51 protein-coding genes and 1 pseudogene (1 of these 52 running past the window's edge) are annotated in these 57,671 nt (G+C 52.3%); 30 read left to right on the top strand and 22 right to left on the bottom strand.

The genetic code is table 11. The annotated features are described in order from the left end of the window. Positions 1-1,799 carry the 3' portion of a glycerol-3-phosphate 1-O-acyltransferase PlsB gene (gene plsB / locus OGW16_RS01115; protein WP_003826592.1) on the top strand. Its footprint begins 622 nt before the window's first position, so the window shows 1,799 of its 2,421 coding nt (coding positions 623-2,421); its start codon lies beyond the left edge, outside the window; its stop codon occupies positions 1,797-1,799. Positions 1,800-1,859: 60 nt separating this feature from the next. Here the strand turns inward: plsB and ubiA are convergent, their stop codons facing one another. The 5 genes from ubiA to malK all read right to left on the bottom strand — a co-directional run bounded on the left by ubiA (position 1,860) and on the right by malK (position 7,041). Further along, entirely contained in the window at positions 1,860-2,732 is an 873-nt protein-coding gene (gene ubiA, locus OGW16_RS01110; protein ID WP_043018076.1) for a 4-hydroxybenzoate octaprenyltransferase, read from the bottom strand. 13 nt (positions 2,733-2,745) lie between these two features. After that, complete coding sequence (ubiC, locus tag OGW16_RS01105; RefSeq protein WP_286517589.1) at positions 2,746-3,243, bottom strand: chorismate lyase; 498 nt, start codon at positions 3,241-3,243, stop codon at positions 2,746-2,748. 180 nt (positions 3,244-3,423) lie between these two features. Beyond that, on the bottom strand, positions 3,424-4,371 hold the full coding sequence (gene malM, locus OGW16_RS01100; RefSeq protein WP_286517587.1) for a maltose operon protein MalM: 948 nt from the start codon (positions 4,369-4,371) through the stop codon (positions 3,424-3,426). A 113-nt stretch (positions 4,372-4,484) separates the two neighbouring features. Then, a complete protein-coding gene (locus OGW16_RS01095; protein WP_087051799.1) occupies positions 4,485-5,840 on the bottom strand; it encodes a maltoporin in 1,356 nt (451 codons plus the stop codon). Between the two features lie 91 nt (positions 5,841-5,931). Next, on the bottom strand, positions 5,932-7,041 hold the full coding sequence (gene malK, locus OGW16_RS01090; RefSeq protein WP_048215134.1) for a maltose/maltodextrin ABC transporter ATP-binding protein MalK: 1,110 nt from the start codon (positions 7,039-7,041) through the stop codon (positions 5,932-5,934). Between the two features lie 360 nt (positions 7,042-7,401). Here malK and malE point away from each other — a divergent pair, with 360 nt between their 5' ends. Then, positions 7,402-8,592: a maltose/maltodextrin ABC transporter substrate-binding protein MalE gene (gene malE, locus OGW16_RS01085; RefSeq protein ID WP_043018071.1), complete on the top strand. Its 1,191-nt coding sequence runs from the start codon at positions 7,402-7,404 to the stop codon at positions 8,590-8,592. 15 nt (positions 8,593-8,607) lie between these two features. Here malE and OGW16_RS26430 read toward each other — a convergent pair. Continuing rightward, positions 8,608-8,682, bottom strand: a pseudogene (locus tag OGW16_RS26430) (hypothetical protein); the annotation flags it as partial. A 40-nt stretch (positions 8,683-8,722) separates the two neighbouring features. On the opposite strand from OGW16_RS26430, the gene malF reads away from it, so the two are divergent. From malF to nhaC, 4 genes are all read left to right on the top strand, one after another. Continuing rightward, entirely contained in the window at positions 8,723-10,267 is a 1,545-nt protein-coding gene (gene malF / locus OGW16_RS01080; protein WP_043018070.1) for a maltose ABC transporter permease MalF, read from the top strand. 14 nt (positions 10,268-10,281) lie between these two features. Continuing rightward, positions 10,282-11,172 (top strand): maltose ABC transporter permease MalG, encoded by an 891-nt coding sequence (gene malG, locus OGW16_RS01075; protein ID WP_043018069.1) that lies wholly within the window; start codon positions 10,282-10,284, stop codon positions 11,170-11,172. 301 nt (positions 11,173-11,473) lie between these two features. Then, entirely contained in the window at positions 11,474-12,652 is a 1,179-nt protein-coding gene (locus tag OGW16_RS01070) for a MalY/PatB family protein (RefSeq protein WP_286517584.1), read from the top strand. Then, positions 12,645-14,096, top strand: a complete 1,452-nt coding sequence (gene nhaC / locus OGW16_RS01065) for a Na+/H+ antiporter NhaC (RefSeq protein WP_043018068.1) — start codon at positions 12,645-12,647, stop codon at positions 14,094-14,096. Before OGW16_RS01070 ends, nhaC begins: the two co-directional genes overlap by 8 nt. 75 nt (positions 14,097-14,171) lie before the next feature. On the opposite strand, the gene psiE is transcribed toward nhaC, so the two are convergent. Then, the gene (psiE, locus tag OGW16_RS01060) at positions 14,172-14,582 is read right to left on the bottom strand and encodes a phosphate-starvation-inducible protein PsiE (protein WP_003031674.1); all 411 of its coding nucleotides are present in this window, start codon (positions 14,580-14,582) and stop codon (positions 14,172-14,174) included. 139 nt (positions 14,583-14,721) lie between these two features. On the opposite strand from psiE, the gene OGW16_RS01055 reads away from it, so the two are divergent. Continuing rightward, complete coding sequence (locus tag OGW16_RS01055; protein ID WP_199995171.1) at positions 14,722-15,231, top strand: GNAT family N-acetyltransferase; 510 nt, start codon at positions 14,722-14,724, stop codon at positions 15,229-15,231. Between the two features lie 13 nt (positions 15,232-15,244). Further along, the gene (locus tag OGW16_RS01050; RefSeq protein ID WP_431021307.1) at positions 15,245-15,697 is read left to right on the top strand and encodes an acyltransferase; all 453 of its coding nucleotides are present in this window, start codon (positions 15,245-15,247) and stop codon (positions 15,695-15,697) included. Positions 15,698-15,782: 85 nt separating this feature from the next. On the opposite strand, the gene OGW16_RS01045 is transcribed toward OGW16_RS01050, so the two are convergent. The 5 genes from OGW16_RS01045 to pgi form a co-directional block, all read right to left on the bottom strand. Further along, positions 15,783-17,879: a YjbH domain-containing protein gene (locus OGW16_RS01045; protein WP_100193844.1), complete on the bottom strand. Its 2,097-nt coding sequence runs from the start codon at positions 17,877-17,879 to the stop codon at positions 15,783-15,785. Next, the gene (locus tag OGW16_RS01040) at positions 17,879-18,616 is read right to left on the bottom strand and encodes a capsule biosynthesis GfcC family protein (RefSeq protein ID WP_087051796.1); all 738 of its coding nucleotides are present in this window, start codon (positions 18,614-18,616) and stop codon (positions 17,879-17,881) included. Before OGW16_RS01040 ends, OGW16_RS01045 begins: the two co-directional genes overlap by 1 nt. Then, positions 18,613-19,251, bottom strand: coding sequence for a YjbF family lipoprotein (locus OGW16_RS01035; protein ID WP_213733639.1), 639 nt, complete (start codon positions 19,249-19,251; stop codon positions 18,613-18,615). Before OGW16_RS01035 ends, OGW16_RS01040 begins: the two co-directional genes overlap by 4 nt. Positions 19,252-19,438: 187 nt before the next feature. Continuing rightward, the gene (gene yjbE / locus OGW16_RS01030; RefSeq protein WP_043018063.1) at positions 19,439-19,681 is read right to left on the bottom strand and encodes an exopolysaccharide production protein YjbE; all 243 of its coding nucleotides are present in this window, start codon (positions 19,679-19,681) and stop codon (positions 19,439-19,441) included. A gap of 471 nt (positions 19,682-20,152) precedes the next feature. Further along, positions 20,153-21,799 carry a glucose-6-phosphate isomerase gene (gene pgi / locus OGW16_RS01025; RefSeq protein ID WP_100193843.1) on the bottom strand — a complete coding sequence of 549 codons (1,647 nt, stop codon included), beginning with the start codon at positions 21,797-21,799 and terminating at the stop codon, positions 20,153-20,155. Between the two features lie 436 nt (positions 21,800-22,235). Between pgi and lysC the strand changes: the two genes are divergently transcribed. Continuing rightward, positions 22,236-23,585 (top strand): lysine-sensitive aspartokinase 3, encoded by a 1,350-nt coding sequence (gene lysC, locus OGW16_RS01020; RefSeq protein ID WP_043018060.1) that lies wholly within the window; start codon positions 22,236-22,238, stop codon positions 23,583-23,585. A gap of 42 nt (positions 23,586-23,627) precedes the next feature. Here lysC and OGW16_RS01015 read toward each other — a convergent pair whose 3' ends face one another. Beyond that, positions 23,628-24,413, bottom strand: a complete 786-nt coding sequence (locus OGW16_RS01015; protein ID WP_286517579.1) for a nucleotidyltransferase domain-containing protein — start codon at positions 24,411-24,413, stop codon at positions 23,628-23,630. A gap of 5 nt (positions 24,414-24,418) precedes the next feature. Continuing rightward, the gene (locus OGW16_RS01010; RefSeq protein ID WP_193145825.1) at positions 24,419-25,546 is read right to left on the bottom strand and encodes a slipin family protein; all 1,128 of its coding nucleotides are present in this window, start codon (positions 25,544-25,546) and stop codon (positions 24,419-24,421) included. Positions 25,547-25,997: 451 nt separating this feature from the next. Here OGW16_RS01010 and rtcR point away from each other — a divergent pair, with 451 nt between their 5' ends. From rtcR to OGW16_RS00975, 7 genes are all read left to right on the top strand, one after another. Then, positions 25,998-27,578 carry an RNA repair transcriptional activator RtcR gene (gene rtcR, locus OGW16_RS01005; protein ID WP_087052819.1) on the top strand — a complete coding sequence of 527 codons (1,581 nt, stop codon included), beginning with the start codon at positions 25,998-26,000 and terminating at the stop codon, positions 27,576-27,578. Between the two features lie 110 nt (positions 27,579-27,688). After that, a complete protein-coding gene (panS, locus tag OGW16_RS01000) occupies positions 27,689-28,627 on the top strand; it encodes a ketopantoate/pantoate/pantothenate transporter PanS (RefSeq protein ID WP_043018056.1) in 939 nt (312 codons plus the stop codon). 243 nt (positions 28,628-28,870) lie between these two features. After that, on the top strand, positions 28,871-30,457 hold the full coding sequence (locus tag OGW16_RS00995; RefSeq protein ID WP_043018055.1) for a PTS sugar transporter: 1,587 nt from the start codon (positions 28,871-28,873) through the stop codon (positions 30,455-30,457). 27 nt (positions 30,458-30,484) lie between these two features. Beyond that, on the top strand, positions 30,485-31,324 hold the full coding sequence (locus tag OGW16_RS00990) for a beta/alpha barrel domain-containing protein (protein ID WP_047407262.1): 840 nt from the start codon (positions 30,485-30,487) through the stop codon (positions 31,322-31,324). A gap of 18 nt (positions 31,325-31,342) precedes the next feature. After that, complete coding sequence (locus OGW16_RS00985) at positions 31,343-32,206, top strand: Cof-type HAD-IIB family hydrolase (protein WP_286517574.1); 864 nt, start codon at positions 31,343-31,345, stop codon at positions 32,204-32,206. Beyond that, on the top strand, positions 32,193-32,951 hold the full coding sequence (locus OGW16_RS00980) for a DeoR/GlpR family DNA-binding transcription regulator (protein ID WP_032942078.1): 759 nt from the start codon (positions 32,193-32,195) through the stop codon (positions 32,949-32,951). Before OGW16_RS00985 ends, OGW16_RS00980 begins: the two co-directional genes overlap by 14 nt. 73 nt (positions 32,952-33,024) lie before the next feature. Continuing rightward, positions 33,025-33,297 carry a YjbD family protein gene (locus tag OGW16_RS00975; RefSeq protein ID WP_003826541.1) on the top strand — a complete coding sequence of 91 codons (273 nt, stop codon included), beginning with the start codon at positions 33,025-33,027 and terminating at the stop codon, positions 33,295-33,297. Here the strand turns inward: OGW16_RS00975 and rluF are convergent. Next, positions 33,294-34,169, bottom strand: coding sequence for a 23S rRNA pseudouridine(2604) synthase RluF (rluF, locus tag OGW16_RS00970; RefSeq protein WP_008786901.1), 876 nt, complete (start codon positions 34,167-34,169; stop codon positions 33,294-33,296). The genes OGW16_RS00975 and rluF overlap by 4 nt on opposite strands. Before the next feature lie 475 nt (positions 34,170-34,644). Between rluF and OGW16_RS00965 the strand changes: the two genes are divergently transcribed. From OGW16_RS00965 to OGW16_RS00925, 9 genes are all read left to right on the top strand, one after another. After that, the gene (locus OGW16_RS00965; protein ID WP_087050431.1) at positions 34,645-35,592 is read left to right on the top strand and encodes a sugar-binding transcriptional regulator; all 948 of its coding nucleotides are present in this window, start codon (positions 34,645-34,647) and stop codon (positions 35,590-35,592) included. A gap of 70 nt (positions 35,593-35,662) precedes the next feature. Then, positions 35,663-36,469 carry an SDR family oxidoreductase gene (locus tag OGW16_RS00960; RefSeq protein ID WP_043018051.1) on the top strand — a complete coding sequence of 269 codons (807 nt, stop codon included), beginning with the start codon at positions 35,663-35,665 and terminating at the stop codon, positions 36,467-36,469. A 9-nt stretch (positions 36,470-36,478) separates the two neighbouring features. Next, positions 36,479-36,886, top strand: coding sequence for a mannose/fructose/sorbose PTS transporter subunit IIA (locus OGW16_RS00955; RefSeq protein WP_047407273.1), 408 nt, complete (start codon positions 36,479-36,481; stop codon positions 36,884-36,886). Beyond that, complete coding sequence (locus OGW16_RS00950; RefSeq protein WP_043018049.1) at positions 36,886-37,380, top strand: PTS sugar transporter subunit IIB; 495 nt, start codon at positions 36,886-36,888, stop codon at positions 37,378-37,380. The genes OGW16_RS00955 and OGW16_RS00950 overlap by 1 nt, the downstream gene beginning before the upstream one ends. 65 nt (positions 37,381-37,445) lie before the next feature. After that, complete coding sequence (locus OGW16_RS00945; RefSeq protein ID WP_043018048.1) at positions 37,446-38,243, top strand: PTS mannose/fructose/sorbose transporter subunit IIC; 798 nt, start codon at positions 37,446-37,448, stop codon at positions 38,241-38,243. Between the two features lie 11 nt (positions 38,244-38,254). After that, entirely contained in the window at positions 38,255-39,079 is an 825-nt protein-coding gene (locus tag OGW16_RS00940) for a PTS system mannose/fructose/sorbose family transporter subunit IID (RefSeq protein WP_043018047.1), read from the top strand. Positions 39,080-39,147: 68 nt separating this feature from the next. Beyond that, a complete protein-coding gene (sorE, locus tag OGW16_RS00935) occupies positions 39,148-40,371 on the top strand; it encodes an L-sorbose 1-phosphate reductase (protein WP_286517569.1) in 1,224 nt (407 codons plus the stop codon). 1 nt (position 40,372) lies between these two features. Next, positions 40,373-41,185 carry a shikimate 5-dehydrogenase gene (locus OGW16_RS00930; RefSeq protein WP_043018045.1) on the top strand — a complete coding sequence of 271 codons (813 nt, stop codon included), beginning with the start codon at positions 40,373-40,375 and terminating at the stop codon, positions 41,183-41,185. 249 nt (positions 41,186-41,434) lie between these two features. Continuing rightward, complete coding sequence (locus OGW16_RS00925) at positions 41,435-41,596, top strand: phage protein (RefSeq protein WP_003841416.1); 162 nt, start codon at positions 41,435-41,437, stop codon at positions 41,594-41,596. A gap of 150 nt (positions 41,597-41,746) precedes the next feature. Here the strand turns inward: OGW16_RS00925 and OGW16_RS00920 are convergent, their stop codons facing one another. After that, positions 41,747-42,817, bottom strand: coding sequence for a Shedu immune nuclease family protein (locus OGW16_RS00920; protein WP_153070205.1), 1,071 nt, complete (start codon positions 42,815-42,817; stop codon positions 41,747-41,749). A gap of 288 nt (positions 42,818-43,105) precedes the next feature. Between OGW16_RS00920 and OGW16_RS00915 the strand changes: the two genes are divergently transcribed. The 3 genes from OGW16_RS00915 (at position 43,106) to pepE (ending at position 44,492) form a co-directional block, all read left to right on the top strand. Beyond that, positions 43,106-43,423 (top strand): type II toxin-antitoxin system RelE/ParE family toxin, encoded by a 318-nt coding sequence (locus OGW16_RS00915; protein WP_100193831.1) that lies wholly within the window; start codon positions 43,106-43,108, stop codon positions 43,421-43,423. Continuing rightward, positions 43,416-43,694 carry an addiction module antidote protein gene (locus tag OGW16_RS00910; RefSeq protein ID WP_100193830.1) on the top strand — a complete coding sequence of 93 codons (279 nt, stop codon included), beginning with the start codon at positions 43,416-43,418 and terminating at the stop codon, positions 43,692-43,694. The genes OGW16_RS00915 and OGW16_RS00910 overlap by 8 nt, the downstream gene beginning before the upstream one ends. A 108-nt stretch (positions 43,695-43,802) precedes the next feature. Then, positions 43,803-44,492 (top strand): dipeptidase PepE, encoded by a 690-nt coding sequence (gene pepE, locus OGW16_RS00905; protein WP_087052823.1) that lies wholly within the window; start codon positions 43,803-43,805, stop codon positions 44,490-44,492. A gap of 115 nt (positions 44,493-44,607) precedes the next feature. Here pepE and OGW16_RS00900 read toward each other — a convergent pair whose 3' ends face one another. After that, positions 44,608-46,239 (bottom strand): Na/Pi cotransporter family protein, encoded by a 1,632-nt coding sequence (locus OGW16_RS00900; protein WP_047407292.1) that lies wholly within the window; start codon positions 46,237-46,239, stop codon positions 44,608-44,610. Between the two features lie 136 nt (positions 46,240-46,375). Next, positions 46,376-50,059, bottom strand: a complete 3,684-nt coding sequence (gene metH, locus OGW16_RS00895) for a methionine synthase (protein ID WP_043018040.1) — start codon at positions 50,057-50,059, stop codon at positions 46,376-46,378. 195 nt (positions 50,060-50,254) lie between these two features. Here metH and iclR point away from each other — a divergent pair, with 195 nt between their 5' ends. Beyond that, the gene (gene iclR, locus OGW16_RS00890) at positions 50,255-51,079 is read left to right on the top strand and encodes a glyoxylate bypass operon transcriptional repressor IclR (RefSeq protein ID WP_043018039.1); all 825 of its coding nucleotides are present in this window, start codon (positions 50,255-50,257) and stop codon (positions 51,077-51,079) included. Between the two features lie 21 nt (positions 51,080-51,100). Here iclR and aceK read toward each other — a convergent pair whose 3' ends face one another. The 4 genes from aceK to metA all read right to left on the bottom strand — a co-directional run bounded on the left by aceK (position 51,101) and on the right by metA (position 57,087). Beyond that, on the bottom strand, positions 51,101-52,849 hold the full coding sequence (aceK, locus tag OGW16_RS00885; RefSeq protein ID WP_087052824.1) for a bifunctional isocitrate dehydrogenase kinase/phosphatase: 1,749 nt from the start codon (positions 52,847-52,849) through the stop codon (positions 51,101-51,103). Positions 52,850-52,951: 102 nt separating this feature from the next. Next, complete coding sequence (gene aceA / locus OGW16_RS00880; protein WP_286517563.1) at positions 52,952-54,256, bottom strand: isocitrate lyase; 1,305 nt, start codon at positions 54,254-54,256, stop codon at positions 52,952-52,954. A 31-nt stretch (positions 54,257-54,287) separates the two neighbouring features. Further along, positions 54,288-55,889 (bottom strand): malate synthase A, encoded by a 1,602-nt coding sequence (aceB, locus tag OGW16_RS00875; RefSeq protein WP_181230905.1) that lies wholly within the window; start codon positions 55,887-55,889, stop codon positions 54,288-54,290. Positions 55,890-56,157: 268 nt separating this feature from the next. Next, on the bottom strand, positions 56,158-57,087 hold the full coding sequence (metA, locus tag OGW16_RS00870) for a homoserine O-acetyltransferase MetA (protein ID WP_043018036.1): 930 nt from the start codon (positions 57,085-57,087) through the stop codon (positions 56,158-56,160). A gap of 158 nt (positions 57,088-57,245) precedes the next feature. Between metA and OGW16_RS00865 the strand changes: the two genes are divergently transcribed. Continuing rightward, positions 57,246-57,671, top strand: a 426-nt coding sequence (locus OGW16_RS00865; RefSeq protein WP_286513414.1) for an acetyltransferase, incomplete at its 3' end; no start/stop codon positions are given.

Genomic DNA, 57,671 nt, shown 5'->3' with positions numbered 1-57,671 from the left:
CGCGCCTCCCTGCCCGCCAGGACCTGTTTAATAAGCTGCTGGCCTCAAAAGCTATCGCTCGCGCGGTAGAAGACGAAGCGCGCAGTAAAAAAATCTCCCACGAAAAAGCGCAGCAAAACGCCATTGCGCTGATGGAAGAGATTGCCGCCAACTTCTCCTACGAGATGATCCGTCTGACCGACCGTATTCTGGGCTTTACCTGGAACCGGCTGTATCAGGGGATTAACGTTCACAATGCGGAGCGTGTCCGTCAACTGGCGCACGATGGGCACGAAATCGTGTATGTCCCGTGCCACCGCAGCCATATGGACTATATGCTGCTGTCATACGTTCTGTACCACCAGGGTCTGGTTCCGCCGCACATCGCTGCCGGTATCAACCTGAACTTCTGGCCAGCGGGTCCGATTTTCCGCCGTCTGGGCGCATTCTTTATTCGTCGTACCTTCAAGGGTAACAAGCTCTATTCCACCGTTTTCCGCGAATACCTGGGCGAACTGTTCAGCCGCGGCTACTCGGTTGAATATTTTGTCGAAGGTGGCCGTTCACGTACCGGTCGTTTGCTCGACCCGAAAACCGGCACGCTGTCGATGACTATTCAGGCGATGCTGCGTGGCGGAACGCGTCCGATTACCCTCGTACCGATCTACATCGGCTATGAGCACGTAATGGAAGTAGGCACCTACGCCAAAGAGCTGCGTGGCGCGACGAAAGAAAAAGAGAGTCTGCCGCAAATGCTGCGTGGCTTAAGCAAGCTGCGTAATCTGGGCCAGGGCTATGTCAACTTTGGTGAACCAATGCCGTTGATGACTTACCTTAACCAGCACGTGCCGGAGTGGCGTGAATCGATTGATCCTATCGAGTCTATCCGCCCAGCCTGGCTAACGCCGACGGTGAATAACATTGCCGCCGATCTAATGGTGCGCATTAACAACGCAGGCGCGGCCAACGCCATGAACCTGTGCTGTACTGCGTTACTGGCTTCCCGCCAGCGCTCTCTGACCCGTGAACAGCTGACCGAGCAGCTTGACTGCTATCTCAGCCTGCTACGCAATGTGCCGTACGCGGCAGATGCTACAGTTCCTGCGCAGAGCGCCAGTGAATTGATCGATCACGCCTTGCAGATGAACAAGTTTGAGGTCGAGAAAGACACCATCGGCGACATCATCATTTTGCCGCGCGAGCAGGCGGTATTGATGACCTACTACCGCAACAACATTGCGCATATGCTGGTTCTGCCTTCGTTGATGGCAGCCATCGTGACTCAGCATCGTCGTATTTCACGCGCCGCGCTACAGCAGCATATTGATGCGCTGTATCCGATGCTGAAAGCGGAGCTGTTCTTACGCTGGGAGCGTGATGAACTTGCCGGAGTGATTGACGAACTGGCCAGCGAAATGCAGCGCCAGGGACTTATCACCCTGACCGATGACGAACTGCATATCAATCCGGCCCGCTCCCGTACGCTACAGCTGCTGGCGGCAGGCGCTCGCGAGACGTTGCAACGCTACGCCATTACCTTCTGGTTGCTGAGCGCCAATCCGTCGATCAACCGTGGTACGCTGGAGAAAGAGAGCCGCACCGTGGCGCAACGCCTCTCCGTGCTGCACGGCATTAACGCGCCGGAATTCTTCGATAAAGCCGTGTTCAGCTCCCTGGTGCTGACGCTGCGTGACGAGGGATTCATCAGCGACACCGGAGATGCCGAACCGGAAGAGACGATGAAGATCTATCAGATGCTGGCCGAACTGGTCACGTCAGATGTGCGTCTGACCATCGAGAGCGCTACACAAGGCGAGTAAGCATAAAAAAACCGGTCGGAATGAACTGACCGGTTTTTTATTTTGCAGACTAGACCAAACTCAAAAATGCCAGTAGCTCATCGCCAGTCCTAAGAACAACACCAGACCGACGTAATTATTGTTCATAAACGCTTTAAAACAGGCATCACGTTCGCGATTGACGATCAGTTTCTGCTGATAGACAAACAGCGCGCCCGCCACCAGCAGAGACCAGTAATAACCCAGCCCTAACCCGTTTAGCCAACCCACCAGCGCCATCAACACCAGCACGCCAACCTGCAAAACACCGATAATCAGCTTGTCGTTCTTACCAAACAGAATCGCGGTCGATTTAATGCCTATCTTCAGGTCATCATCCCGGTCAACCATGGCATATTGCGTATCATAGGCCACTGCCCAGAGGATATTGGCGAGGAACATCAGCCAGCAGCTCAGCGGTACGGATTCGCTCACGGCGGCAAACGCCATCGGGATCGACCAGCCAAACGCCGCCCCCAGCACCACCTGCGGCAGATGCGTATAGCGCTTCATAAAGGGGTAAACCCACGCCAATGCTAACGCCGCAACGGATAACAATATGGTCATCGTGTTGAGTGTTAAAACCAGCAGGAAGGCCAGCAGCACCAATACGATGAACAGCGTTCGGGCTTCTTTCTCGGTTACGGCCCCGCTCGGCAGCGGTCGATTTGCGGTGCGTTTAACGTGTCCGTCAAATTTCCTGTCGGCATAATCATTCACCACGCATCCGGCGGCGCGCATTAACCATACTCCGGCAACAAAAACCGCCAGGATCCACAGTTGCGGCATGCCCGGGGTCGCCACCCACAATGCCCACAGCGTAGGCCAGAGCAGTAGTAAGGCGCCGATTGGCTTATCCGTACGCATCAAGCGGTGAAACGCCAACAGCTTATTCTGCGTCAGACTCCACTCCATCTTTATCTTCCTCTCAGTACAACGGCGATGCAGGCAGAAAAAGCTCGGTAAGCATCAGCGGCTTACCGCTCAGCCGCAGGCGGGAACGACGCCCCCACAGCGCTGCATCGCGGCCAATCTCAATAAAATCTCGGGTCAATGTTGATGACGTAAACAGGTAGCGTCCGAGCGGGGTTTTCCCCAGGTTTTGTAAGGCCAGTTCAGGACCGCACAAGGTTGATTCAGGCACTACGGTCCGTCCGGCAAGCCAGGGTTCACCATCCGCGCATAACAGGATTTCACGTAACCAATAGCGGGGCTCTTCAGGCAGCAGCAGCAGCTCTTCAGACACCTCATTTTGCCCAACGAATTCTTCGCGAATCAACGTGACGGTGACCTGTTTTCCCTGCTGCTCAAAACGTGTAGTCATGGAATCTTCCAGTAACAACCAGTCGAGCAGTTGGGCGTCCAGCGCCGGGATCGCATCAAAATAACGCAGCGCACGCAGTTGCGTTAACGCAGGGTGTGGCATGCCTTACTCTCCGATTTATAACCTGAAGGCATTGTATCGCAGAAAAGGCATTACGGGGTGAGCAAACACAATTAAGTGATCGGTAGGGCAACATAAGTGTAACAATTAGCACCGAAGGATAAAAAAAGGTGCGCCAGGAGACGCACCAGTTGTTGCAAAATCAACAATGTGGGGAGATGTTTACCCCTTGCCTTTTACACTGCTGATAAAGGTGGATCGGGCAGATTTGGATCCCAGACGTTCCGCTTCATCAAGCAGCTTCAGCGCTTTATCAACATCGCCTTTTGCAACTGCATCCTTAATCGCCTGATTAAAATAGCTTTCCGTGTCGTTCAGCATCGGTTCACTTTTCTTCACCGGCTGCGGCGCAGGTGCGGCAACTGCTGCTGCCGGAGCTGCATAAGCCACCGCTGGTGCGGCGGTATTACCAACCGTAACAGGACCAGGGCCGGACGAGCCAAACAGCGGCCCGACCAGAACGCTGGAGGAGGAGCTGGTTTTAACTTTCAGATGCAGCAGACCGTCGGTGGTGTGGCGGGCAATCGGGTCCGGAATATCCGGAACAGCGTTACCTACCCCCTTGGCATAGGCTTTTGCCGGGTCAAGCAGGGTTGTGGTCTGCTGGAGATCTTTATCAGTAGTAAAGACCAGAACATACAGTTTTTGCTGGCCCAGCGCAGGCGTCAGGCGCATGACCCCTTCCAGACGATCGGCACTCATCACACCCGGTGCCTGGTAGGTAAAGTAACTGCTAGGGAAGAACGCAGATGGCGTCATGTTCTGATCAAGAATTAAGACGTTTGGCGCAAATACGCTGGTTTGTTTGTTGACTTCACTGCTCAGTGTCAGGGTCAGTTCACCAATGTTCGCCGGTACGCTGTAGGCGGCAACCGGGCCGCTAATACCGGCAATGTCCAGACGCTGTCCCGCTGTCGCAAGCTGTGTCGATTGGGTTTTGGATTGATCAACCGGCGTCCAGGTCAACTGTTGCAGCGCGGCAGTGGGGATTGTTGGGGCCGCGGTGGTGTTCTGCGGAACAATATTAACATCGGCCAGGCTGATGCCAGGCGCGCTGGCAAATAACCCTGCAGATAAACAAAGGGCAACGAGACTTTTCTTCATTTTCATTGTTATCACCTCAGATAGCATGGGTTCAGCGGTGGCCAGGCAATAGCGCGCTAAACCGTAATCAAGAGGGGCTTGCGCCCCTCTTTCGGTCTTTACGTCAGGTTAGTGCTGGATTACCACCAGATTTCCATCTGGGCACCGAAGGACCACTCATCGCTGTCGCCACGGCTGGTGGTGCTGATACCAGAGTTAGTTGCGGCGGCATATTTAGAAACTTTGTCGCCATTTTTCACGTAACCCCACTCTTCATCCCATTTGGCATAGGTTGCGAAGACGCGGATTGCCGGGCGAGACCAGATGCTGTCGCCAGCCTGCCATTGTTGCGCCAGGGTGATTTTGTACTGGCTGTTGCGATCGCTGGTCTGCTGTGATTTAACGTTGTCGTAACCGACTTCCAGCAAGGTGCTCATGATCGGCGTCCATTTGTACATCGGACGGATACCCACGGTGTACCATTCGGTACCCAGGTCGTTATCCAGGTCGATGTTCTGATACATACCGACGTACATCAGGTCCCACTTGTCGCCCAGAGAGATTGCACCATGGTCAAGTACGCGTACCAGGCTACCATTGTTATTGATGTTGTTGTCAACATGATGGATGACAGGTGCATCTGGAGATACCTGAGTATCGAAGGTAGAGCCGTAAGTCCCCTGCGAGCCGCCCTTACCTTGCGTTGTCATGGCGTCAGTCGCGTACTGAACAACAAATTTGTTATAGCCTTTCAGCATACTTTGGGTGTGTTCTGCGGTGAACATCCAACCATCTTTCGTTGCGTCATCCGCGTAGCTGTAACCGTCGGTTTTATTCGCGCGGCCATAGTCCACACCCAGTTCCAGCATACCGTCAGGGTTAGTAGCCATCTGCGCTAAACGTACGTCAAATACGTCGTTCGCGGTATCTTTAGAGGTGTCGTAGATATTCTGGCTACTGAAGGTATAAGACCCCCCAGCTTCCTGAGAACGGGTGGCCGCCAGAGACAGTTTACCGAAGCCCAGATCGATGTTTTCAATACCAGCGCCAGGACCTGAAATATCCCAGTAGTAGAAGTCGATCATGTGGACGTCATGACGCTGATAGAAACGCTTACCGGCCCAGATAGTGGAGCCTGGCAGCCATTCAATCAGGTTTTTACCCTGCACGTTGGCTTCGCGGAAAGCAGGATCGGTCGCTTCCCAGTCATTCTGCTGTGCAACGGAGTAGGCAACGTTGGTGTCGAAGTAGAAGCTCTTATCGCCCTCTTTCCACACTTCCTGGCCTAATTTGATTTCCGCATAAGTTTCACATTCGTTACCAAGACGGTATTTACTTTGTGCACCTGTTGCCTGGAAACATTGTTGTTCACCGCCACTACCCGTCCAGCCAATACCGGAACGAGCATAACCATGGAAGTCCACGGCCATTGCCTGAACAGACATAATGCCTGCTGCCACAGCAACCGCCAGAGGGAGTTTGCGCAGAGTAATCATCGTTCTATCTCCTGAGATCATTGCTTTTCTTTAAACGCTGCCACCTTCTGCAACTGCGAATGGTTTTGCGTTTCGTTTTTTTATGGGGACCTTAAACGCCCGGCTCCTGGTGCAACCGACGACATGCAGTGCCATCCTCACGGAACAGATGGCAACGCTCTGGCGGCAGGCCGATAGCGAATGTGGCACCCTCTTCTACCAACACCACGTCGTTCTGGCGGTAAACCAGGTTTTGACGGATGGCGGGGATCTGGATATGAATTTGTGTTTCGTGACCCAACTGCTCGACCACCTGCACTTCACCTTCGAGGGTGACATCGGCGATATCGCTGGGCAGCAGATGTTCCGGGCGGATACCTAAAGACATGTTGGCGCCAACCTGCACCGCATGGCTGTCTACCGGTAGCCAGATTTGCTGGCGGTTGGGCAGCTCAACCTGCACTTGATCGATGGCCGTTGCCGTGACTTTCACCGGCAGGAAGTTCATCTTCGGCGAACCAATGAAGCCCGCTACAAAGCGGTCCGCCGGGTAGTGATACAGCTCCAGGGGCTTACCGACCTGCGCTACGCGACCGGCATCCAGCACCACAATTTTGTCGGCCAGCGTCATCGCTTCGACCTGATCGTGGGTGACGTAAATCATCGTGCGGCCAAGACGTTTATGCAGGCGGGAAATTTCAATACGCATCTGCACGCGCAGTGCGGCGTCCAGGTTCGACAGGGGTTCATCCAGCAGGAATACGCGCGGTTCGGCGACCAGCGTACGGCCAATCGCCACACGCTGACGTTGTCCGCCGGAAAGTGCTTTCGGTTTACGTTCCAGCAGGTGCGCCAGTTGCAGAACTTCCGCGACCTGGTTCACGCGCTGGTTCATCACCTCTTTTTTCGCTCCGGCCAGTTTGAGGCCGAACGACATGTTTTCCGCGACAGATAAATGGGGATACAACGCATAGGACTGAAAGACCATGCCCACACCGCGTTCGGCGGGTGGAATGTCGTTCATCCGGGTCTCCCCGATAAACAGATCGCCACTGGTGATGGTTTCAAGTCCGGCAATCATACGCAGCAAGGTCGACTTACCGCAGCCTGAAGGTCCGACAAACACCACGAATTCCCCTTCGTGAATGTCGAGATTGATATCTTTCGATACCACCACGTCACCCCAGGCTTTCGTTACATTTCGCAGCTGTACGCTCGCCATGCCCTTCTCCCTTCGTTACAACCTGTCATCGACAGCAACATTCATGATGGGCTGACTATGCGTGATCCCTTGACTGCGTGAATCCTCCACCCCCCGGCTTTTTTATGGGGGAGGAGGCGGGAGGATGAGAGAGCAGCGTCTGAGACCCGGGCCGTACGCAGCGGAGGAATTTCGTGATGCAGCCTGCAAAAATCGGTGGGTTTTTATGTGCGCCAGTACGCAATACTCACATTTATGTAACACAGATCACATAAAGAGCGGGTGGGGCGTAGGGGTAAGGAGGATGGAAAGAGGTTGTCGTATAAAGAAACTAGTAACCGTTAAGCCACCTCTGCAAAATCACCAAACAGGATGGGAACTATGAAAATCAAAACTGGCGCACGCATCCTCGCATTGTCTGCATTAACGACGATGATGTTTTCCGCCTCGGCTCTCGCCAAGATTGAAGAAGGTAAGCTGGTTATCTGGATTAACGGCGACAAAGGCTATAACGGCCTCGCTGAAGTGGGCAAAAAATTCGAGAAAGACACCGGGATCAAAGTCACCATTGAGCACCCGGACAAACTGGAAGAGAAATTCCCGCAGGTTGCTGCGACCGGCGACGGCCCGGACATCATCTTCTGGGCGCATGACCGTTTTGGCGGCTACGCTCAGTCTGGCCTGCTGGCTGAAATAACGCCTGACAAAGCATTCCAGGACAAGCTCTATCCGTTCACCTGGGATGCCGTACGCTATAACGGCAAACTAATTGCCTACCCGATCGCGGTTGAAGCGCTGTCGCTGATTTACAACAAAGACCTCGTGCCAAATCCACCGAAAACCTGGGAAGAAATTCCTGCACTGGATAAAGAACTGAAGGCGAAAGGTAAATCCGCGCTGATGTTCAACCTGCAAGAACCGTACTTCACCTGGCCGCTGATTGCCGCCGACGGCGGTTACGCGTTCAAGTTTGAAAACGGCAAGTACGACGTGAAAGACGTGGGCGTGGATAACGCTGGCGCGAAAGCGGGCCTGACCTTCCTGGTTGACCTGATCAAGAACAAACACATGAACGCGGATACCGATTACTCCATCGCTGAAGCGGCCTTTAACAAAGGCGATACCGCGATGACCATCAACGGCCCGTGGGCATGGTCTAACATCGACAAGAGCAAAATCAACTACGGCGTCGCGCTGTTGCCAACCTTCAAAGGCAAGCCGTCTAAACCGTTTGTTGGCGTGCTGAGCGCGGGTATCAACGCCGCCAGCCCGAACAAAGAACTGGCGAAAGAGTTCCTCGAAAACTACCTGCTGACCGATCAGGGTCTGGAGGAAGTGAACAAGGACAAACCACTGGGCGCCGTTGCGCTGAAATCCTTCCAGGATCAGTTAGCAAAAGACCCACGCATCGCCGCCACCATGGATAACGCCCAGAAAGGCGAAATCATGCCGAACATCCCACAGATGTCCGCATTCTGGTATGCCGTACGTACCGCAGTGATTAACGCAGCCAGCGGTCGTCAGACCGTCGATGCCGCACTGAAAGATGCACAAGGTCGTATCACCAAGTAGTGCTGTAGCACACGTGCCGGATGGCGGCATAAATGCCTTATCCGGCCTACAACTCACCGTAGGCCTGATAAGCGCAGCGCCATCAGGCACTTTTGCCGACAGATGTTCAATGTTGTAGAGGAAGATCCCCATGGATGTCATTAAAAAGAAACACTGGTGGCAAAGCGACACGCTGAAATGGTCAGTGATGGGTCTGCTTGGGCTGCTGGTCGGTTACCTTGTTGTTTTGATGTACGCTCAGGGGGAGTACCTGTTTGCCATCATGACGCTGATTTTAAGCTCTGCTGGCCTGTATATTTTTGCTAACCGTAAAGCCTATGCCTGGCGCTATGTTTATCCAGGCGTTGCCGGTATGGGGCTGTTTGTCCTGTTTCCGCTGATTTGTACGATCGCCATTGCCTTTACCAACTACAGCAGCACCAACCAACTGACCTTTGAACGCGCTCAGGAAGTTCTGATGGATCGTTCTTATCAGGCGGGTAAAACCTACAATTTTGGCCTGTATCCGGCGGGTGATGAGTGGCAACTGGCCCTCACCGACGGTGAAACCGGCAAGAATTATCTCTCCGACGCCTTTAAATTTGGCGGCGAACAGAAACTGCAGTTGAAAGAAGCCGAAGCGCTGCCAGCGGGCGAGCGTGCAACGCTGCGTATCATTACGCAAAATCGCCAGGCATTAACCCAATTGACCGCCATCCTGCCGGATGAAAGCAAAGTGATTATGAGTTCACTGCGCCAGTTCTCCGGCACGCAGCCACTCTATGCGCTCGCTGATGACGGTACGCTCACCAACAGCCAGAGCGGTGTAAAATATCGTCCGAACAACGACATTGGTTTCTATCAGTCGGTGAATGCAGACGGTAACTGGGGCGATGACAAGCTTAGCCCGGGCTACACCGTTACTATTGGCTGGGATAATTTTACCCGCGTCTTTACCGACGAGGGCATCCAGAAACCGTTCTTCGCTATCTTCGTCTGGACGGTGGTCTTCTCGGTACTGACCGTTATTTTGACCGTGGCCGTCGGCATGGTGCTCGCCTGTCTGGTGCAGTGGGAATCCCTGAAGGGCAAAGCGATTTACCGCGTCCTGCTGATTCTGCCGTATGCCGTGCCATCGTTTATCTCGATTCTGATTTTCAAAGGGCTGTTCAACCAGAGCTTTGGTGAAATTAACATGATGCTGAGCGCGCTGTTTGGCATCAAACCGGCCTGGTTCAGCGACCCAACCACCGCGCGTTCGATGATTATTATCGTCAACACCTGGCTGGGCTATCCATACATGATGATCCTGTGCATGGGCCTGCTGAAAGCAATTCCTGACGATCTGTACGAAGCCTCCGCGATGGATGGCGCAGGTCCGTTCCAGAACTTCTTTAAGATTACGTTGCCGCTGCTGATCAAGCCCCTGACGCCGCTGATGATCGCCAGCTTCGCCTTTAACTTTAACAACTTCGTGCTGATTCAACTGTTGACCAACGGTGGTCCGGACAGGCTCGGTACCACCACGCCAGCCGGTTATACCGACCTGCTCGTGAGCTACACCTATCGTATTGCCTTTGAAGGCGGCGGTGGTCAGGACTTCGGTCTGGCGGCGGCGATTGCCACACTGATCTTCCTGCTGGTTGGCGCGCTGGCGATTGTGAACCTGAAAGCCACACGTATGAAGTTTGATTAAGGGAGATAACGACAATGGCTATGGTCCAACCGAAATCACAAAAGTTACGTTTATTCGCAACGCACTTAGGGCTGCTGATTTTTATCGCGGCGATCATGTTCCCGCTGCTGATGGTTATCGCTATCTCGCTGCGCGAAGGTAACTTTGCTACCGGCAGCCTGATCCCGGAAAACATCTCCTGGGAGCACTGGAAACTGGCGCTGGGCTTTAGCGTTGAGCACGCGGATGGCCGCGTGACCCCGCCGCCGTTCCCGGTGCTGTTATGGCTGTGGAACTCGGTGAAAGTGGCCACCATTACTGCGATCGGTATCGTGACGCTTTCCACCACCTGCGCTTACGCCTTTGCCCGTATGCGATTCCCGGGCAAAGCAACCCTGCTGAAAGGGATGCTGATTTTCCAGATGTTCCCGGCGGTACTGTCTCTGGTCGCGTTGTATGCTTTGTTTGATCGCCTGGGCCAGTACATTCCGTTTATCGGCCTGAACACTCACGGCGGCGTGATCTTTGCTTATCTCGGCGGTATTGCGCTGCATGTGTGGACGATTAAGGGCTATTTCGAAACCATCGACGGTTCGCTGGAAGAAGCGGCCGCGCTGGATGGCGCTACGCCGTGGCAGGCTTTCCGCCTGGTGCTGTTACCGCTTTCCGTTCCGATTCTGGCGGTCGTGTTTATTCTGTCGTTCATTGCCGCCATTACCGAAGTACCGGTCGCGTCACTGCTGCTGCGTGATGTGAACAGCTACACCCTCGCGGTAGGTATGCAGCAGTACCTCAATCCACAGAACTACTTGTGGGGCGACTTTGCCGCCGCAGCTGTACTTTCAGCCATTCCGATCACTCTGGTATTCCTGCTGGCGCAGCGCTGGCTGGTCAACGGCCTGACGGCGGGTGGTGTAAAAGGTTAAGTTTTACCGAAGTAACCGCCCGGCAACGGGCAATGCCACTGCAACCCTCAATTTATGTTATCCCAACCTGTGACTGTTATTCGGCGCTCTACGGAGCGCCTTTTTTTATGTAAATTCCATACGCTTAAGCGATGTAAAACGTTTACACTCACTGGATTATTTTTATTGACAGACAATTAACATCTTTGTGATAAGCATCACATATGCAAATTTTCATAATGACGAAAACAAAATACAGAATAACACTTCCACTCTCGAAATATTACATTACCCTAACGATAAAATCGGGCGAGTAACAAATATGAAAGTTTATAATTTTGATAAAGTTATTTCACGCGACGGAACCTATAGCGCTAAATATAATAACAAGGGGCGTGACATCATCCCTCTGTCTGTAGCTGATATGGATATCCCCGTAGCTGATTTTATAGTTTCTGAATTGTCAGTCGCAAATCAGAAAGGTATCTACGGTTATACATTATTAAGTGATGACTGGCAGCAAGTAACAGCACAGTGGTACCAACGCCATTACTCGTGGAAGGTCAACCCTGAACACATTGTTTTTTGCCCACGAGTGGTACAAGCCGTCTCATTATTTATCCAGAACTTTACCCAGCCGGGAGATGCTATTGTCAGCCTGGCCCCAGCCTATCATCCTATTAGCCATGCAGTTGAAGTCAACCATAGAGTATTGCTGGAAAGTGCGTTACTTTATCGTGAACACCGCTATGAAATAGACTTTGCGGATCTCGAAGATAAGTTCAAAACGGCTTGTTGTTTTATTCTAATATCGCCGCATAATCCAACAGGAACAATCTGGTCAGAAGACAATCTGAGAAAAATAGCTTCATTAGCAGAGAAATATAATGTTTTTATTATTTCCGATGATGTTCATGCAGACTTCAATTTCACCAAAAAACAACATCAAATAATTTCTTCGATAAGTTCATACGTTGCACAAAACTCGTTTATTTGTACATCTCCAGCAAAAACATTCAATATGGCCGGACTTGAAATCGCCAATATTGTTATTGCTAATGATAAGTATCGTGAAAAGTTTAAATCAGCTCTTATTGCAGCAGGTATCCATAATCCTGGTTATTTCTCTGTTCCTGCATTTCTCTGTGCTTACCGCCATGGCGATTCTTGGTTAGCAGCATTAAAAGATTATTTGGCCGAAAACAGGCGCTGGGTTCAATCATTCTGCCAGGCTCATTTTCCAGACTGGGTTGTCGCCTCTGGTGGTGGAACTTACATGTTGTGGATCGACTACCGAGCGATGAACATCAGCGAAGAGCAACTACGCCATTGGTTTGTCTCCCTCGCTGGTGTTGAGATGAGTTGGGGATCAGATTTTGGCGATGAAGGACTTGGTTTTTTCCGCGTGAACATCGCCACGCCAAGAACCACTCTTACACAAGCATTTGAACGGATTTATCAGAGCATACCCTTCACTACAGGAGTTTCCCTCCATGAATAATAACAATACTCCAAGAACACCAACTCTGGTGGAATCATTGTTACCAATACTAGCGATGGTTCTATTGCTGGGAGTTGGCTATGCAGCTTTCGATCTGCCACCTGAGCCATTAATGGTTCTTTCAACCGTCATTGCTGCGCTGTTAGTTAAGCGGTTGGGGTACGGCTACAATGCAATCCTTGAATCAATATCGCAGAAAATCGCCAAAACAATGCCTGCTCTGCTAATTTTGATCAGCGTGGGCCTCCTGATTGGGACATGGATGATAGGCGGTACTATTCCGCTGATGATTTATTACGGCCTTAATCTGATAAATCCTTCAATGATCTATGTGACCGCCCTGCTCGTTACTGCCGTCGTCTCTGTATGCACAGGGACATCCTGGGGATCGGCAGGCACTGTCGGTGTAGCATTTATGGGTGTGGCCATCGGAATGGAGGCTAATCTGGCAGCAACTGCTGGCGCTATTGTGGCGGGGGCTTATTTCGGGGACAAACTGTCACCCCTTTCTGGCGACACTAACCTGGCCGCGATGGCGGCCCAGATAGATCTCTATGAACACATCGCTCATTTACTTTACACAACCCTTCCCTCATTGATTCTGTCAGCCGTTGTTATGACCCTCTATGGAATGAATGGCGATCTCGGCGGCTCAACCGTGCCCGACAAAGTTCAGCTAATTACAGAGGGATTAAAGGGGATTTATCATTTTAATTTGTTGTTATTGCTCCCCATTGCCATTGTCCTGTACGGTTCGATTACCAAGAAACCAACTATTCCAATTATGCTTGTTTCGGCACTGGTAGCCATGATCAACGCCAGCGTCATTCAGGGTTTCGCACTACACGACATTGTAAAAAGCGCAGTAGACGGATTTAACGTTTCAATGCTTACCGATAAAGATGTTAATCCTCTATTAGGTAATTTGCTCAACCGCGGTGGCATGAACTCGATGATGAGTACGTTGCTTATTTGTTTCTGCGCCCTTTCATTCGCGGGAACATTGGCCTTGAGCGGCGCTTTAGAAGTCATCGTCCATAATCTGCTCAAATTAGTTCATTCCACAGGAACCATGATTCTTGCGACTATTGCCTGTGGCTTAACAATGATTAGCGTGACCTGTAATGGTCAGATCTCAATCCTGATCCCGATTGAAATGTTACGAAGTGCTTATATTGAGCGCGGGCTACATCCAAAAAATCTGGCGAGGACTGTAGAAGACTCTGCCACCATATTTGAACCGATTCTGCCCTGGACTGCCGCAGGTGCCTACATGGCAGGTACGCTTGGTGTTGCTACATTAAGCTATCTTCCGTGGGCTATTCTCTGCTGGAGTGGCATTTTCTTTGCGACGCTATGGGGTTTCACTGGCTTTGGCATCGCTCGCTTGTCCAAAGAAAAGCAGCAACAGCTCATGATGGAAACCGTAAATGAAAGCAAATAGAATCGGCCTGATTAAGATATTCGCCAGTCATTAACCACGTCTACACGCCGCAGCCCGATTGCGGCGTGTTGTCTGTTACTCTCGCTTCAGCCGTTTGGAATTGCACAACCACAGGGTGATCACCAGCAGCAGGATCGCCGCAGAATAGATCAGCACATCCATCGGCGCTTTATGATCGACAATGATCAACCGCACAATCGCGGTGATCCCGATATAGACAAAATAGCGCAGCGGAAAGTGAAACCCTGACTGAAAGTATTTCACAATCAAGGCGATAAATTCAAAGTAGAGGAAGTAAACCACCAGCCCTTCCACCAGCTCATACTTGCTGGTTTGTTCCGGCGCGAACAGCACATCTGCCAGATGCAGCGTTTCTTTCCCGAGGAATACAACCAGGATCAGGCCCAGACTCAGCAGCCCCAGATTCAACACAGTCTGTAAGATGGTGGAGATAAACTCCACGCGCGGACGAGATAGCGACGTCATAACGACCCCTCCTGTTCAGTGACGAGGTTTCTGTATAACGCAAAAATGTGACAGAGATCTACATTTTTTGTTTATGTTTTGTGCAGCTCAATAATAGTGCAACAATGCTTCTGACACTAACATCTTGAACGGAATAGAAATGCTTAAGATTGAAATGGCAACCGTCGACGATGCCAGCTTGCTAAGCGCAATGGGCTATATCAGCTATCGACATCACTTTGCGCCTTTGTGGAAAAACCCGAGCGAGCTCGACGCTTATCTTGAGCAGGAATATTCCTTACCAGCGATATCCAGCAGTTTGGCCGAGCCCGGAACCTTCTGGCTTATCGCCTTTGCCGACGCGCCGGTTGGCTTTGCCAAATACAGTCTCCGCCGCTCTATTGATCCAGAAGGGCATTCAGGGGCATTACTACATAAGATCTACCTGATGCCAGATGCAACGGGCAAGCAGTACGGTGAGCAGCTTTTTGCCGAAGTTATTCGCCAGGCCAAAGAGCAGGATGAAAAATGGCTCTGGCTTGAGGTACTGGCTGATAATCCTAAGGCACGGGAGTTCTATGAACGGCAAGGGATGACGCTTGTGAAGGAAACTGCTTTCACTACCGCCTCCCAGGCCAGTATTTTGTACGTTATGGAAAAGCAGATTTAAGAGGATATAAATGATGAATATTCGTCAATCCGCTGTCCGCAACGTTACCTGCGGTGAGAACGTGGTGATTTATGAGCCCGCCAATCTCTACGACTGCACATTGGGTGACAACGTCTTTGTCGGACCATTTGTAGAAATCCAGGGCAATACGCAGATTGGCGCAGACAGCAAAATTCAGTCGCACACCTTCATCTGCGAATATGTCTCCCTGGGCGCCCGCTGTTTTATCGGTCATGGCGTGATGTTCGCCAACGATATGTTTCGCGGAGGAAAACCCAACGCTGACCGCAACAGTTGGGGGAGAATTATCATTGGCGACGATGTTTCGATCGGCAGTGGAGCGACCATTCTGGCGGTCACTATCTGCGATGGCGCAGTCATCGGCGCGGGAAGCGTAGTGACCAAATCGATTACCGAGAAAGGTGTGTACGCGGGCAACCCGGCAAAATTATTGCGTCGTTTATAAATTGCCGGAGGGCGGCATAAATGCCTTATCCGGCCTACTGCCGTACTGTAGGCCCGGTAAGCTCTGCGCACCGGGCGATCAAGCGTTAACGGAAGTTCTCACTTCTGTCGCTGGTCATATCATACAGACCAAACTTACGTCCAAGCTGCTGGCCGCCATCACGCGTTAACGGCGTCCAGCCAATCGCCGCACGGCTGCGGGTCGGGCCAGACGAGAACAGATCCAGCGGTACGGAAACGTACACCCCTTTGGTAAAATCACCCTCTCCGTACTCATCCGGCGAGGCATCGGTGATGGTTGCATAGCCACCTACCACAACACCGCTATCAAAGCGTTTCGCCACTTCCAGCGTTCCGCCCTTATCCCCCGCCAGATACTGACCCACGCTGGCTTTCACCAGTACATCCTGAGCGAATGACGGATTCCAGTAAGCCGTCAAATGCCCGGTCTTCACGCTGTAGTCGGTGAATTTCATCATGTCCTGCGCGCTACGCCAGTCACGCTGTTTCACGTAGTTGGCATCAACACCAAACGCCCAACTGCTGTCCAGCGGGCGATACAGCACTTCCGCCCCCGCTCCGCCATACATGGTTTCCAGATAGCCACCGTAAACCTGTCCGTAGAACCCGTTTCCGAGTGACTGGAAGTAGTTGGCCTGCAAGTTATTCACGTAGACATCGTTTTGCACATACTCGCGCACATGGGTACGCACTCGTGGTAAATGCGAATCCTGCGGCGGGTTGGTGTAGTTAAATTTGTCATAGTTATTGGCGAGGTTGGCGAACAAACTCCCGGTGGTCAGCAGATGATCGGTCACCCACCAATCCGCTGTTCCCATCACGCCCAACTGATACATATAGAAGTTTTCCGGGCCGCCCACCGACTGGTTAAGCACCGGATCGATGTGGAGATTAAAGCGTGACTTATCGATATACCAACCCTGCTCGGTCGTTTTCGGCACCACGGGCTCAACGCGTTTTTGCGCCAGTGGGGTTTCATGACCCAACGGCTCGCCTTCCAGATGGCGCTTGAGGCTGGAAACCTCCGTTTCAGTCGTCACCTGCGGCAAGTTAAGGCGATTTTCCGTAATACGGATCGCGCGGATCCCGTCGGGAAGGGAGTTCATCACGATCCGGTTGGCACGTTCGATCCCTTCACGCGAATCACGGTATTTCACCTGTTCACCGGTCACATACAGCGTATCGCCCTGCACCTGAATTTTAGGATCGGCCAGCCCGGCGTTATATTTCAGCAACGTTAGCTGATTCGCCACCACCGAATGTTGCAGGATGGCATCCTGCGGCTGCGGCTGATATTTCGGCCGGGCGTTGTCGTTATAGTTTGGCCGCAGATCGTTAAAGTTAGTCCGCAGCGTGACCCCAAACATAAAGGTGTTCCCGCGCTCATAGCTCAGGTTAACGTCGGCCCAATCGGTGACGCGATAAATAGCGCCGACGTTAAACTTGCTCTTCTGATCCAGCTTGCCCGCAAAATCCTGTTGGTAATTATTCCCCTCATACTCCAGCTTCAGGCGCAGTGGTTGCCAGGGAGTCTGATATTCCACACCGCCAAATAATGATGCCGGACCATGGAACATCTGGCTGCCGTCAATAGAGCCGGCCTGCTTGTAGCTGTTATCGCGATAGCAGAATTTATCGCTGTATGAGCAAAACGGATTGCTGACGTTGCCGCTGGTCCCGAGATATCCCCAGCCCAGGCCAAGCGAGAAATCAAACGGCCCCCAGGCTTTATTCGCCACTATATACTCCGCATCGAACAGGCCCGTCCCGCCAATATCGCGCGCGCCAGCCGCTACCTGCGGCATCCAGTAGCTCTCTTCCCACAGCCGTAATTTGAGATCAAAAGCCTTATCTTTGTATGTCTGATCGCCTGAAAACGACTCGACGCTGCTGTATTTTTTAGTACGCACATCGGTGTAGCGCAGCGTGGTTTCCAGCCACGGGAACAGTTGTACCGACGCAGAGTAGTAGCGGTACTGATCGTTGTCGCGGTAGTTGAGGCTCATTTCGCCCTCGCGCGCCATGCGTGCGGTTGGGGTTTGCAGCAGCCCCACGCCGCCAAAATCGGACTGCGAAGGTCCAATGGGCGCGGGCCAGGTTTCACCGTGGCAAGCAACGCTTACGCCCAGCGCCAGTAAGCTGAGCAGGTAAGTTTTTCTCATTATTCGGGTATCCGCTGGGTCAGGGTGCGAAGAATATCGGCATTGATTTCATCCGGGGTGCTGCTCCAGACAGCATCAGAGAGTCCGACAAAAATGATGCTGCCGGGCATCGGCTCAACGTGACGTTTGTTCCAGTAAGCGACCGGTACTTTCTGCGTGCGTCCATTGGGATAGATGACCCACGCGTAGCTACGATCCGCGCCGCCGAGCCGACTTTGCCCATCGAGGTAGCTGGCGACATCACGCCCGGGCATAAACGGTTGTTTACCTGGGTGGCTTAGCAGGCCAAACAGCGTGATATCGGTTGGCTGCGCTCCGGCCCACAGCGTGTAATTGCCCTGCAGCGGCGGGTTACCTTGCTCGCTGACGCGCACAACATCCGGATCGAGATTAATCTTCTGTCTGCCGGTCACCTTCAGCGCCTGAATTTGCTGGCGTAATGCCTTGATAGATGCGGCATCGTCACCGCTTTCTTCAGCGCTCAGCGTCGCCAGGCGGGCCAGTAATGCCTGCTGCTGACGTTCCGCCTCAGTCGTTGCCCGCTCTTCACTGATAACTGCGCCTGGCCACCAGCTATTGCTCAACTGCGGCTGTCCAACCAGGTCGAGCAGATGTTCAGCCCCGGTCAGCGTTTTTGGCTCTGCGCTGGCGGAGGTAAAGACCTTAACGCTGCCCGCAGCAAAAACGGACGCTGTGCTCAGACTTAACAGCAGCGCCAGTACGGCTCGTTTGATCATGATTTTGCCGCCTTAATCAGCGTGGTTTTCACCGGGAAGTAACGTGCGCCAAGATACTGTTCCGACTGGCGAATCTGCCCTTCGCTGTCGATCCAGTAGCGGTTATGCCAGCGTGTTTGTTCGGTAGTTATCTCTTCATCGAGGAGCCGTACCGGCGTGTTATCGCTGCCGACTTTGATGGTGTCTGCGCCAACCCATTTGAAAACTGAGCGTGCGGTGGCATAGCGTACCTGCTGATGTTCAGTCCAGCCCATCGTACGGGTCCACGTTGCGCCATCGATTATTTGATTTGGTTTGATGAGCGGGTCTGTCGCCAGATTATTCATCTCGATCAGGTTGTCACCACCGAGCTGCGTTTTCACAATGCGCCCATGCTGCGTGACGAGAATGGCCCGATCCTGAGTCACCCATTTTTGCTGTCCGTTTTCTGCGAACGCGAGTACCACAAACAACTGGGGACCGCCGTTGAGTTGCATGTACTGGCTGGCGTAGGGCATGTTTTGGATTTCATCGTCCGTCATCTGTACGCCGGGAGTACCAAACACGCTCTCCCATAGCGAATGACCCAACCCTTCGGTGGTGGCTGAGCACGCCTGCAGTAACAGGCAAACCATTATGATCGCTGGTCGCTTCACGACGTTTCTCCGCAGCGGCAAAATAACCACACCGAAGTGTGGTTAGAATTAATCCCCGTCATACTTCACGTTGCAGATGCGTTAGCTACGTTCACTCACCCCGGTCACATAGCTATCTATGCTCCCGGGGACTCACTCACTTGCCGCCTTCCTGCAACGCGAATTATTTAGGGGCTACGTACCGGTATTACTGGGTACTGGTGGTTGTTGTTGTGGTGGTTCCGGTATTAGAACCATCGCCGCCACCGGTCGCCGCCAGGGCAACCCCCACCGCAGAACTTACGGTGCTCACGCTGGTTGCGGAGGAACTTCCTGCCGAAACCGACGCGGCAGCCGACCCTGCAGCCTCACCCACCTCAACGGGGGCGGCATAGACAGAAGTCGCCGCAAGCGCAGATATAGCCCAAAGGCCATACAGAACTTTTTTCATCACAAATTCCCTTCATTGTATGAATGGAGATTTACCCAAAAGAATTTCGGGCGAGATCGAGTATACACAAGCCAAAGTGTGCAAATTACGCCATACGGGAATTTAGGATAATTAGTCAGCAAGCGAGATAACGATTAATAAAATAAAATAACATCCATTTAATCAATCAGTTAAAATATAAATATAGAAAACGCAATATCCGGTAAATCCGAAAACAACAGATATTGAACAACATTAAGGAAATTATTTTAGGATTAAGCTCAATTAAGTAATGAAGATAAAACGTAGATATCCTGGAGCAATCTTATAAAAAAAGCCGATATTAATATCGGCTTTTTTTATAAGCAATCTGCAAATTCATTCGAATTGCAGCAAGGCGGCAAGATCGTTAATCCCCGGGAGCATAGATAGCTATGTGACCGGGGTTAACGTACGCAGCCAACACCGCTGCGGTTCGAAGGAAGAAGCAGATTAACGCCAGGACTTATAACAGTTAATCAAACCGTTGGTAGAACTGTCGTGGCTGCTCACTTCGGAACCATCTTTCAGCTCTGGCAGAATGCGGTTTGCCAGCTGTTTGCCCAGCTCAACGCCCCACTGGTCAAAGGTGAAGATGTTCAGGATGGCGCCCTGAGTGAAGATTTTGTGCTCATACAGTGCAATCAGCGCTCCCAGGCTGAACGGCGTGATTTCACGCAGCAGAATGGAGTTAGTTGGACGATTGCCTTCGAACACTTTGAACGGCACAACGTGGTCAAGCGTTGCCGGATCTTTACCCTGGTCGCGATATTCCTGCTCAACGACTTCACGAGATTTACCAAAAGCCAGCGCTTCGGTTTGCGCGAAGAAGTTAGACAGCAGTTTCGGATGGTGATCTGACAGCGGGTTATGGGTGATTGCCGGCGCGATGAAATCGCACGGAACCATTTTGGTGCCCTGGTGGATCAACTGATAGAACGCATGCTGGCCGTTAGTACCCGGCTCACCCCAGATGATTGGGCCAGTCTGGTAGTCTACAGCATTGCCGTTACGGTCAACGTATTTACCGTTGGATTCCATATTGCCCTGCTGGAAGTAGGCCGCGAAACGGTGCATATACTGGTCGTACGGCAGAATCGCTTCGGTTTCGGCACCGAAGAAGTTGTTGTACCAGATACCGATCAGCGCCAGCAGCACTGGCAGGTTTTTCTCAGCCGGAGTGGTGGAGAAGTGTTTGTCCATTGCGTGGGCGCCGGAGAGCAGCTCAACAAAGTTGTCGAAGCCTACGGACAAGATGATGGACAGACCGATAGCAGACCACAGGGAGTAACGACCGCCAACCCAGTCCCAGAACTCGAACATATTCGCGGTATCAATACCGAACTCGCCAACCGCTTTACCGTTAGTGGAGAGCGCAGCGAAGTGTTTGGCAACGTGCTTGTTGTCGCCTGCGGTAGCCAGGAACCAGTCGCGTGCGCTGTGGGCGTTGGTCATGGTTTCCTGGGTAGTGAAGGTTTTGGAAGCAACCAGGAACAGCGTGGTTTCCGGGTTCACTTTCTTCAGCACTTCAGCAATGTGCGTCCCATCGACGTTAGACACAAAGTGCATGTTCAGATGGTTTTTATACGGACGCAGCGCTTCGGTCACCATGAACGGACCGAGGTCAGAACCGCCGATACCGATGTTTACTACATCAGTGATGGCTTTACCGGTATAGCCTTTCCAGCTTCCGGAGATGATCGCTTCAGAGAAGGATTTCATCTTCTCCAGCACCGCGTTCACTTCCGGCATGACATCTTTGCCGTCAACGATGATTGGCGTATTGCTACGGTTGCGCAGCGCCACGTGCAGCACGGCACGATCTTCGGTGCGGTTGATTTTCTCACCGGAGAACATGGACTTGATGGCGCCTGCCAAATCGGTCTCTTTCGCCAGATCCTGCAGTTTAGCCAGCGTCTCTTCAGTGATGCGGTTTTTGGAGAAATCCACCAGCATCAGATCGTCAAACGTCGCGGAAAACTTAGTGAAGCGATCGCTATCTTTCGCGAACAGATCCGCGATAGTAACGTCTTTCATTTCTTCAAAGTGTTTTTGTAGTGCCTGCCAGGCTGAGGTCTGCGTTGGATTGATGTTTTTCATTAGCAATACTCTTCTGATTTTGAGAATTGTGACTGAGATCGATTGTAACGCCAGTCACAGAAAAGTGTGATTGTTTTAATGCCATTGCCAGGGCATCCGCCAAACGTGGCTAAAAAGTATAGCGGTTATCAGCGTTGTTATTAGTACCGTTACTCAACGCAGTTGCAGCATGAAAAATCCGCATAATCCCAGCGTTGACAGTACAAGCCATGCCTTTTATTTATATACATAAAGTCATTCGATATGCGTCAAGGCGGCAAACCTGAGAATCCACAGGAGCTTACTGAAGTAAGTGACTGTGGTGAGCAGGTGCAGCCAACGAAGAGGCAGATTGAAGGACGAAATGTAATACGGTATTTGCATTTGCGCCTGCACCGGTTTCTGTTCTGCCTTATGTGCCATGGTCGCTCTATTCATTCCCTGACACGAGGTAGTTATGACTGATGTAGTTGTCTCCAAGTTTGGCGGTACCAGCGTGGCGGATTTTGATGCCATGAATCGTAGCGCTGATGTAGTGCTTTCTGATGCTAATGTCCGTGTAGTGGTACTTTCCGCTTCCGCGGGAATCACCAACCTGCTGGTCGCACTGGCTGAAGGGCTGGAGCCAACCGCGCGCTTCGAAAAACTCGATGCCATTCGTCAAATTCAGTTCAATATTCTGGAACGTCTGCGTTATCCAAACGTGATCCGTGAAGAGATCGAACGTCTGCTGGAAAACATCACCACGCTGGCAGAAGCGGCGTCACTGGCGACCTCAACCGCACTGACCGACGAACTGGTCAGCCACGGTGAACTGATGTCTACCCTGCTGTTCGTCGAGATCCTGCGTGAACGCAACGTGCAGGCGCAGTGGTTTGACGTACGTAAAGTGATGCGCACCAACGATCGTTTTGGCCGCGCAGAACCTGACGTCGCGGCGCTGGCTGAACTGGCAACGCTCCAGTTGGCACCGCGTCTGAGCGAAGGTCTGGTGATTACTCAGGGTTTTATTGGCAGTGAAGGCAAAGGCCGCACCACCACGTTGGGGCGCGGCGGGAGCGATTATACGGCCGCCCTGCTGGCCGAAGCGCTGCATGCCACACGCGTCGATATCTGGACCGATGTTCCGGGCATTTACACGACCGATCCACGCGTTGTTCCGGCGGCGCAGCGTATTGATGAAATCGCCTTTGAAGAGGCCGCGGAAATGGCGACCTTTGGCGCGAAAGTGCTGCACCCGGCAACCCTGTTGCCAGCCGTACGTAGCGATATCCCGGTGTTTGTGGGCTCCAGTAAGGATCCAAAAGCAGGCGGTACGCTGGTCTGCAATAAAACCGCGAATCCACCTCTGTTCCGGGCGCTGGCGCTGCGCCGTAAGCAAACGCTGGTAACGCTGCATAGCCTGAATATGCTGCACTCTCGTGGCTTTTTAGCGGAAGTTTTCGGTATTCTGGCACGCCATAACATCTCGGTAGATTTAATTACCACATCCGAAGTCAGCGTGGCGCTGACGCTGGATACCACCGGTTCGACCTCCACCGGGGATACACTGTTAACACAGTCTCTGCTGATGGAACTGTCTGCCCTGTGTCGGGTTGAAGTGGAAGAAGGCCTGGCGCTGGTGGCGCTGATTGGCAACGACCTTTCCAAAGCCTGTGGCGTGGGTAAAGAGGTGTTCGGCGTACTGGAGCCGTTCAACATCCGCATGATTTGCTACGGCGCGTCCAGCCATAACCTGTGCTTCCTGGTGCCTGGTACCGAAGCCGAACAGGTGGTACAGAAGCTGCACCATAATTTGTTTGAGTGAGTAGATGCCAACGCCCGATGGCTCTTGTACCATCGGGCGTTTTCACCGCATCACCGTTTCATATAACAATCTGTCCAGTTCTCTGACATCACCCTCCCGACTATCCGGTAACGTCGGCGGAATCTCTCCTCTTTTCAGTTCGGCGCGGATAAACGCATGCAACAGTGGACGGCGCGGACCATACTCCGCTTCTCCCGCGCACTGCTTGCGTTCCAGCAGTTCATCAATTTCCTGACGCAACGGCGCATCCAGTTCACTTCCCGCCAGCAGGTCGGCAAAACGCATCGGTGGTACACCTTTCCCCGCTTCGACCCACCGCACAGCCAGCAGCGGGCGCAGAACATAGAAGTATTTTTTCAGCCGTACGTCGTCACCCTGCAGATAGCCACGGAAGTTTTTCCGCGCCATCGAATAGTAGTGCCAACGAGCACGTAGTGGAGAAAACCATTTAGGCACCAACGCTTTCAGCGCTGACACGGTCACTTCATCCTGCTGATAGACCACTGGAGAATCCAGCCACTCGATAAGCGTAGGGTTTGCGCCTTTCAGTAACCCCAGCGCCTTGCGCCATTCCCAGCCGCAGACGTCCAGCTCATCATCTATCGGCAACTCGATAACATCTCGTAGCGCCTCGACCCGCAGATACCACTCGGGCGGATGAACATAGATAAATCGCACGTCATAGTCGCTGTCCGGCGAGGCAAATCCCCAGCCGCGGCTGCCGGATTCACAGGCATACAGCACCCTGACGCCATAGCGCTGCTCTACCTCTTTTAGCTGGCGCAATACCCTTTCGCGCATCGCGCCGTCCACTGTGTTGTAGCTCATTATTCTTATCCTTTTATGTTCACAAGGCCGTGCAGTACCTGGTCGAGGCCACCAAACACCGAGATTTTATCGATACGTTCAGCGACTCTTTCGAGGGTTTCCAGCTCTTTTAAGCGCAGCGCCACCGGGTTGTTTTCCATTACTTTCGCAGTATTCAACAGCGATCGCGTCGCGGCAGTCTCTTCACGACGGCGGATAACGTTGGCCTGAGCGGATTTCTCAGCTTCAACCAGTTGGGACAAAATGGCTTTCATATCTCCCGGCAGGACAATATCTTTCACGCCGAGCGAAGCCACCTCAATACCAAACGGCGTCATTCGGGCTTTCACCTGTGCGCTCACCACCTCATCGATCACCTGCTTATCTTCCAGCAGTTCGTCCAGCGTGCGCGTTCCCACCGCTTCACGCAGCGCAAACTGTAACTCGCGGTAAAGGTGGTCCAGCGGTTTGGTCAGTTGACCAAAAGCCTGCAACACATCGCTATAACGCCAGTTTGCGGCCAGATTTAATCGCAGATTGACCTTATCTTTGGTCAGGATCTCTTGCCCGCCGACCTCCAGCACCTGTAAACGGGTATCAACAACTTCAGCTTCAATCAGATGGTTTATCTTCCAGTATGCGGTCAAACCCGGCGGTAACAGCGCCTGGGTTTCGCCATCAATTTTCAGCACACCAACGTGCCACGCAGGAACTTGCACCGTTAAGATGGCTTCACGACCTTTCACCGTACCGTTACGTCGTGGCTGTAATACCGCATTCATCACCTCAACCGGTACCAAAACCTGACGAGTATCCATGCGAACCAGCGTCAGCGCTTCCTCTGCACGCCAGTACAGACGGCGCGTGGCAGGTGGGCAGATCTCCTGTAAAACACCGTTGACATACAACGCTCCGGCTTCGGTATCCGTCGTATCAACAACCAGGCAGTAACGCTCTACCCATGCAGGCTGGAAACGACGCAAATACTCCGCCAGCGCTTGCGGTACCTCGCTACCATCCCTATTAACGATCAGCACTTCAGGGGCGTTAAACCACGGCAAACGGTGCTGCCCAGACTCCAGCGTCTGATAGTAATCGCCCTCGCGGGATAAAAGACCTAACTGCCCTTTTTGTATCGTGATTTTCTTAGCCATTTTATTATTCCTTTATGTCGTTCAGGTGCGGGTGCAGGGGCGAAGCGGCAGGGGAATTCCCTTTTGCCTGTCGCACGGCATCTTTACCGGCAGCCTGTTCTGGAGCGTGCTAACTGCGCATCGCTCCGTTTTATTTCTATGATTAACAACCAGTTTTCATTCGGAGGATGAAATTGGGAATCGAACCCACTGTGTGTCATCGGCTGACGGAACACTTCTGGAAAACAGCCTGTACCGTTCCTGACGTGCCGGCGAGGTTTAACCCCCTGCGTTTTCAGCGTGATTGACGTAAGAGTTATTGCCAGAAGCGTGCCAAAAAGAAAAATACGTGAATTAAATTTTTAACTCATTGATTAACAATCATTTTATTTTACGCACTTAGATTAAAGATTGCCGTGGCGAAGATATTTTCTTATCTTTTTATATCGACATTTATCTTTTTGGATAAACCATGAAAAAGCGGCGGGTTGTAATTGGCGTACTGGGTACGGTGCTGGACAAGCGCGGTAAACGCGCTAATCGATTTAAAAAGTGGCGACCCACGGTTGGATTGTGCCAACAGCCTGATCTCCCTGTCGACAGACTGGAACTGCTGCACCAGCCACGCGATGAGAGCATGGCGCAAAGGTTGATTGAAGACGTCGCGCTGCTCTCACCTGACACCGAAGTACGCCCACATGCCGTGACTATTAACGACCCCTGGGATTTTGAAGAGGTCTACGCCGCTTTCCTCGACTTCGCCACCCACTACTGCTTTGATACGGATAATGAAGAGTATCTGGTGCACATCACCACCGGGACGCACGTCGCGCAGATCTGCTGGTTTCTGCTGACGGAAGCCCGCTACCTGCCCGCCAGCCTGCTACAAACCAGCCCGGCACCAGCCGGTTCATCGGACGAAGCCGTCGCCGCTGGCGTCTGCTCGGTTATCGATCTCGATTTAAGCCGCTATGCCACGCTCACCAGTCGTTTTCAGCGCGAACAGCAGCAGTCTGTCTCCTTTCTGAAGGACGGGATTGATACGCGCAACGCCACCTTCAATAAACTGATCGATCGCATTGAGCGTGTAGCATTACGTTCGACCGACCCGATCCTGCTCACCGGCCCCACCGGTGCGGGTAAATCCTTCCTGGCGAAACGTATTTTTCAGCTACGCCAGTCGAGGCATCTGGTGGCAGGGAAACTGGTCGCCGTCAACTGCGCAACCCTGCGTGGCGACAATGCGATGTCTACGTTGTTCGGTCACGTGAAAGGGGCGTTTACCGGCGCACTCACGGCGCGCAGCGGACTGCTGCGTGAAGCGGATGGCGGCGTGCTGTTCCTTGATGAGATAGCCGAGTTAGGGCTGGACGAGCAGGCCATGCTGCTAAAAGCGATAGAGGAAAAAACCTTTTTCCCGTTTGGATCGGACAAAGAAGTACACAGCGATTTTCAACTGATAGCCGGAACCCATCGCGACATGCAGCAATGGGTCGCTGAAGGCCGTTTTCGCGAAGATCTCTATGCACGTATCAATATGTGGAGCTTCGCCCTGCCCGGTCTGGCGCAGCGGCGGGAAGATATCGCCCCGAACATCGAGTATGAGCTACACCGTTTTTCCAGCCGTAAACAGATGCAGATCCGTTTCGACAAAGAGGCTCGCGTTTGTTATCTGGCATTTGCCTGTTCCCCACAGGCGCAGTGGCGCGGCAATTTTCGCGAGCTAAGTTCATCCATCGCGCGAATGGCGACACTTGCCGAACAGGGGCGCATCACCTTATCCCTTGTCGAAGAAGAAATTGCGCTGTTAAAGGAGAGTTGGCAGATTGTCGCTTCGCAACCTGAACTGAACATGGACATAGACCTGTTCGATCGCCGCCAGTTAGAAACGGTGTTGGAAGTGTGCCGCCGCAGCGCGTCGCTGTCGGAGGCGGGGCGCGAACTGTTTGCCGTCTCACGGCAGAAGAAAGCCAATCCTAACGATGCAGACCGCCTGCGCAAATATCTCGCCCGCTTCGGACTGAGCTGGGAAAACGTTCGCAGCGGAACATAAACATAATTTGTTTGAATAATATTTCATCACGCGATAAACAATAACTATAGCCGGGCTCGAACCCGGCTTTTTATAACAACACAACACATTTCAATCGCAAGGAATATAACATGCTCGCTACTCTCACGCGGCTGTTCCCGTTATGGGCGCTGCTGCTCTCTGTGATTGCGTATTACACGCCCACCACCTTTACGCCTGTCGGGCCATTCGTGCCGTCGTTACTGATGCTGATCATGTTCGGCATGGGCGTTCACCTGAAGGTGGACGACTTTAAACGCGTACTCTCACGTCCAGCCCCCGTCGCGGCGGGTATTTTCCTGCACTATCTGGTGATGCCGCTCGCCGCATGGATTTTAGCGCTGGCATTTAATATGCCGCCGGAATTATCCGCAGGGATGGTGCTGGTCGGTAGCGTCGCCAGCGGAACGGCATCAAACGTCATGATCTATCTGGCAAAAGGCGATGTGGCACTCTCTGTGACTATTTCATCGGTTTCAACGCTGGTCGGCGTTGTCGCCACACCGCTGCTGACACGGCTGTATGTCGATGCGCATATCCAGGTCGATGTGATGGGTATGTTGCTGAGTATCCTGCAGATCGTGGTCATTCCGATTGCGTTGGGATTGGTCATTCACCACCTGTTCCCACGCGTCGTAAAAGCCGTGGAACCCTATCTGCCCGCATTTTCTATGGTGTGCATTCTGGCAATCATCAGCGCCGTCGTGGCGGGTTCTGCCTCGCACATTGCGTCGGTCGGCTTTGTGGTGATTATCGCCGTAATCCTGCATAACACCATTGGCCTGCTCGGCGGCTACTGGGGCGGAAAACTGTTTGGTTTCGACGAGTCAACCTGCCGGACGTTGGCTATCGAAGTGGGCATGCAGAATTCAGGACTTGCCGCTGCGCTGGGCAAGATCTACTTTGGCCCGCTTGCCGCCCTGCCCGGCGCGTTGTTCTCCGTCTGGCACAACCTTTCCGGTTCGCTGCTGGCTGGCTACTGGTCCGGTAAGCCGATTGAAGAGAAACCACACGCAGTAAAACAACACTAATCTTCATAAATGGAGGAGGCATCCTCCATTTCTCCCTACCTGCATTTGAACCCCATCACAAAACAACAAACATCAACACAAAACAAAATAATTATTTAATTGTTATATTTCAATCAAATATACAAATAAACCTGTTTCAAACCCCAAATTAATCATTTTTAGAATGTTGATTTAGTTTGTTTTAATTGGGAATATGATTCCACTACAACACAGATAAACCCTTACCCTATCTTCGAGGCCGCTATGAAAAAAATTGCGATTATTGGAAGCAGTGGAGGCAACCTCTACAACCTGGGTGGTGCCGAACCAGAAAAGCTACTCCAGGAAATTTACCAGCAGTGCGAAGCCGCAGGTGTGGAAGTTGCCGCTGTGCAGTTCATTGCGGCAGAGGCCTCAATGGACGCTGCCAAACCTCACACACCAGCGTCTGTATTTGCACTAACCACAGAAAACCAACAAAAACCACAAAGGATATTTCAGGGCAAACTTTCAGAAGTGAACGACTCGGTAGTTGAGAGCGATTTCAGGATTGCTGAGATGATCCGTAACGGTGAGATCGACGGGATCATCGTGATGAGCGCCGATCCGGTGAAGGCCAACCAGGCAGTCTTTGCCGCCGCTGTTGAGATGAAAACACCGATTGTTGGCACCGGCGGAACCTCAATGGCGCTAGTGGCGGCAAAAGGGGCAAATGTCGTCGCAACCTCGGGCACGACGGGAACCACCAGCCGAACCCGCGCAGTCTCCTTCATCGCATCACTGTGTAAGCACTGGGGCGTTAAATATAAACCACAGTTGGGCAGCGCTTCTCCTTCACAGGGCGGTTCTGGAAAAAGCCTGCTTAAGCGCTTCAATATTCGCAGCATTATGATCCCTGCGCTGCCGGGCTTTATCGCCATGGCAATCGTGCTCGCACTCAGTCACATTCCGGGCCTGGAAAAACTCAACGATATCTTTGAAATTCTACTGAAGGGCCTGCCGGTTTTAGTTGCGGTTCTCGCAGCAAAACAGATTTCGGAACTGGATGAAGTCTCAATTGTTGCTGGGGTGGTCGCCGGAGTACTTTCCGTAGAAGGCGGTCTGATTGGAGGGATCATCGGTGGTTTGATGGCCGGGATTTTCGTTCGTTGGCTGTTTGAATTATGCCTGAATTGGCGCTTTCCGATGACCACCGTCAACATTGTAGCGGGTGGGATCTCGGGCCTGGCCGCTGGGTTAATCATGCACTATCTGCTGAGTCCGCTGGCGCTGTCAGCAGGTAATTACATCAAACTGGCTATCGAAAGCACGCTGGCCTTCAGCCCTATTCTTGCCGGCCTGCTGGCTGGGTTGGTTATCTGGCCAGCTATTCTGGGGGGAGTCTATCACGCAGTCATTCTGCCGCTGGTGCTTCTGGAAATGGAAAAATCCGGCGTCAGCTTCCTCGGTGCTGTCGATATGGTGGGCCTGGTGATGGTTGCTGCAGGTATCAACCTGGCTAACGTCATCGCACCACGAGAAAAAAGCGAAGCAGCCGTCGCGACGCCCGGCCTGCTTATCAACCTCGGCTTTGGGACCTTCGTTGAATCGGCCTATCCGTTCATGTTTGCCAACAAAATTGTCTTTGGTTCAGCGATCGTTTGGGCCGGTCTGGGCGGCATGATGCTGGGTTTCTTTAACGTCAAAGGCGTGGCTTATGTCCCTGCATTTGCCTCTCCGTTCTTATCCAGCAATGCGCTGCAAATGGCGATTGTTATGGTTACCGTCATGGGCCTGACCTGTATTTCCACCATTATTGCCAACCGTTTTAAGGCTGTCGCACAGAAAGAATCTACCGCGTCAGCCCATTAATTAATGCACCAACATCAGAGGTACACCATGTTTAAAGGCGATATGAATAAAAAACGCGCTAAAGCGTTACAGAAAGTGAAAGATGCCATCACGCTGCACGGCGGGCAAACCATCCTCAGCACAGGGATAACTGGCGACGATGCGCGTCTGGCAAAAGCAGTATGTGAGGCGGGCGTTAAGCTGCTCGAACCGAACCATCCCGCACTGGCGTTAGCGCGTGGGCATAAGGGGGTGAGCAACATGCACGCGGCGGAACAAATCCGCCACGAAATTACTAACAGCCAGATGGCCGAAGCAGTACATGGCGTACGTAATGTGGTCCCTGACGATATCTTCATTACCGTCGGTATCGCAGGTGGCTTTACCGAAACGTTACCAGTCCCGCTCACGGAAGCAGAGATACTGGAGATTGCCCGTGCTGGTGCCGATGGCTTACACACCCATAAATCCGACTGGGACGATCTACAGGACATCGTTAATCTCGCCCATCAGTATGGCCTGACCGTTGATGCTTATATTGGTCACCCGGATGACCTGCATACCTTCGGTATTCCTGCACGCACTCCGGAAGAGGTCGCCAGCGTAGCAAAACGGATGCAGGAAATTGGCGTCGACATGATTGGTTTAATGACCGGTATGAGCTACGAAGGCGTAGCCGCAGGTGATATTCCGCAAGCCATTAAAGATCGCCTGTGGGCACTGGTCGGCGCGGTAAGCGTGCCGACGCTGGCGGAAGGCGGAATTAACCTCGCCAATGCCAAAGCGTTTAAGGATACCGGGGTCAATATTCTGGTCGTCGGTACGGCAATCGACAATATGGTCTGCAACGCCGCCAAAGAGGCTGTCACACCGTTTATTGCGCATTGATATTAAGGGAAAAGAAGCATGTTACTGGTCACCGATCTGGATGGAACACTACTGACTTCGCAAAAGACAATCAGTCCACGCACACGTCAGGCACTCATTGATTTCCACCAGCGCGGTGGCCTGCTGGCCGCTTGTTCTGCCAGACCGGTCTCCTCTATGATGCGCCTGCTACAGCAGCAGCAGGTTGATGCACTGTTTGGTTGGTGCGCAGGCTTCAACGGAGGTCAGATTCTCGAGATGGCGCAGCAGCGCAATATCCATACTGCAGCGCTCTCTTGTATGAATCTTCGGGATATTGACCGACATATTGCGCTTTCCCTCTGTCCTCATCACTTTTTTAGCGCCGATGCTATTTATCATCGTTGCGACCAACAGGTAGCGCCATGGACAACTTATGAAGCCCGTTTATTTGAATTACCACTTATTTCGGCAGCACCTGGAAATATTTTAAACCGGCATGATATTTATAAAATCACACTCGTTACTGAGCAGTTAAAAATAAATTCACTGTGTGCAGAAGTGAATAATAAATTACCTTATGGCTATACAGCGACTATCACTGGGGAGAATTACATTGATATCCAACGTAGCGAAATAAATAAAGGTTATGCTATTAGCATGTTAATGCGCCAGTTAAATATAACAGCAGAAAAGGTTGCGGCGATTGGCGACCAGCAAAACGATATCAGTATGTTTTCCGCCGCCGGCATTGGTATTGCAATGGGGAATGCGCCAGAGGCAGTAAAACAACAAGCCAGCTATGTGACGGCCTCTAATGATGATGAGGGTATTGTCTGTGCGTTGGAGTGGTTGCGTTGCTCTGCACATCCAGTTACCATGCGCCAAAGCACGACGTTGGCGGAAAATAATGAACCCGATTAAAAGAAGAAAACATATCCTCGATGAATTAAATAAATTCGGTGAAGTGACGGTTATCAAATTATCGGAAACGCTAAAAGTCACATCAGAGACCATTCGCCGCGATCTCTCCATCCTGGAGTCTGAAGGGCAAATTACCAAGATTCACGGTGGAGCCGTCAAGAAGCAGGTTGTTCAGGAAGATGAATTTGGCGCGCGGATTGATATACACCGCGAAGAAAAAATGGCAATTGGTAAACTTGCCGCCGGGATGGTCAGCGAGCACGACACTCTATTCATTGATTCCTGCACAACCAATCTTATTCTGGCCGAACAATTACCTCCTCTGGCCTATTCCGTTATTACTAATTCAGCCTTGATTGCCGATAAAATCAAAGAACATAATCTCAAAGCGCGCGTTTATGTATTAGGTGGTGAATATGACTACCATTTCCGCGCCAATCTCGGCGTCTCCGTTTGTCAGCAAATAAACACTATTCACGCAGATATCTGCTTCATCGGCGCGGGTGGTATTTCACCTCAACATGGTGTGCTGGTGAAAAGCTTCGATGAAGCCTATGTTGCCAAATCAATGATTGCTATGAGTAAAAAGTCGGTAATTCTTGCCGACCATACAAAATTTGGCCAGGACGGTGTGATGTGTATCGCCACATTAAAAGAGATCGATAACATCATCACAGACAAGCGATTCAGAACAACGGGCTATACACAGCAGGACTTTGCCGGAAAATTACGTATTGCTGAATAATACAATACATGACGCTATCAGCAGGTTCTGGATTACCGTACACTGAGGATATCGGCTAACAGAGGGCACCCATATGGCACTCCCCCGCATTACCCAAAAAGAGATGACCGAACGCGAACAGCGTGAACTGAAAACGCTGCTCGACCGCGCGCGCATTGCGCATGGTCGCCTGCTGACCAACGCAGAAACCAACAGCATCAAGAAAGAGTACATCGATAAACTGATGGCCTTGCGCGAAGCGGAAGCGAAAAAAGCCCGCCAGTTGAAGAAAAAGCAGGCTTATAAACCGGATGCGGAAGCATCGTTTTCCTGGTCAGCAAATACGCCAACGCGCGGCAGACGTTAACGCCCTTTCTTCTTACGCCCCGGCGAGGTAAAACGCTTACCGTTTGCCGCCGGGCGCGATTTCTCTTTCTCCGCCGATTTTTCGATTTTCACTACCGGGCGCTTAATGCCTGCGGTTTTGGGCTTCGCTTTCGCCTTCGGTTTGGCTTCTGAGGACGAGTTCTCAATCAGCTTGAACAGATCGATCAGTTCGTCATCCGTCAGGTCGCGCCATTCACCCAGCGGCAGACCGGACAAACCAACGTTCATGATACGCGTACGCTCAAGTTTGGTAACTTCATAGCCAAAGTGTTCGCACATACGACGGATCTGACGGTTCAGCCCCTGAATCAGCGTAATGCGAAACACAAACGGCGCTTCTTTCTTCACCTTACATTTTTTGGTGACGGTGCCGAGGATTGGCACACCGGCCCCCATCCCACGGATAAAATCATCAGTGACCGGCTTATCTACCGTCACCAGATACTCTTTTTCGTGATCGTTACCGGCACGCAGGATTTTATTCACCAGGTCGCCGTGGTTGGTCAGAAAGATAAGTCCCTGAGAATCTTTGTCCAGACGACCGATTGGGAACACGCGCTTGCTGTGATTGACGAAATCAACAATGTTGTCGCGCTCGCTGTCTTCGGTGGTGCTGACAATCCCTACCGGCTTATTCAGCGCGATAAAAACCAGATCTTCCGCTTCACGCGGCTCAATCAACCGACCATTTACTTTTACGACGTCGCCAGGCATCACCTGATCGCCAATGGTGGCGCGTTTGCCATTCAGGAAGACATTCCCTTGTTCGATAAAGCGATCCGCCTCGCGACGCGAGCAGATTCCGCTTTCACTGATGTATTTGTTTAATCGGATAGATGAGTCGGGCAGCATAGTTTCTCCTGTATACACTTCATCCTTCAAGCTGTCTCTGCGTTGGCTGCCCTCACTCACCCAGGTCGCATAGCAATCTATGCTCCCAGGGATTCGCTCCCTTGCCGCCTTGGTACAACTTGAATGACTTTGTGTATTAAAAGCGAAATATACCCTACCTTGTGGGCGATAAAAAATAATCGTGTTCGAATGCCCGAGCGCTATTTGTGATCCGCCCCGCCTTTTGACACAAAAGTGTCAGTGATCCATATCTGCAATTTTGTTGAATGAAAACAAGCAGAATCAAGACATTAGAGCAACAAGCACATATGTGCCAAAGACGCGCAATCACCACATCAAATGTGCAGCACAATCGGTCAGTTATTGACGCTGAAATAAGTGAAAATAGCTTTGAGATGTGAAACAGATGGGGTTATATCAGATCAAGAAGGCAATTTCGTGATTTGCACAAATGTGCAGGAGCCCCAAAATGGCGATGGAAAACAGCGATGATATCCGCCTGATCGTAAAAATCGCGCAGCTTTATTACGAGCAGGATATGACACAAGCGCAAATCGCCCGCGAGCTGGGGATTTACCGCACCACGATCAGTCGGTTACTAAAACGTGGCCGCGAGCAGGGTATCGTCACCATCGCCATTAATTACGACTACAACGAAAATCTGTGGCTGGAACAGCAGCTAAAACAAAAATTTGGCCTGAAAGAAGCGGTCGTAGTCTCCTGCGACAGCGAACAGGAAGATGAACAACTTAATATGATGGGCGTGCATGGCGCACAGTTACTGGAACGCTTACTGGAGCCCGGCGACATTATTGGTTTTTCATGGGGTCGCGCGGTACGGGGATTGGTTGAAGGATTATCCCCGGCCAACCAGTCACGCCAGCTTATCTGTGTGCCGATTATCGGCGGACCGTCCGGCAAACTTGAAAGCCGCTACCACGTCAATACGCTGACCTACGGCGCCGCGGCAAAGCTCAAGGGGGAATCGCACCTGGCCGATTTTCCGGCGCTGCTGGAAAACTCGCTGATCCGTAACGGTATTATGCAGTCCCGGCACTTTAAATCGATTTCCGCCTACTGGGATAATCTGGACGTCGCGCTGGTCGGAATTGGGTCTCCGGCAATACGCGATGGTGCCAACTGGCACGCTTTTTACGGCAGTGAAGAGAGTGATGACCTGCATGCCCGCCATGTGGCCGGAGACATTTGCTCGCGCTTTTACGATATCAACGGTGTAACCGTAGAGACCAGGATGAGTGAAAAGACGCTCTCCATCGAAACCAATAAATTAAAACAGGCACGTTACTCCATTGGCATTGCAATGGGTGAAGAAAAATACACTGGGATATTAGGCGCATTACGTGGGAATTATATTAACTGTTTAGTCACCAACAGCCATACCGCTGAATTATTGTTGAAGTAAATATATTTGAATTGATCCTGCCATAATTAATTTTATGTGGGATCCCCTTATCTGAAACTGGGAGTTTATTATGCAAACATGGTTAAATCTGCAAGACAAAGTCATTATTGTTACCGGTGGTGCATCCGGAATTGGTCTGGCCATTGTCGAGGAGTTATTAGCGCAAGGCGCAAATGTGCAAATGGCAGATATTCATAGTGGCGAAGGTAAATATGAAAACCATAGCGGATATCATTTCTGGCCAACGGATATTTCCAGCGCTAAAGAGGTTAATCATACTGTTACTGAAATTATCCAACGCTACGGGCGTATTGATGGACTGGTAAATAATGCTGGCGTTAACTTCCCGCGGCTACTGGTCGATGAAAAAGCACCCGCCGGGCAATACGAACTGAACGAAGCTGCTTTTGAAAAAATGGTTAATATCAACCAGAAAGGTGTGTTCTTAATGTCGCAAGCGGCGGCACGCCAAATGGTAAAACAGCATAACGGCGTGATTGTGAATGTCTCTTCAGAAAGCGGACTGGAAGGCTCAGAGGGCCAAAGCTGCTATGCCGCCACTAAAGCCGCGTTGAACAGCTTTACCCGCTCCTGGTCGAAAGAGTTGGGCAAACACGGCATTCGTGTGGTTGGCATAGCACCTGGCATTCTGGAAAAAACCGGTTTGCGCACCCCCGAATATGAAGAAGCGCTGGCCTGGACCCGCAACATCACCGTCGAACAACTGCGTGAGGGTTATACCAGGAACGCGATCCCGATTGGTCGCTCAGGACGTTTAAGCGAAGTCGCTGATTTTGTTTGTTATCTCCTCTCAGAGCGCGCCAGTTATATCACCGGAGTAACCACTAACATTGCGGGCGGAAAAACGCGCGGCTAAGGAGGTTTTATGGTCAATGCAATCTTCTGCGCTCACGGCAATCTGGCCTGCGCCATGCTGGAATCGGTACAGATGGTCTACGGCGATGCCAACGTCGAAGCCGTGGCATTTGTCCCTGGGGAGAACGCCAGCAACATCGTGGAAAAACTGAAAAAGTTAGTAAGCGTTCACACTGGAGATGAATGGCTGATTGCCGTCGATCTGCAGTGTGGCAGTCCCTGGAATGCTGCCGCTACGCTGGCAATGCAAAATCCCGCTATTCGGGTTATTAGCGGGTTGTCGCTGCCATTGGCGCTGGAACTGGTAGACAACCAAAGCAGTATGAATGTGGATGAACTGTGTGAACACCTGACGACCATTGCTCAACAAACCTGTGTCGTCTGGCAACATCTGGAAACGACCGAAGAGGATTTCTGATGAACATTACCCTTGCTCGTATTGATGACCGTTTGATTCACGGTCAGGTCACCACCGTCTGGTCGAAGGTGGCGAATGCCCAACGAATTATTATCTGCAATGACGACGTTTATAACGATGAAGTACGTCGAACATTATTACGTCAGGCCGCCCCGCCCGGAATGAAGGTTAACGTCGTTAATCTCGAAAAAGCAGTCGCTGTTTACCATAACCCGCAATATCAGAGCGAAACCGTGTTTTATCTGTTTACCCGCCCGCAGGATGCTTTAGCAATGGTAAAACAAGGGGTAAAAATCGCCACGTTAAATATTGGCGGCATGGCCTGGCGACCGGGTAAAAAACAATTAACCAAAGCGGTCTCTTTAGATGATGACGATATCAAAGCTTTTCGTGAGTTAGATAAATTGGGGGTTACGCTGGATTTACGCGTCGTCGCATCGGATCCATCAGTTAATATCCTTGAAAAAATAAAAGAACAATCGCTCGCTGAATAAATAAAAATGCCTGTGTATTTATGCTTTAACAGGCAGGGATGATCACATTCACAAGGTGACATATTATGGAAATAAGTACCCTACAAATTATCGCCATATTTATATTTTCCTGTATTGCCGGAATGGGCAGCGTGTTGGATGAGTTCCAGACCCACCGTCCGCTTATTGCTTGTACCGTTATCGGGCTGATCCTCGGTGATTTAAAAACCGGGATTATGCTCGGCGGCACGCTGGAGTTAATTGCTCTGGGTTGGATGAACGTCGGCGCAGCGCAGTCTCCCGATTCAGCGCTCGCCAGTATTATCTCCGCTATTCTGGTTATCGTCGGTCAGCAAAGCATTGCTACCGGTATCGCCATCGCCCTGCCCGTCGCGGCGGCAGGTCAGGTACTGACGGTATTCGCCCGTACCATCACCGTGGTGTTCCAGCACGCGGCGGATAAAGCAGCCGAAGACGCCCGCTTTCGCACCATCGACATGCTGCACGTTTCCGCTCTCGGCGTACAGGCGCTGCGCGTTGCCATTCCTGCATTAATCGTCTCGCTGTTTGTCAGCGCGGATATGGTCAGCAGCATGCTCAACGCCATTCCGGAATTCGTCACCCGCGGATTGCAGATTGCTGGCGGCTTTATCGTGGTGGTCGGTTACGCCATGGTGCTGCGCATGATGGGCGTGAAGTACCTGATGCCCTTCTTCTTCCTCGGATTTATTGCCGGAGGGTATCTCGATTTGAGTCTGCTGGCTTTCGGTGGCGTGGGCGTGATCATCGCGCTGGTCTACATCCAGTTAAACCCACAGTGGCGTAAAGCCGAACCGCAGGCGCAACCCGCCTCTTCCCATGCTCTCGACCAGCTTGATGACTAATGGAGCCAGCCATGGAACAGAAAAAACTGACCAAATCCGACCTGTTTAGCATGTTTGTTCGCTCCAACCTGCAACAGGCATCATTCAACTTTGAACGTATTCATGGGCTGGGCTTTTGCTACGACATGATCCCTGCCATCAAGCGCCTGTATCCACTGAAAGAGGACCAGGTTGCGGCACTCAAACGACACCTGGTGTTCTTCAATACCACACCTGCCGTTTGCGGCCCGGTAATTGGCGTGACCGCCGCGATGGAAGAAGCTCGCGCCAACGGCGCGGAAATTGACGATGGTGCAATCAATGGCATCAAAGTTGGGCTGATGGGTCCGCTGGCCGGCGTCGGCGATCCGCTGGTATGGGGAACGCTGCGCCCGATTACCGCCGCGCTCGGCGCATCGCTGGCACTGTCCGGTAACATTCTCGGCCCGCTATTGTTCTTCTTTATTTTCAATGCAGTACGTCTGGCAATGAAGTGGTACGGCTTACAGCTTGGCTTTCGTAAAGGGGTCAACATCGTTAGCGACATGGGCGGCAACCTGCTGCAAAAGTTGACCGAAGGCGCATCAATTCTTGGCCTGTTTGTCATGGGGGTGCTGGTCACCAAATGGACCAGCATCAACGTACCACTGGTGGTATCGCAAACGCCTGGCACAGACGGTACCACCGTCACCATGACCGTGCAGAACATTCTCGACCAACTCTGCCCCGGCATGCTGGCGCTGGGTCTGACGCTGCTGATGGTGCGGCTACTCAACAAGAAAATTAATCCGGTGTGGCTGATCTTCGCCTTGTTTGCGCTGGGGATTATCGGTAACGCGCTGGGCTTCCTGTCCTGATTTTTCCGCCCCGGCGATGCTGGGGCTACTTCAACAAATTGTCCTCGAAAGAGGAAGAGGTGGTAACAATGCAAACAACAACAGCTTTACGCCTTTATGGTAAACGCGATCTGCGCCTGGAAACCTTCGATCTTCCTGAAATGCAGGATGATGAAATTCTTGCTTCCGTCATAACCGACAGCCTTTGCCTTTCTTCCTGGAAAGAGGCTAATCAGGGTGAGAACCACAAAAAAGTGCCAGACGATGTGGCCACCAACCCGATCATTATCGGCCACGAATTCTGCGGCGATATTATTGCCGTGGGGAAAAAATGGCAGCACAAGTTTCAGCCCGGCCAACGCTATGTCATTCAGGCTAACCTGCAACTGCCGGATCGCCCGGACTGTCCCGGCTACTCCTTCCCGTGGGTAGGCGGTGAAGCCACGCACGTCATCATTCCTGATGAAGTCATGGAGCAGGACTGCTTGTTGGCTTACGAAGGCGAAACCTATTTTGAAGGTTCATTGGTTGAGCCACTGTCCTGCGTGATTGGCGCATTCAACGCCAACTATCACCTGCAGGAAGGCACTTATAACCATAAGATGGGCATTCGTCCGCAGGGGCGTACGTTAATCCTCGGCGGCACTGGGCCAATGGGACTACTGGCGATCGACTACGCGCTGCATGGTCCGGTTAACCCGGCGCTGCTGGTAGTGACCGACACCAATAACGACAAGTTGAGCTACGCCCGCAAGCACTATCCGTCAGAGCCACAAACGTTGATCCACTACCTTCACGCCCAGGATGCAGCTTATGACACATTGATGGCATTGAGCGGCGGCCATGGGTTTGACGACATCTTTGTATTTGTACCCAACGAAGAGCTGGTCACGCTGGCCTCTTCCCTGCTGGCTGCCGATGGCTGCATGAACTTCTTTGCGGGTCCGCAGGATAAGCAGTTTAGCGCGCCGATTAACTTCTACGACGTGCACTACGCCTTTACCCATTATGTTGGGACATCTGGCGGCAATACCGACGATATGCGCACGGCGGTAAAACTGATCGAAGAGAAGAAGGTTCAGGCCGCAAAAGTGGTGACGCACATTCTGGGGCTGAATGCGGCTGGTGAGACAACGCTGGAACTGCCAAAAGTCGGTGGCGGGAAAAAACTGGTCTACACCGGCAAAGCCTTTCCGTTAACCGCGCTCACCCAGATTGATGATCCAGCCCTGCGTGACATCCTGGAACGCCATCAGGGGATTTGGTCGCAGGAAGCCGAACAGTACATATTGTCTCACGCCGAGGAAATTTAACATGATTAACCGCGACACCCAGTTGTGCATGTCGCTTGCCGGCCGACCCGGCAACTTCGGCACACGTTTTCACAACTATCTGTATGAAAAGTTGGGGTTAAATTTTATCTACAAAGCCTTTACTACGCAGGATATTGAGGCCGCGGTGAAAGGCGTTCGCGCGCTAGGCATCCGCGGCTGCGCGGTATCGATGCCGTTTAAAGAGAGCTGCATGCCGTTTCTGGATGCCATCGATCCTTCCGCAAAAGTCATTGACTCCGTCAACACCATCGTCAATGACAACGGTAAGCTGACAGGATTTAACACCGACTATATTGCGGTAAAAAGCCTGATTGCCAGCCACCAGCTTGATACCCACGCACGCGTCATGATCCGCGGCAGCGGTGGAATGGGTAAAGCGGTTATCGCCGCGTTTCTCGATGCCGGTTTTCGCGATGTTATCGTCGCCGCCCGCAATCGTGAGAGCGGCCCGGCGCTGGCAAAACAGTACGGTTTCCAGTGGCAGCCTCAGCCGGAAGGGATTACCTGCGATATTCTGGTCAACGTGACGCCCGTCGGCATGGCTGGCGGTAAAGAGAGCGATGAACTGGCCTACAGCGAAGCAATGGTCGCTGCCGCCAGCGTGGTGTTTGACGTCGTCGCCCTGCCGCCAGAAACACCGGTGATTAAACTGGCACAGCAATTAGGTAAAAAGACCATCAGCGGTGCAGAGGTGATTGCCTTACAGGCCGTGGAGCAGTTCGCCATGTACACCGGCGTACGCCCGGATGACGCGCTAATCGCCGAAGCGGCAGAATTTGCGCGGGCGGGGTAAAAAAGCAGGAACAGAGCGCCAGGGATGGGCGCTCTGTTTATTTTAGGTACTATGCAACAGCAAACAATTGCTGGTCAGCTTTCACTTCCAACTGCGCCAACGCGGGAATCAACTGGCTGATGTAATGTTGTGGTTAGACGCCCTGATCGTGTTCCCGCACTTTCGGGGCGTTGTCATGTTTGGTGTGTGAGAGTAATGTGTCATCACACATACTCACACTACTCTTGTATAATTAAGGTGTCAACACACATGAACGAAAGAAGAGGCAATCCCCCGTTTCAATTCCGTCTGGATCCGGAACTGCGCAAAGCGATGGAAGAAGCACAACGGCAGGATGGCGATGAATCGTTGGCAGCCTGGATTAAACGAGTGATTAGAAAAGAGCTGAAACAGAAAGGGATCGAAGTGTAAGAGGCAGTACTTTATATCGCTTTTCTGAAGGTCTGTTTAGAGCGAGAAGCGGACGTTTGGCTTGCTACCAAAACAATGGTGAGCATATCAACGAGCTGTACATAAAGGACATCAAGTTCATTATGTACAGGCTCTATCTTCCGGCACGGACTATCGTGTTAATCTCCTAAGCCAAGTATCCCAAGATTCAATACGGATAGGTGGAGTTGAATGAATTTCATAGTCATGGCGTTTTTTACTTTCTTCTAAATCATTTACTGTTCGCCCCCCAATGACAATAGAGCGAACGTTTACATCTTTATTTGGATCTACTTGCTTACAAGATTCAGGTCCGACGAATGCATTATGGATTAAATCACCTGACAAAACTTTAATTCGTTTTTCATGAGCATCTTTCCGAAAAGATTCATAATCCCTATAGACCAGACCAAGCCTTTTTTGGATCTGCTCTGCGGCATCTCTAACTTTATGATTAAATGAACCGTAGCTATTCGCATTAACTAAGTTAAAGTTAGCTCCTTTCACTTCAATTAGGATGATATCCATACGCGATCTGCCTGCGAAAATTACAAAATCCACTAATCCATCAGCTAGCGGATATTCGGAAAAACAAATATACTCATTATTACCGACGTAAGCCTCGGCAATTAACGACAAATCGTTTTTTATAACCTGCTGAATATCTTGTTCCTTTGCACCTGACTCAATTAGCTGAGCAATTGAAGACTTGGGAATCATAGAATTTAATATTTCGCACTTACGAGAAATAAACTCTGGTGATGGTATATAAGTTGAATCTATAAAAGGATCTCGAGCGTACCTTATTTTATCGGCTTTCTCATATACCTTCCTATTATTTATGCTGCGTTCAGAAAACTCATCTTCATCACAACCGAGTAAATCTAATACTTTTTCTCTTGATATTGAGATCCATTCTGTTTTTGGGCTTATGTTCACTATATCAAACGTATCAAGCTTATGTGAGTTTCTTTCATAGTGCTCTATGAAAACGGCAGGTTGTGTAACTACCCCATGTTCATAGATTGAACTTATTATCTTTTCTACTGCATTGGTTACCGACTGACCATCGTTTAATGAACCTAGGTCGGTTAAAAGCACAATAATATCTTTTTTATTTATGTAACATCTGACTCTGCAAATCCCACCGATTCCGGAAGTTCGGTTATTGCCAAAATCGTGAACTAAATCTAATGTTTTCAATTTAAAAATATCCCTATACTCTTTGAAATTGGCTTTAATTTAAGCTAGACGAACTAACGTTTTAACATCATGCTTGTATAAATCAAACAACTTCCGCTCCTGGCACAAAGCAGCACCTCTCCCCCGTTATCGTTTCTCGTATCAACCGCAGCGTCCTGATAAACTACGTATTATTGCGAGACACTTTCCTGTTTCCTCCAGCAAGCATTTCCCCTTACTCCCCATTTTTTTACTCTCTAGTCTCAACTTGTCAATTCATAATGTAGTTTATAAAATATATGGAACGTCATCATGGAAATTCTTCAGACAATGGTTTTCCAGCGTTGGGAGCACAACCTACGGGACAGGAGAGCCAAAACGCTCATTGCTACACGCCTTTTTCGTTTAGCGAATGGTTTAGCTGGTGATGTTAAACCTGTTGGAGAAGGCGTCAGCGAAATGCGCATTTCATACGGTCCTGGTTACAGGATTTACTTTAAACAGCAAGGCTGCCGCATCATCATTTTGTTATGTGGGGGCGATAAAAGCTCACAAGCCAACGATATTACTCTTGCAAAAATGCTCGCCTGTTCACTGAATTATCAGGAGATCTTCCGCCATGAATAAACTTACTCAGTACGATCCCGCCACTGCGCTGGTTGATGATGAAGAAATTGCCGTGTTTATGGCCGATGCCCTCGAAACAGGCGATGCAACGTACATTGCAAAAGCACTGGGCGTGGTGGCTCGCGCTAAGGGAATGGCGAACATTGCGGCAGAAACGGGATTATCCCGCGAGCAGCTTTATCGCTCTTTTAGTGAGAAAGGAAACCCGACGCTGAAAACCACGCTGGCTGTGATGAAGGCGCTCGGTATTGGATTTACACTTAAAAAATAGCCACAGCTTCTGTCCCCCTTCCAACATCGTGAGCCATATCAGTGAGGCGTTATACTGACGGTGGTAACATGACTGCGGTTGGTAATTTTCTGATTACATGGAGAAATGATGGAACTGCTTTTATTGAGTAACTCGACGCTGCCGGGCAAAGGCTGGATGGAACATGCGCTGCCGCTGATTGCTGAACAACTGAATGGTCGCCGTACGGCGGTGTTTATTCCGTTCGCTGGCGTGACGCAAACCTGGGATGAGTACACGGCGAAAACGGCAGCCATCTTTGCGCCAATGGGCGTCAACGTTACGGGTATTCATACCGTTGTCGATCCGATTGCCGCTATTGAAAATGCAGAGCTGGTGATTGTCGGCGGGGGTAATACCTTCCAGTTACTGAAAGAAAGCCGCGAACGCGGACTGCTGGCGCCGATTGTGGATGTCGTCAAACGCGGTGCGCTGTATATCGGCTGGAGCGCGGGTTCCAACCTTGCCTGCCAGACCATCCGCACCACCAACGACATGCCGATTGTCGATCCAAAAGGCTTTGATGCCCTGGGTCTGTTCCCGCTGCAGATTAACCCACATTTCACCAACGCGCTGCCGGAAGGCCACAAAGGCGAAACGCGTGAACAGCGTATTCGCGAGCTGCTGGTTGTGGCGCCAGAGCTGACGGTAATTGGCTTGCCGGAAGGTAACTGGATTAAGGTGAGTAACGGTAAGTCCGTGCTCGGCGGCCCGAACACCACGTATATCTTTAAAGCGGGTGAAGAGGCGGTTGCCGTTGAAGCAGGCCACTGCTTTTAGTTGATTGGTTGTCTGATGCCGGATGGCGGCTTCGCCTTATCCGGCCTATATGGTAGACGACAGCATTGCCGGATGGCGGCATAAATGCCTTATCCGGCCTACCGCTTCACCTCACTCAATAATCATCCCGCTCATCGTCTTCATCCGGCTGTTCCAGCACGCTGTAAGCCACTGAACAAAACAGCGAGTTCAGACGCTGCATATCGCCCAACAGCGCCAGGTGCAACGAGCTGGTCTCGATGCTCTGCACGTTCTGCTGATGCAAACGGTCAACGTGCGCATGCGAATAACGACGGTTGAGAATACGGAAGCGGTGCTTGCTGCGGCGCAGACGACGGGCACTGGTCACATCACCTGAGAAGAACACCGACATTGCCAGTTGCAGATTGCTGAGCAACTGATCGTAGAGCGCATCCAGTTCTTTTAGCCCTTCGACAGAGAATGCCCGGCGGGCGGCCAGCGACTTATCGGCTATCTCGCTGCCCATACGTTCGACAATATCGGAAGCCTGCTCGAGGTTGAGCGACATTTCGATAATCTCCGCCCAACGGCGTGATTCCTCTTCCGCCAGCTCATCCTTTGGCATCCGCGCCAGATAGAGCTTAATGGCCGTGTATAGCACGTTAATGTCGTCCGCCATCCTGCGCAGCTCTTTCTCTTCACGCGGCTCACCGTGCATCACCTTCTTCAGCCCGTCCATCATCTGCTCCATCGCGTCGCCTATGCGCAAAGCTTCACGGGCGGCATTAGCCAAAGCGAGCGTCGGCGTATCCAGCGCGCTAACATCCAGATGTTTGGGCTTCAGATGCGCATCAAGTTCTGGCTCATCGCGGATGATGCGCTTACAAAAACGCGCCATCGGTTCGGCGAACGGCACCATCGCCACGCAGCGCACCAGGTTGTAGAAGACGTGGAAGTAGATAACCAGTTCAGATTTCGCCAGCGGCAGTTCATCCATCAGATTAGCCAGCGGATGAACAAACGGCAGGATAATCAGGCTCCCCACCAGCTTAAACAACAGACTGCCGAGCGCCACTCGGCGGGCGGCGGCGTTCGCGGCGCTGTTATTCAACATCGCCAGCAGGCCAGAGCCGAGGTTGGCGCCAATCACCAGACACAACGCCACCGGGAACGAGATAATGCCTGCGGCGGTCAGTGTGGCCGTCAGCAGCACCGCCGCCAGGCTGGAGTAACTGATAATCGCAAACATGGCGCCAATCAGCGCATCCAGCATGATATCGCCGGTGAGCGAGGCGAAAATAACCTGTACGCCGTTCGCCTGGGTGATCGGCGTGACCGCCTGCACAATCAGCTCCAGCGCCAGTAAAATCAATCCCAGCCCAATACCGACGCGCCCCAGTTGCCCCACGCGGGACTGCTTACGTCCGAGAAAGAAGATCACGCCGATAAAAATCAGCAGTGGCGACAGCCAGGAGAGGTCGAAAGTCAGGATACGCGCCATCAGCGCGGTCCCCACGTCGGCGCCGAGTACAATCACCAGCGCAGGGGTGAGCGCCACGAGATCTTGCGCGACAAACGAAGTGACCAGCATGGTGGTGGCGTTGCTGCTTTGCACCAGCGCCGTCACGCCGATACCCGCACAAAAGGCGAGCGGCTTCTTTTCAACACTACGGCTGAGGACGGTACGCAAGCGGGCGCCAAAGACACGCATCACGCCGGTACGCACAATATGCGTACCCCAAACCAGCATCGCGACGGCAGAAAGCAGGTGTAACAGAGTTAACACGGAATCAGGTACTCCTTATCGTTATATGTTCCTGAGGCCGAAGCCTTCTTTCAGTATAAGGGTTTAAACGTAATAAAGAGACAGGGCACTCAATGAGTGCCCTGTTTGTTGTAAATAAAGATGACAGTTTTGTGAATCAATCAGCGTCGTAGCCGAGGTTTGGCGCTAACCAACGTTCGACTTCCGCCACGCTCATGCCTTTACGGAAGGCATAATCTTCAACCTGATCGCGCTGGATTTGCGCCACGGCGTAGTACTTGCTGTCCGGATGACTGAAATACCAGCCGGAGACCGACGCGCCTGGCCACATCGCAAATGATTCAGTGAGCTTCATCCCGGTGTGCGCTTCCACGTCCAGCAGTTCCCAAATGGTGGCCTTTTCAGTGTGTTCCGGGCACGCCGGATAGCCCGGCGCCGGGCGAATCCCCTGGTAGTTTTCGCGGATAAGTTCCTCGTTACTGAGATTCTCATTCGCCGCATAGCCCCAGTAAACTTTACGCACGCGCTCATGCAGATACTCCGCGAATGCTTCCGCCAGACGGTCAGCGATCGCTTTCACCATGATCTTGTTGTAGTCGTCATGCTGGGCTTCAAAGGCGTCCGCCAGCGCATCTTCCTCCAGACCGCCGGTAACCGCGAAAGCACCGATGTAATCCGCTTTGCCGCTCAGTTTCGGCGCGACAAAGTCAGACAGGCAATAGTTGGCGAAACCGACTTTTTCCGTCTGCTGGCGCAGGTGATGACTCACGTTGATGACGTGCGTACGCGTCTCGTCACGATAAATCTCGATGTCGTCACCCACGCGGTTGGCCGGGAATAAACCCACCACGCCGCGCGGATTCAGGGTCTTCTCAGCGCTGAGTTTATCCAGCATGTCGTTGGCATCTTTGAACAGGCGCTTCGCCTCTTCTCCTACCACCTCATCTTCAAGAATGCGCGGATATTTCCCGGCCAACGACCAGGTCATAAAGAACGGCGTCCAGTCGATGTAATTGCGCAGGGTTTCGATGCTGGCTTCCACTTCCTGCACGCCGAGGCGGTGCGCCACCGGCGGCGTGTAGTTTTCCCAGTCGAAGGCCAGATCGTTGTCGCGAGCGACCTGTAACGTTACCGGCGGGGTACGCGGTTTCTTACGCGCATGCTGAATACGCACGGTTTCGTACTCTTTACGCGTACGGGCGACAAAGTCATCACGCTGGGTGTCTGAGAGCAGCGCGGCCACGACGCCCACGGTACGCGAAGCGTTCTGCACGTAAACCGTCGGGCCACTGTAGTTCTGCTCAATTTTCACCGCAGTGTGTGCTTTCGAGGTGGTCGCACCGCCAATCAGCAGTGGGATGGTGAAGCCCTGACGCTCCATTTCTTTCGCCACGTTGACCATTTCGTCCAGCGATGGGGTAATCAGCCCGGAAAGGCCAATCAGATCGGCATTCACTTCACGCGCCGTTCTGAGGATTTTCTCCGCTGGCACCATCACGCCAAGATCGACGATTTCGTAGTTGTTACATTGCAGCACCACGCCAACAATGTTTTTGCCGATATCGTGCACATCGCCCTTCACGGTCGCGATGACCATCTTGCCGTTGCTGGAACCTTTCTCTTTGCTGGCCTCAATGTACGGTTCGAGGTAGGCCACCGCCTGCTTCATCACACGAGCGGATTTCACCACCTGCGGCAGGAACATTTTTCCCTCGCCGAACAGGTCGCCGACCACGTTCATGCCGTCCATCAGCGGTCCTTCAATAACCTCGATCGGACGCGCAGCTTGCTGGCGCGCTTCTTCGGTATCCAGCTCAATAAACTCGGTAATGCCTTTCACCAGCGAGTATTCGAGGCGCTTTTTCACGTCCCAGGTGCGCCATTCCGCCATCTGGGCATTCGCCGTGTCGTCGGTTTTACTGCCGCGATATTTCTCAGCCAGCTCCAGCAGTCGTTCGGTGCCATCGTCACGGCGGTTAAGGATCACGTCTTCAACCGCATCGCGCAGCTCGGCGGGCAGGTCGTCATAAATCGCCAACTGTCCGGCGTTGACGATCCCCATGTCCATACCGTTGCGAATGGCGTAGTAGAGGAATACCGCGTGAATAGCTTCACGTACCGGGTCGTTGCCGCGAAACGAGAATGAAACGTTTGAAACGCCGCCGGAGATCAGCGCATGCGGCAGTTCGCGTTTGATGTCCTCACAGGCGCCGATAAAGTCCTGCGCGTAGTTGTTGTGCTCATCAATACCGGTCGCGACGGCAAAGATGTTCGGGTCAAAGATAATGTCTTCCGGCGGGAAGCCCACTTCTTCGGTAAGAATTTTGTACGCCCGACGGCAGATCTCGATTTTACGCGCGCGGGTGTCGGCCTGCCCCTGCTCGTCAAAAGCCATCACCACCACCGCGGCACCGTAGCGACGCAGAAGCTTCGCGTGATGAATAAAGGTCTCAACCCCCTCTTTCATCGAGATGGAGTTAACGATGCCTTTACCCTGAATGCACTTCAGCCCTTTCTCGATAACGTCCCATTTCGAGGAGTCGATCATGATCGGTACGCGGGCGATATCCGGTTCACCGGCGATCAGGTTGAGGAAACGCACCATTGCCGCTTCGGCGTCGAGCATCCCCTCATCCATGTTGATATCGATAATCTGCGCGCCGCTTTCCACCTGCTGGCGGGCGACATCCAGCGCTTCGCTGTATTTCTCTTCTTTGATCAGGCGTTTAAATTTCGCCGAACCGGTGACGTTGGTGCGCTCGCCGACGTTCACAAACAGGCTGTCGTCGCCGATGTTCAGCGGTTCAAGGCCGGACAGGCGGCAGGCAACCGGGATTTCCGGCAAACGGCGTGGCGGCAAGCCATCCACCGCGCGGCTCATGGCGGCGATGTGTTCCGGCGTGGTGCCGCAGCAGCCGCCGACCACGTTGAGAAAGCCCGCCTGCGCCCACTCGCGGATTTGTGCCGCCATGGTGTCGGCGTCGAGATCGTATTCGCCAAAGGCGTTTGGTAAACCGGCATTCGGGTGCGCGGTCACGTAGCATTCGGCAATGCGCGACAGTTCCTGCACGTACTGGCGCAGCTCGTCCGGACCTAAGGCGCAGTTCAGGCCGAAAGTCAGCGCATCCGCGTGGCGCAAGGAGTTATAGAATGCTTCGGTAGTCTGGCCGGAAAGCGTACGCCCGGAAGCATCGGTGATGGTGCCGGAGAGCATAATCGGCAGCTCAACGCCCAGCGCTTCGAATTCGGTTTTCACCGCAAAAATAGCGGCTTTGGCGTTCAGGGTATCGAAGACGGTTTCAATCAGGATCAGGTCACTGCCGCCTTCCACCAGCGCTTTGGTAGATTCACGGTAGGCGGCCACCAGTTGATCAAAGGTAATGTTGCGGTAAGCCGGGTCGTTAACGTCAGGCGAGATAGACGCCGTACGGTTGGTTGGGCCGAGCACGCCCGCGACATAGCGCGGTTTTTCCGGCGTGCGCGCCGTCCATTCGTCTGCCGCCGCACGCGCCAGTTTAGCTGCCGTAAAGTTGATTTCCGCCGACAGGGATTCCATCTGGTAATCCGCCATGGCGATAGTCGTGGAGTTAAAGGTGTTGGTTTCGATGATATCCGCGCCCGCCTCAAAGTAGGCGTTATGGATCGCGGCGATCACCTCCGGTTTGCTGAGCACCAACAGGTCGTTGTTGCCTTTCAGATCGCACGGCCAGTCGGCAAAGCGTTCGCCGCGGAAATCCTCTTCGCTCAGACGATATCCCTGGATCATGGTGCCCATACCGCCGTCCAGCACCAGAATACGTTCATTTAACTGCTGACGTAATTGTTCTACTTTGCTGCTCACACTCGCTCCCGACAACGCTCAACCAGACCGAAAAAAACTCAACAGGCCATACTGGCACAAACCTGAGAGGTGGAAAAGGGAACAACGGCCAACATGAGACATGTTCAGCTTCACTCATCCGATCAGTACAGGAATTCTTGCATTATAATTTAATAAAACGAAAATGATTTCCACGATACAGAAAAGGAGTCCGCCATGGTTGCCACAATCCCCGCGAAACGCGGTAGAAAACCCGCCGCTGCTACTGCGCCTGCAACCGGGCAGGTTCAGTCTCTGACCCGCGGCCTGAAGCTACTGGAGTGGATTGCGGAATCCAACGGCAGCGTGGCGCTAACCGAACTGGCGCAGCAGGCCGGCCTGCCAAATTCCACGACTCACCGTTTATTGACCACCATGCAGCAGCAGGGTTTTGTCCGCCAGGTCGGTGACTTAGGACACTGGGCCGTCGGTGCACATGCGTTTATCGTCGGCAGCAGCTTTTTACAAAGCCGTAATTTGCTGGCGATTGTCCACCCGATCCTGCGCAAGCTGATGGAAGACTCCGGTGAGACGGTAAACCTCGCCGTGCTGGATCAAAGCGACCATCAGGCCATTATTATCGACCAGGTGCAGTGCACCCAGCTGATGCGCATGTCCGCGCCTATCGGCGGCAAACTGCCGATGCACGCTTCCGGCGCGGGTAAGGCGTTTTTATCCCAACTGAGCGAAGAACAGGTGACTGGCCTGCTACACCGTAAAGGCCTGCACGCTTACACCCACGCCACGCTGGTGTCGCCGGTGCATCTGAAAGAGGATTTGGCCCAGACGCGCAAGCGCGGCTATTCCTTTGATGATGAGGAACATGCGCTGGGCCTGCGCTGCGTGGCGTCATGCATTTATGACGAGCACCGCGAGCCGTTCGCCGCTATTTCCATTTCCGGACCCATTTCGCGCATTACCGACGATCGCGTGACCGAGTTTGGCGCTATGGCGATCAAAGCGGCGAAAGAAGTGACGCTGGCGTATGGCGGGATTCGCTAAGATGGGATTGCCGGGTGGCGGCTACGCCTTATCCGCCCTACGGTCGGTTTCATAACGTACGCTGAAACGCTGTTTGCGCCGGTAGGCGTAAACATCTTCCACATGCCCGTTTTTAATCCGCGTTTGCAGACCCCGCCAGTAGTCGGCGCTGAACAGGTCAGCGTGCATCTCTTCAAATAGCGGCCCGATGCGCGGGTCGGCACAAAGCCAGTGACGAAACTCTTCCGGGAAGACATCTCCCGGCGATACGCTGTACCACGGCTCAGCGCTCATCTCATCTTCCGGGTAGCGTGGCGGCGGGATATGGCGGAAATTCACCTCCGTCATGTAGCATATTTCATCGTAGTCGTAGAACACCACGCGCCCGTGGCGGGTCACGCCGAAGTTCTTAAACAGCATATCGCCGGGGAAAATATTGGCGGCAGCCAGTTGGCGAATCGCGTTGCCGTACTCTTCAATGGCATCGCGCAGTTGCTGGCCTTCGACCTGCTCCAGCCAGATATTCAGCGGCACCATCCGTCGTTCGATATACAGATGGCGAATGACAATCTGATCGCCGAGATCGGTAATTTTTTCCGGGGCTTCCTGCAATAACAGCGCCATCAGCGCCGGATCGATTTGCCGTTTATCCAGCACAAAGTTCTCAAACTCCTGAGTGTCAGCCATTCGTCCAACGCGATCGTGCTCTTTGACCAGTTGGTAGCAGGCGCGGACGTGGGCGGCAGACATCTCTTTTTGCGGGGCAAATTTGTCTTTGATGATTTTAAACACCCGGTCGAAGCCCGGCAGGGTAAACACCAGCATCACCATGCCGCGAATACCCGGCGCTTCGATAAAATGCTCATCGCAATGGGCAAGATAGAGCAGATACTCGCGGTAACTTTCGGTCTTCGCGTGTTTCTGACAGCCAATCGCCATGTACAGTTCGGCGGTGGTTTTTCCGGGCAGGATCTCGCGCAGCCACTCCACCAGCGCCGCAGGCAACGGAGCGTACACCATAAAATAGGAGCGGGCGAAGCCAAACACAATGCTCGCCTCCGCTGTCGTGGTCAGACAGGTATCGACAAACAGTTCGCCTTCGTCAGTCCGGTGGATTGGCAATAAAAACGGCAGCGTCCCGGAAGGGGTGATCAACTTACCAACCAGCCAGGCGGCCTTGTTGCGATAAAACAGTTCGTTCGCCACCTGTAAATGACAGCGCTGCAACATATCCGCACCCAGAGTTTCGGTCAGGTGTTCGATGATGTAGTGGATATCACGATGTTTGTTCTGCCACGGTAGACGCAGAGGCAGATCGCTGAGAACGCGCGTTAGCAGCCACTCCCAGCCGGTATCAGGAAAGAAGTCTTTCGCCAGCGGACGTGGGATCGTACGAAAACGGCGCTCTGGCTGAGAACTGAAAATAAACAGCCGCTCGGGAGTCAGCGAGCGGTGGTCAAATAACCGGCAGTAGACGGAGTTAAAGAAACTCTCCGCAATCTCGAAGCGTGGGTAATCCGGCAGTAGCCGGGTGTAATGCTCTTTCACGCGAAGTAAAAAATCCGCGTCGGTACTTTTACCGTCAGTAATGCAGCGCAGCTGCTCCACCACCAGACCCACGTGATGATCGTAAAGGTGAATACGGCTTTTCATCGCCTGCTGAACCGCATGCCAGTCGGCATGTTCAAAACGCTGCTGCGCGCCGGAGGTGACTTCCAGAAAACGCCCGTACTGGGCGTCGAAACCTTGCAAGATAGTCTGAGCAATCAGTAATTCCAGGCCACGCGTCATCGATTTCTCCCATCCGGCACAACGTCATGCCGGATGGCGCGTTCGCTTATCCGGCCTACATCCCTTCGTAGGCCCGGTAAGCGCAGCGCCACCGGGCATTAATCAAAACTGCGATTCTTCGGTCGAGCCGGTCAGCGCGGTCACCGAGGAAGTACCGCCCTGAATGATGGTGGTGACTTTATCGAAGTAGCCTGTACCCACTTCCTGCTGATGGGATACGAAGGTGTAACCGTCTTTAGCCGCCGCAAATTCTGGCTGCTGAACCTTCTCAACATAGTGGCGCATGCCTTCGCCCTGCGCATAGGAATGCGCGAGGTCGAACATGTTGAACCACATGCTGTGGATGCCCGCCAGGGTAATGAACTGGTATTTGTAACCCATATCCGACAGCTGCTGCTGGAAGCTGGCAATGGTTTTGTCGTCGAGGTTTTTCTGCCAGTTAAACGACGGCGAACAGTTGTAGGCCAGCAGTTTGCCTGGGAATTTCGCGTGAATCGCATCGGCAAAGCGCTTCGCCAGTTCGAGGTCCGGCGTGGAAGTTTCACACCACACCAGATCCGCATACGGTGCGTAGGCCAGGCCACGACTGATCGCCTGCTCAATGCCCGCATGCGTACGGTAGAACCCTTCGCTGGTACGTTCGCCGGTGATGAACTCGCTATCGTAAGGGTCGCAATCAGACGTAATCAGATCGGCTGCGTCAGCATCAGTACGCGCAATCACCAGCGTCGGAACACCCATGACGTCGGCTGCCAGACGGGCGGCCACCAGTTTCTGGATAGCTTCCTGAGTCGGAACCAGCACTTTGCCGCCCATGTGACCACATTTTTTCACCGATGCGAGCTGATCTTCGAAGTGAACGGCCGCTGCACCAGCCTCAATCATCGATTTCATCAGTTCAAACGCGTTCAGTACGCCACCAAACCCAGCTTCCGCATCGGCAACAATCGGCAGGAAGTAATCGACATAGCGCGGATCGTTCGGCTCAATACCGGTTGACCATTGGATCTGGTCGGCGCGACGGAATGTGTTGTTGATCCTGTCCACCACTGCCGGGACCGAGTTCGCCGGATACAGCGATTGGTCTGGATACATGCTGGATGCCAGGTTGGCATCTGCCGCCACCTGCCAACCTGAAAGGTAGACCGCTTCAATACCGGCCTTCGCCTGCTGCAGCGCCTGACCGCCGGTCAGCGCGCCGAGGCTGTTGATATAACCTTTCTTCGATTCACCGTGCAGCAGACGCCACATTTTCGCCGCGCCAAGCTGCGCCAGCGTACATTCCGGGTTGACCGAGCCACGTAATTTCACCACTTCCTCCGCGCTATATGGACGGGTGATGCCTTCCCAACGCGGTTGAGTCCATTCGTTCTGTAATTCTTCGATTTGTTGAGTACGGGTTTTCATGTGCAGATGCTCCATATTGTTATGTGGTGGATTACGCCAGCAGGCGGTAACCTGGCAGGGTGAGGAAGTCGATTAAGTCATCTGATGTGGTGATTTGTTCCATCAGGCGCGCGGCATCGTCAAAACGCCCGCTGCTGTAGCGGTGCTCGCCCAGTTCGTCCTGAATCACTAGCATCTCTTCGGCCAGCATCTGACGGAACAGCGGTTTGGTAACCGGCTTACCGTTGCTGAGCGTCTTCTGGTGGTGGATCCACTGCCAGATGGAGGTACGGGAGATTTCGGCGGTGGCCGCATCTTCCATCAGACCGTAAATCGGTACGCAGCCGTTACCGGAGATCCACGCTTCGATGTACTGCACCGCGACACGGATATTGGCGCGCATGCCTTCTTCAGTACGCTCACCTTCACAAGGCGCCAGCAGTTGTTCTGCGGTAATCGGCGCATCTTCTTCACGGGTCACGAATAGCTGATTTTTGTTTTCACCGAGTACGTCGTTGAACACCGCCATAGCGGTATCTGCCAGTCCCGGATGGGCAATCCATGTGCCGTCATGACCGTTATTCGCTTCCAGCGCTTTGTCCGCTTTTACCTTGGTCAGAACCTGGTTGTTACGTTCCGCATCTTTGCTGGGAATGAACGCCGCCATGCCGCCCATCGCGAACGCGCCGCGTTTATGACAGGTTTTAATCAGCAGACGCGAATAGGCGCTGAGGAATGGCTTATCCATCGTCACCACCTGACGGTCCGGCAGCACGCGATCCGGGTGGTTCTTCAGCGTCTTGATATAGCTAAAAATGTAGTCCCAGCGACCGCAGTTCAGGCCCACAATGTGGTCACGCAGGGCGTGCAGAATTTCGTCCATCTGGAAAACAGCCGGCAGCGTTTCAATCAACAGGGTCGCTTTAATGGTGCCGCGCGGCAGGTTAAAGCGGTCCTCTGCATAGCTGAACACTTCGCTCCACCATGCCGCTTCTTGCCAGGCCTGTGTTTTTGGCAGATAGAAATAAGGGCCGCTGCCTTTCGCCAGCAACGTTTTGTAGTTGTGGAAGAAATAGAGGGCAAAGTCGAACAAGCTGCCTGGGATGGATTCGCCACGCCAGGTGACGTGTTTTTCCGGCAGGTGCAGACCACGAACACGACACACCAACAGAGCCGGATTGGGTTTGAGCTGATAAATTTTACCCGCTTCATTGGTATAGCTAATGGTGCCATTGACCGCATCGCGCAGGTTGATCTGCCCGTCGATAACTTTGCTCCACTCAGGAGCCAGCGAATCTTCAAAATCAGCCATAAAGACTTTGACGTTCGCGTTCAGCGCGTTGATGACCATCTTGCGCTCAACCGGTCCGGTAATCTCTACGCGGCGATCCAGTAAATCATCAGGAATTCCGCGGATCTTCCAGTCACCCTCACGAATGGAAGCCGTTTCCGAAATAAAATCAGGCAACTTACCGTCATCAATATCCTGCTGCTGCTGGATACGCGCAGCCAGAAGTTTATTCCGCTTTGGCGTAAATCTTGTCACCAGCTCGGTAAGAAACTCTATCGCTTCAGCGGTCAGAATTTGTTGCTCCTGTTCGCCGCTCGGCCTGGTAAAGACCAGTTCATCGGTTGTCGTTGCCTGTTGATTCATTGCGTAGTTCCTCGTCATTGATCCAAACACATCCCCAATGCGAACGAAGGATCGTTGTGCGGTTTTCGTTCAGCACAACTAAGACTACTCATTTAAATTTCAAAATCAAAAACAATTTCCATTTTTAATTTAATTATCAATTAACTTATTGATAACAATATAAATTAAATTTAATTACATGATGAGGTGCGTTTCGGAAATAAAAAAGGCACCCGAAGGTGCCTGATTCAACATGCTGAAACGCTTAAGGATCGTCTGCTACAGAAGATTAATCCAGCGTTGGATTCATGTGACGCAGATCATATGGCGTGATCTGGTAGACGTAATAGTTGAGCCAGTTGGTGAACAACAGATTGCCGTGGCTACGCCAGGTTGCCCGCGGTTTGTTTTGTGGGTCATCTTTCGGGAAATAGTTATAGGGAACTTCCGGCGTTAAGCCCGCTTCGACGTCACGAAAATATTCGCTGCCGAGTGTGTGATCGTCATACTCAGGATGACCCGTCACGAAGGCAATACGTTTATCTTTGCTGGCAAACAGGTAAGCATCTCCCTCTTCGGTTTCAGCAAAAATCTCGAGATCGGTGTAGTCGCGGATAAGCGCAGCAGGGAAATCGGCATAGCGCGAATGCGGGGCCAGGAACGCATCATCAAATCCACGCGTCAGCAGCGCATGAGGGTGAAGAATATGGTGCTCATAGACGCCTGAGAGCTTATCCGTGCGGGTTTGCTTGGGAATTCCGTACAGGATATTCAACGCGGCTTGCACCGCCCAACAGACAAATAGCGTCGATGTAACATGATCTTTCGCCCATTCAAGCACTTGTTTAATCTGCGGCCAGTAAGCCACATCATTAAACTCAACCAGGCCCAACGGCGCGCCGGTCACAATCAGTCCGTCAAAGTTCTGATCGCAGATATCCTCGAAATTACAGTAAAAGTTATTCAGATGCTCCGTTGGGGTGTTGCGTGACTCGCGGGCATCGATGCGCAATAGCTGAACATCTACCTGCAGCGGTGAGTTAGAGAGTAAACGCAGAAACTGGTTTTCCGTTTCAATCTTCTTGGGCATCAGGTTGAGGATGAGCACCTTCAGTGGACGAATTTCCTGACCGGAAGCGCGGGATGTCGTCATCACGAAGACGTTCTCCTCACGCAAGAAATTGACGGCGGGTAGCTCGTCCTGCACGCGAATTGGCATAACCTGATAACCTCACTACATACGCTTAAACGTTTAGACATCCAGATAGCTGAAGATACCCAGGAATTATGCGAATGTCGAGCCTGCATCCTCAAGTTGAGAAAGTTTCACGGCTCCTTGCTGTAGAATAGTGGAGTAAAGAAAAAAAGGAGAATGCTATGACCATTACCATTCGTCGTTCGCGTCAGGACGAAGGAGATAAGTTAGTTTCTATTTGGTGTCGTTCAGTAGATGCCACACACCATTTCCTCTCTGCGGATTATCGGATTGAGCTGGAGGAGCTGGTGCGTTCATTTTTACCTGAAGCCCCTCTATGGGTTGCAGTGACAGAACAGGATGAGCCCGTCGCCTTCATGCTCCTTACCGATAAGCATATAGATGCGTTGTTTGTCGATCCGGATGTGCGTGGGAGTGGTGTGGGTAAGTTGCTGATTGAACATGCTTTATCAATGAGTTCAACGCTAACAACCAACGTTAACGAACAGAATGAGCAGGCAGTTGGATTCTATAAGAAGATGGGATTTAACGTGACGGGACGTACAGAAGTGGACGATCTCGGACGGCCGTACCCGTTACTCAACCTC

This window comes from Citrobacter sp. Ce104 (assembly GCF_030334595.1).
Taxonomy (GTDB): Bacteria; Pseudomonadota; Gammaproteobacteria; order Enterobacterales; family Enterobacteriaceae; genus Citrobacter; species Citrobacter europaeus.
Note: the sequence above shows the minus strand (reverse complement) of the source record. Positions and strands in the feature narration are given on the sequence as shown.

Coding starts and splice junctions, on each gene's coding strand:
- OGW16_RS00955 (WP_047407273.1), top strand. CDS start 36,479: ATGGTCAATGCAATCTTCTGCGCTCACGGCAATCTGGCCTGCGCCATG.
- OGW16_RS01095 (WP_087051799.1), bottom strand. CDS start 5,840: ATGATTACTCTGCGCAAACTCCCTCTGGCGGTTGCTGTGGCAGCAGGC.
- aceK (WP_087052824.1), bottom strand. CDS start 52,849: ATGACGCGTGGCCTGGAATTACTGATTGCTCAGACTATCTTGCAAGGT.
- OGW16_RS01070 (WP_286517584.1), top strand. CDS start 11,474: ATGAAAGTTTATAATTTTGATAAAGTTATTTCACGCGACGGAACCTAT.
- OGW16_RS00930 (WP_043018045.1), top strand. CDS start 40,373: ATGATTAACCGCGACACCCAGTTGTGCATGTCGCTTGCCGGCCGACCC.
- OGW16_RS00950 (WP_043018049.1), top strand. CDS start 36,886: ATGAACATTACCCTTGCTCGTATTGATGACCGTTTGATTCACGGTCAG.
- pepE (WP_087052823.1), top strand. CDS start 43,803: ATGGAACTGCTTTTATTGAGTAACTCGACGCTGCCGGGCAAAGGCTGG.
- panS (WP_043018056.1), top strand. CDS start 27,689: ATGCTCGCTACTCTCACGCGGCTGTTCCCGTTATGGGCGCTGCTGCTC.
- OGW16_RS01010 (WP_193145825.1), bottom strand. CDS start 25,546: ATGGCTAAGAAAATCACGATACAAAAAGGGCAGTTAGGTCTTTTATCC.
- metA (WP_043018036.1), bottom strand. CDS start 57,087: ATGCCAATTCGCGTGCAGGACGAGCTACCCGCCGTCAATTTCTTGCGT.
- OGW16_RS00975 (WP_003826541.1), top strand. CDS start 33,025: ATGGCACTCCCCCGCATTACCCAAAAAGAGATGACCGAACGCGAACAG.
- pgi (WP_100193843.1), bottom strand. CDS start 21,799: ATGAAAAACATCAATCCAACGCAGACCTCAGCCTGGCAGGCACTACAA.
- OGW16_RS01015 (WP_286517579.1), bottom strand. CDS start 24,413: ATGAGCTACAACACAGTGGACGGCGCGATGCGCGAAAGGGTATTGCGC.
- OGW16_RS01055 (WP_199995171.1), top strand. CDS start 14,722: ATGCTTAAGATTGAAATGGCAACCGTCGACGATGCCAGCTTGCTAAGC.
- OGW16_RS00965 (WP_087050431.1), top strand. CDS start 34,645: ATGGAAAACAGCGATGATATCCGCCTGATCGTAAAAATCGCGCAGCTT.
- ubiA (WP_043018076.1), bottom strand. CDS start 2,732: ATGGAGTGGAGTCTGACGCAGAATAAGCTGTTGGCGTTTCACCGCTTG.
- OGW16_RS01040 (WP_087051796.1), bottom strand. CDS start 18,616: ATGATCAAACGAGCCGTACTGGCGCTGCTGTTAAGTCTGAGCACAGCG.
- iclR (WP_043018039.1), top strand. CDS start 50,255: ATGGTTGCCACAATCCCCGCGAAACGCGGTAGAAAACCCGCCGCTGCT.
- psiE (WP_003031674.1), bottom strand. CDS start 14,582: ATGACGTCGCTATCTCGTCCGCGCGTGGAGTTTATCTCCACCATCTTA.
- aceA (WP_286517563.1), bottom strand. CDS start 54,256: ATGAAAACCCGTACTCAACAAATCGAAGAATTACAGAACGAATGGACT.
- OGW16_RS01045 (WP_100193844.1), bottom strand. CDS start 17,879: ATGAGAAAAACTTACCTGCTCAGCTTACTGGCGCTGGGCGTAAGCGTT.
- OGW16_RS01050 (WP_431021307.1), top strand. CDS start 15,245: ATGAATATTCGTCAATCCGCTGTCCGCAACGTTACCTGCGGTGAGAAC.
- OGW16_RS00910 (WP_100193830.1), top strand. CDS start 43,416: ATGAATAAACTTACTCAGTACGATCCCGCCACTGCGCTGGTTGATGAT.
- OGW16_RS00940 (WP_043018047.1), top strand. CDS start 38,255: ATGGAACAGAAAAAACTGACCAAATCCGACCTGTTTAGCATGTTTGTT.
- OGW16_RS00990 (WP_047407262.1), top strand. CDS start 30,485: ATGTTTAAAGGCGATATGAATAAAAAACGCGCTAAAGCGTTACAGAAA.
- malE (WP_043018071.1), top strand. CDS start 7,402: ATGAAAATCAAAACTGGCGCACGCATCCTCGCATTGTCTGCATTAACG.
- ubiC (WP_286517589.1), bottom strand. CDS start 3,243: ATGCCACACCCTGCGTTAACGCAACTGCGTGCGCTGCGTTATTTTGAT.
- lysC (WP_043018060.1), top strand. CDS start 22,236: ATGACTGATGTAGTTGTCTCCAAGTTTGGCGGTACCAGCGTGGCGGAT.
- yjbE (WP_043018063.1), bottom strand. CDS start 19,681: ATGAAAAAAGTTCTGTATGGCCTTTGGGCTATATCTGCGCTTGCGGCG.
- malK (WP_048215134.1), bottom strand. CDS start 7,041: ATGGCGAGCGTACAGCTGCGAAATGTAACGAAAGCCTGGGGTGACGTG.
- OGW16_RS00960 (WP_043018051.1), top strand. CDS start 35,663: ATGCAAACATGGTTAAATCTGCAAGACAAAGTCATTATTGTTACCGGT.
- malF (WP_043018070.1), top strand. CDS start 8,723: ATGGATGTCATTAAAAAGAAACACTGGTGGCAAAGCGACACGCTGAAA.
- OGW16_RS00985 (WP_286517574.1), top strand. CDS start 31,343: ATGTTACTGGTCACCGATCTGGATGGAACACTACTGACTTCGCAAAAG.
- aceB (WP_181230905.1), bottom strand. CDS start 55,889: ATGAATCAACAGGCAACGACAACCGATGAACTGGTCTTTACCAGGCCG.
- OGW16_RS00980 (WP_032942078.1), top strand. CDS start 32,193: ATGAACCCGATTAAAAGAAGAAAACATATCCTCGATGAATTAAATAAA.
- malM (WP_286517587.1), bottom strand. CDS start 4,371: ATGAAAATGAAGAAAAGTCTCGTTGCCCTTTGTTTATCTGCAGGGTTA.
- nhaC (WP_043018068.1), top strand. CDS start 12,645: ATGAATAATAACAATACTCCAAGAACACCAACTCTGGTGGAATCATTG.
- malG (WP_043018069.1), top strand. CDS start 10,282: ATGGCTATGGTCCAACCGAAATCACAAAAGTTACGTTTATTCGCAACG.
- rluF (WP_008786901.1), bottom strand. CDS start 34,169: ATGCTGCCCGACTCATCTATCCGATTAAACAAATACATCAGTGAAAGC.
- sorE (WP_286517569.1), top strand. CDS start 39,148: ATGCAAACAACAACAGCTTTACGCCTTTATGGTAAACGCGATCTGCGC.
- rtcR (WP_087052819.1), top strand. CDS start 25,998: ATGAAAAAGCGGCGGGTTGTAATTGGCGTACTGGGTACGGTGCTGGAC.
- OGW16_RS00995 (WP_043018055.1), top strand. CDS start 28,871: ATGAAAAAAATTGCGATTATTGGAAGCAGTGGAGGCAACCTCTACAAC.
- OGW16_RS00925 (WP_003841416.1), top strand. CDS start 41,435: ATGAACGAAAGAAGAGGCAATCCCCCGTTTCAATTCCGTCTGGATCCG.
- OGW16_RS00945 (WP_043018048.1), top strand. CDS start 37,446: ATGGAAATAAGTACCCTACAAATTATCGCCATATTTATATTTTCCTGT.